Genomic DNA, 57,671 nt, shown 5'->3' with positions numbered 1-57,671 from the left:
GTGTTTCGCCATCAATCGAACCAACCTTTCACGAACTTCACTGCGTCGGCGCCGGCCTTGCTGCCGATGGCGGCGCCGATCCCAGCTCCGATAGCGGTGCCAACGGGACCGGCGAACGAGCCCACCACGGCTCCCGCTGCAGCTCCCCCGATCGCCCCACCGCCGACAGCCCCGACGACGGCGGCAGCAGCGTCGCCGCCATCCTGCTCGTCGCGATCGTACTTGCTCCACTCGTCGTAGACCGTGACACCCAAGCCGAGAAAAAAGGAACCTTTTGCCATCGTCTTGCCCAGAGAGCTCATACGCGCGACATCGTCCGCACTCATCCCTGCCTGACCCACAGACCGCCTCGACCTGCGATAAGCCTCAGCGATGTCTTCACCGCGTCGCTGTATCGCAGAGATCGCTGCTGTCGCAGCTGGGCCGGATAAGTCACCCGTAAGTCCGAGGGCGTTCTTAATGTATTCGACCCGCGACGGATCGAGCCCGTCTGTCTTACCAGCCTTGAGGTTCTCGAGCTGTTGAGGCGTAAGCGCCATCATGCGTTCAAAACGTCCGCGTTGCTCCGGGGTCGCTGTGCCTGCCATCACCGCTTTGGCGTCGCTCTCCGCGAGTCCCGGGTCGACGACTCCGCGGTTGCTTGCAATGGAAGCTGGTGTCATCCCGCCGATTTCGCCAAGTGCACCGTTGATTGCATCCCGCGTGGCGGTCACCGTATCGTCCGCAACTGTCGCGAGGCCCGAGAGCGCGGACTGGTGTTCGAAGGCTTCGCCGGCGTCGTACTCGGCGCCATCCGGCGCCCGGGCCGGATCGAAGTTCACTGCGTACCCGCGGCTTCCGCGGTCAAGGATGTAGCCCCTGCTGTCGGCCAGGGTGGTTCGACTCTCGAGCGCAGTGATTGCGTTGCGAATGTTGGTTGCCCCGTTCTGCAGGACCTCTGCGAGGTCACCGAATTCGTCGGCGGTGTTCCTGATCCATCGGGTGAGGCTCTCAGCCCTGGTGTCGGCGGCACCGCGGGCGTTGCCTTGCCAGTCCGACAGCATCAGGTTGAGAACCGGGTTACCGGCTTCGGCGCTTCGACCTCCAGATGGGCCTGCAAGCGAACGACGCCGAACGCGATCTGCGCCATGACCTCGGGCTTCCACGAGGTCACCTCGTTGTAACTCGGTGGCATAGGGCTTACTGCACCGACAACAGAACGCTGAGCGGAACGACGTGATGGGTCTGGTCGCCTTGACGAGTGGGGTAGGGGACTGCGTCCCTGATCCGGCCCGCGCTCTGATCATCGGTGGCGAAGGTGGTTTCCTTGGCGTCGAGCACCATCTCGGAGAATGCGGACACCGCGCCGGACAGGTGAGCCAGCGACGAGGCGATATCGTGATCGGCGCTGGCTGCGACCACGGACATGTCACTCGTTGCGCCCTTGAACTGGCCCGCGAGCTGACTGAACGTCGACGATGTGCCCTCGAGACCGGCGTACGAAGTCAGTTCGAGCGCCATCAGCCGTGATGCGCAGTTCGCGACGTCCGTTGCAGCCGTATCGAGTGCTGCTGGATCGACAACCAAGTCCGACACGAATCCCCCGTTGATGTCGCAAACAACCATAGATGTATCGATGCCAGGGTAGATCGGCAGGGGCAGAGTCGCAGATCGCTGTCCACAACCCAGGGCCGGACCTCATTCCCGAATGCCAGATCTCGATCGAAGTCTGCCGGTCGAACTGACGTCTGCTGGTCAGTCGCTCAGAGATCCGTCGCGATGTGCTTCGAGGACGCGGGCCTTGAGGTGCTTGTAACCCCGGACCCGCAGTGAGGGCATCGATTTGAGATAGAACCGGTCGTCGGCGCTGATCTCGTCGGCGATGGTGTCGTCGATGAGAGTTGTTCCCGGACGGGCGGACCCGGCCAGGCGGGACGCGATGTTGACGGGTTCACCGAAGACGTCGCCGAGTCGGGTCAGCACGGGTCCGCGTGCGAGTCCGACGCGGAGCGGTGGCAGGTGATCGTTCTCGGACAACTCGTGGATGCGGATGGCCGCAGCGGCGGCAGCATGCGCGTCCTCGAACGTGAACATCACCGCGTCGCCCAGCGTCTTGACGACGCGACCGCCGTGATCGACGACGACGTCGAACGTGTCGTCCTCGAACGAACCGAGGAGAGCCTCGAGGTCGGTCAGGTCGATCCGCCGCGAGAGGCTCGTGTAACCGACGATGTCGGCGAACCCGACGATCAGGTCGAACTGTTCATCCGCCGAATGCTCCACGTGACGTTCGAGGGCGAGCGCCATGTGGCGTCGCCAGATCAGCTGCTGGACCTGACCCAGTGCCGCGCTCATCTGGTCGAGATCCCACGGGGTGTCCGGGTCGTCGGCGATCTCCCGGAGCTGATCGGCCTGCCAATCGGCCAGCCGGGACATCGTCTGGCCGATCGCCCGCGCCATCGCGATCTGCGTGGCCTCGGGCATGGCGCCCGACGACGCGGCGAACACGCGCAACGCGGCGACGTCGCTCTCGGTGGCGACTTTGTCATCGGTGGATCGGCGCACGAAACCGAACGCATTCCAGGCTTTTTCGGCGAACTCGGGTTTGATGCCCAACTGTGCGATCAGCTCGTCGCGCGTGTAGCGGGGCTCGTTGACATCGGCGACGGACGGTCCGCGGTCGTCTCCGGCGAGGGAGTGTGAGTCTTCCGGCATGGAGACAGTGTCTCGCACTGTGCGGCCGGGGGAGGCTCATTGGGTGGAGGATGCGCCTGCGCAACCCGACGCCATGGGTCCGGCGGGTCAGATGGCGAGCACGCCCTTCATGAGATATGCCATCCGCGCGGCGAATTGGGGGCTCTGGGCTCCCCGGCGCATCCGCACGGCGTCGTTGACGATCGACAGTGCCGCGTGGACGGCCACCGCGCCCTGGTCGCGCTTGAGTGACGGGTCCACCTCGACGAGCAGATCGGTCCACCGCGCGACGTAACGCCGCTGAATGTCCAACAGGTCGGTCGCGCTGGGTTGCCCGGCGAGCACCGACGAGTTGTTGAAGCTGACCGAGAGGTCGGGCGTGCTGGTGATGACGTCGACGTAGGAATCAACGAGTGCGGCCAAGAGTTTCGCCGGGTCGTTGGTTGCACCGTACGCCGCCATCACCCCGGCCTCGAGGCGGGCGCCACTGCGGTGACCGATGGCCACCAGGATTGCCATCTTCGACGGAAAGTGTTTGTACACACTGGGTCCCGCGATGCCGACGGCGCCCCCGATCTCGTCGACGCCGACATCGGAATAACCGCGATCGGCGAACAGTGCGGCCGCGGCGTCGAGGATCTCGTCGCGGCGTGACCGCGTGACACCGGTGACGACCGGCGTCGTGTCGAGTGGCGGCGCGGTCGACGGACTCAGCGCCAGCAGGCGCCGGACCAGCTTCTCGATCTCTTCGCGGGCACGAACGCTGGACATCCGGGTGTGATGGACGGTCAGGCTGCCGCTGACGCTCAGGATCGCCCACGCGAGCTGGACCGCCTCGCGTTCGGTCAGGTCGTCGCGTCCGGTGAGGATCGCGGCCGCCCACTGCCCGATCACCTCGCGGGTGCGGAGCGCGACCTGCTTGTTCTGGTCGACGGTCAGGTAGTTGCTCGTCCAGCGCCAGAGCGATGCCGTCTGTGGACTCTTGACCGCGAGCGCGCACACCGTCGAGATCAGCGTCGCGGCGTCGTTCCCGTGCCTGAGGGCGCGATCGGTGCAGTCCTCGAGGTCGTCGACGCCGGCGAGGACCGCCTGTTCGAGAAGGGACTGCTTGTCGTCGAAATGCCTGTACACCGACGGTGCGGTGACCCCGGCTGCGCGGGCGATGTCGGCCACCGACACCTGTGCGTAGCCACGCTGGACGAAGAGCGCCGCCGCGGAATCGACGAGCTGTCGCTTGCGGTCGGCGCCCTTGGTGCGGGTCGTTTTACGGTCAGGCATGGTGAACAGACCATAGCGCACATTCACCGATGAGCGAGAGTCGTTGACCATGGGGTATAGCCAAATAAGTGATTCCGCGTTAGCCTCGGTGAGTAACCAACTGGTGGTTCGTGTGAAAGGAACACTTTCGTGCCTGATCAAGCATTCATCTACGAGGCGATCCGCACGCCTCGTGGCAAGCAGCGCGGCGGCGCGCTGCACAGCGTCAAGCCGGTCGACCTGGTCTCGGGTCTGATCGACGAGCTCCTGGCCCGCCACGGCGGTCTCGATCCCGCCGACGTCAACGACGTCATCCTCGGTGTCGTCTCGCCGGTCGGCGAGCAGGGTGCGGTCATCGCACGCACCGCGGCCCTCAACAGCGGCCTCCCCGAGAGCGTTCCCGGTACTCAGGTCAACCGCTTCTGCGCCTCCGGCCTGGAAGCCACCAACCTCGCCGCGGCCAAGGTCGCCTCCGGCTTCGACGACCTGGTCATCGCCGGTGGTGTCGAGTCGATGTCGCGCGTCCCGATGGGCAGCGACGGCGGAGCGCTCTTCACCGACCCCGCGACCGCCTACGACCACTACATCGTCCCCCAGGGCATCGGTGCCGACCTCATCGCCACCATGGAGGGATTCTCGCGCGAGGACGTCGACGCGTACGCCGCAGAGTCGCAGGCTCGTGCTGAGAAGGCTTGGGCCAGTGGCTACTTCGCCAAGTCCGTCGTTCCGGTCAAGGACATCAACGGCGTCACCATCCTCGACCACGACGAGCACCGTCGCCCGGGCTCGACCGTCGAGAGCCTCGGCAAGCTGAAGGTCGCCTTCGCCGCACTCGCCGACATGGCCGGCTTCGACGACGTCGCGCTGATGAAGTACCCGAGCGTCGAGAAGATCAACCACGTCCACACCGGTGGCAACAGCTCCGGCATCGTCGACGGTTCGGGCCTCGTGCTCGTCGGCAGCGAGGCGGCCGGCAAGCGCAACGGCCTCACCCCGCGTGCTCGCGTCGTCTCCTTCGCCGAGGTCGGCAGCGAGCCCACCATCATGCTCACCGGTCCCACCCCGGCCACCGAGCTGGCACTGAAGAAGGCCGGCCTGACCATCGACGACATCGACGTGTTCGAGCTGAACGAGGCCTTCGCCTCGGTCGTCATGAAGTGGATGAAGGATCTGAAGGTCCCCCACGAAAAGGTCAACATCAACGGTGGCGCGATCGCCATGGGTCACCCGCTCGGTGCGACCGGCGCGATGATCTACGGCACCTGCCTCGACGAGCTCGAGCGCACCGGCGGCCGCTACGGCCTGATCACTCTTTGTATCGGTGGCGGCATGGGCGTCGCGACCATCATCGAGCGTCTCTGACCCTTCGAGGCTCGCTTCGCTCGCTCCTCAGGGAGCCAGTGGAGCCGCTCGCTTCGCTCGCTCCTCAGGGAGCGACGACCCCTACTCCACGAGAAAGAACTCTGCGAAACACCATGAGTGACAACATGATCAATTGGGAGAAGGACGCCGATGGCGTCGTCATCCTGACCATGGACGACCCCAACCAGGGCGCCAACACCATGAACGCGCTGTACCAGGAGTCGATGGCTGCGACCGTCGATCGCCTGGAGGCGGAGAAGGACGACATCACCGGTGTCATCCTGACCTCGGCGAAGAAGACCTTCTTCGCCGGCGGCGACCTCAAGGACATGACGAGCGACCGCTCGGACGTCTCCAAGGCCGAGATCGCCACCCAGATCACCGAGACCACCAACGGCATGAAGAAGGTGCTGCGTCGTCTCGAGACCCTGGGCAAGCCCGTCGTCGCGGCCATCAACGGAGCCGCACTCGGCGGTGGCCTGGAGATCGCGCTGCACACCCACTACCGCGTCGCTGCGGACGTCAAGGGTGTCCAGATCGGTCTGCCCGAGGTCACCCTCGGCCTGCTCCCCGGTGGCGGCGGCATCGTCCGCACCGTCCGCCTGCTCGGTATCCAGAACGCCCTCATGGGTGTCCTGCTCCAGGGCCAGCGCTTCAACGCGACCAAGGCCAAGGAGACCGGTCTGGTCGACGAGGTCGTCGGCTCCATCGAGGAACTGATCCCCGCCGCCAAGGCATGGATCAAGGAGAACCCCGAGGCTCAGCAGCCGTTCGACGTCAAGGGCTACAAGATCCCGGGTGGTGCTCCCACCAACCCGGCTTTCGCCGCGAACCTCCCGGCGCTGCCGGCCCTGCTCCGCAAGCAGCTCAAGGGCGCGAACATGCCGGCGCCGCCGGCCATCCTGGCCGCAGCGGTCGAGGGTGCCTACGTCGACGTCGACACCGCCGACATCATCGAGACCCGATACTTCGTCTCGCTGGTCACCGGCCAGGTCGCACAGAACATGATCAAGGCGTTCTTCTTCGACCTGCAGCACATCAACGGTGGCGGCTCGCGTCCCGAGGGCTACGAGAAGTTCACCGCCAAGAAGGTCGGCGTCATCGGCGCCGGAATGATGGGTGCCGCAATCGCTTACGTGTCGGCCAAGGCCGGCATGGAGGTCGTCCTCAAGGACATCGACCTCGAAGCTGCCAAGCGCGGTAAGGGTTACTCGGAGAAGCTCGAGGCGAAGGCCGTCGCCAAGGGCAAGACCACGCAGGAGAAGAGCGACGCTCTGCTCGCCCGCATCCACCCGACCGTCGACGCCGCCGACTTCAAGGGCGTGGACCTCGTCATCGAGGCCGCCTTCGAGTCGGTCGAGGTGAAGCACAAGGTGTTCCAGGAGATCGAGGACATCGTCGAGCCCGACGCCGTCCTGGGTTCCAACACCTCGACCCTGCCGATCACCATCCTCGCCGAGGGTGTGAAGCGTTCCGAGGACTTCATCGGAATCCACTTCTTCTCGCCGGTCGACAAGATGCCGCTGGTCGAGATCATCAAGGGTGAGAAGACCTCGGATGCGGTGCTGGCCAAGGTCATCGACTACACGCTGCAGATCCGCAAGACCCCGATCGTGGTGAACGACAGCCGTGGCTTCTTCACCAGCCGCGTCATCGGCACCTTCGTCAACGAGGCCATCGCGGCCGTCGGCGAAGGCATCGAGCCGGCGTTCATCGAGCATGCGGGCACCCAGGCCGGTTACCCGGCCGCGCCGCTGCAGCTCATGGACGAGCTGACCCTGACCCTGCCGCAGAAGATCCGCAAGGAGACCGAGGCAGCGCTCAAGGCCGAGGGCAAGGAAGTTCCGCAGCACGGCTCGAACGCCGTCGTCGACTGGATGGTCGAGAACGGCCGCACCGCCAAGAAGGACGGCAAGGGCTTCTACGACTACGACGAGAACGGCAAGCGCACCCAGCTCTGGCCGGGTCTGCGTGACCACTTCAAGTCGGGCACCACGGAGATCCCGCTCGAGGACATGAAGGAGCGCATGCTCTTCGCCGAGGCGCTCGAGACCGTGAAGTGCTTCGACGAGGGTGTTCTCACCTCCGTGGCGGACGCCAACATCGGCTCGATCTTCGGTATCGGCTTCCCCGCGTGGACCGGTGGTGTCATCCAGTACATCAACGGTTACGAGGGTGGCCTGCAGGGCTTCGTCGATCGTGCACGTGACCTCGCGTCGAAGTACGGCAAGCATTTCGAGCCGCCGGCCTCGCTGGTCGAGAAGGCCGCGAAGGGCGAGAAGTACTGACCCTTCGAGGCTCGTCGCTACCGCTCCTCGCACCTCAGGGAGCGGGTAGCTGATCTCTCACGCAAGAGCCCCGGCCGGATCCAATCCGGTCGGGGCTTTTGTTTCGCTCACTCATTCCGTTCCCGCTCACCCTTCAACGGTGAGCGGGAACGGATCTGGTGAGCGAAACTAGGCGGCAAAGAGCCCAAGCTTCGCCAGCCACGGTTGGAGGAGCGGGGCGAGCTGACGCTTCTCGAGGGTCGACCACGTCCACCGGACAACGGTGATACCCTTGGCGCGCAAGCGATCTTCACGCAGCTTCTCGCGGACGACGACGTCCGTCGCCGATTCGTCGGCGCTGCGGAGCCGACCGTACTTGTGTAGACCGTCGAACTCGCCGACGAGCAGCTCCTCCCAGTCGAAGTCACTGCGGTAGGTGTGGCCGCCGATAACGAACTCGCGTTGCAGCGTCGGAATCGGAAGTCCCGCATCGATCATCTGCGCTCGGCTCCAGGATTCGCCGACGCTCTCGGCGGCCGCGTTCGCGAACGGTAAGGCCCGTCGTGCATTTCGTGCGCTTCGGCGTCGACGGCCCGCGAGGAGATTTGCCATCACCGTCTGATCGGCGCCCTCGCGGAGAGCGGCGTCGAAAATGACGAGAGCCTGGTCGAAGTTGCTCATCGTCGCGACGTCGACGGCGGTGCGTTCGATGGAGGTGACACGAATACCGTCGACCTCGACCACCTCGCCGGCCTCGAGTGGCGCGGCATGCAGGTGACGGTGTGCGCGGATCGACCCGCCTGAGGTTCTGCCGGTCGTCACGTGGACAAGGCTCAGGTCCGGATGAAGCATGGGCAGTTCGTGGAGGGCGGCGGCGGAGACATGGCTGAGCGGATGGCCGTCGGCGGGGCCCGAGGTCGCGACTGCGAGCGCACGCAGACGGTGCCGTTTCTCCAGAGAGTCCGCGCCGGTCGGTACGTCGAGGGCGGGGGTCCAGACTCCCGGGATCAGGCGCACGAGCTCGCGCCGGGCGGTGGCGCCGGACAGTTGCTCGTCGGAGAATCCTGCGTTCAGTGCCGCATCCCGATGGATGAGCCCGAACCGATCGGTGGGGAAGGGTGGCATGAGAAATACGACGCAGCGCGCAAGGGTTGGGTTCCCTGCCGAAGGAGCGCTCACATGATCCGTTCCCGCTCACCGGTCACGGGTGAGCGGGAACGGATCTCGTGAGCGAAAGTCAGTCTTCCCGCTAGTCGGGTCTGCCAAGCGGGAGGGGAACAGTCCCGCGGTCAGCGGGTCAGGAAGGAGGTGACCGTCGCCTCGAAGGCCTCCTTGGCCTCGATCATCACCCAGTGGCCGCACTTCGGGAAGATGTGCAGTTCCGCGTCGGGGATGAGCCGCATGGGGACCATCGCCATGTCGGGCGGGCTGACGCGGTCGTCGCGGCCCCAGGTCAGCAGGGTCGGGCAGGCGACCTTGTGCATCGACGCCCAGTACGGTGGCGTGTCGGAGGCGGCCATGAACTGCTGCTGCATCTCGAAAGCCGCAGAGCCATACATCATCTGGGCGGTCTTCTGCGCGTCTGGATTGATGGCGGCTTCCCAGCGTTCCTCGATGAGTTCCTCGGTGACCAGGGAACGGTCGAAGACCATCGAGTTCAGCCAGCGGACGAGCTTGTCCTTGTCGGGGGCATCGGTGAACTCCTGGAGGAGCCGCAGGCCCTCGCTGGGGCTCGGGCTGAACACATTCGGGCCGACGCCGCCGATGGTGACGAGCTTCTCCACGCGGTCGGGCTTCTTGATCGCCAGGTTGACGCCGACGACCCCTCCCATGGAGTTGCCGATCATGGGGGCCTTGTCGATGCCGAGCGCATCCATGAACCGGATGACCGATCCACCGGCGGTGAGGACCGGGTGGCCCTCGACCGCGTCACTGACCCCGAACCCGGGGAACTCGATGACGTAACAGTGGTGCGTCTGCGCGAAATGGCCGAGGTTTCCGCGGTAGTTGCGCCAACCGGTGACGCCGGGGCCGGAGCCGTGCAGCAGGATCAGCGGGGGTGCGTCGGCGTCACCCGCCTCGTGGTAGCGCAGGGTGCCCTGGTCGGTCGTCAGTTCCCGTTTGGTCGCATCGAACGAGACATCCACGCGACAAGATTAGAACGTGTTCTAATCCCTTGTCACGGGTGTGCGTGATCATGTCCGTGAGCTGGGGATATGTGACCGACTCCGATGATGTCGTGGAGGATGCGATGGACGATCGCGTCGCCGACGACCTCGTAGTGCACCATCCGGCCCATCTTCTCCGACCGCACCCAGCCCTGGTCGCGGAGGGCGCGGATCGACTGCGAGGCAGCATTCTCGGTGATCCCGATGGCGGCGGCGAGTTCGGCGACCGTCGAGCCCGGGTGGGCATGCATCTCGGCGACGAGGCGAAGCCGCGTCGGGTCGCTGAGCAGGGTGAAGCGCGCCGCCCACGAGTCCGCGTCGAAATCGCTCACCGGTACCTCCTCTGCTCGTCCCACCCCCTCGATATACACCACCGGCGGCAATCGTCGGGTCGAGTGGCGACCGATGTATGTCTGGGAGAACATATGTCTGTGACGACACGTGTAGGCCGCCCGCCCCTCGGACGCCGCGGACGGCCGGTGATCGTCTCGGTTGCAACGATGCTGCTCGCGGGGACAGTCCTCGGGGCATGTGCCGGCAGTGAGGACATGGCGACGTCGGATCAGATCGTGCTCGCTGAGAGCCAGGATCTCGACCGCTTCAATCCGATCCTCGGCTACGGACAGTTGGGTGTCTCGCCGATCTACGACGGATTGCTGGCTCCCGCTGCCGACGGTGACGACCGTGTGCCCGACCTCATTCCTGCGCTCGCCGCGTCGGCGCCCGAACGGATCGCACCACGCACGTGGCGGGTGCCGCTGAAGGGCGGTGTCACCTTTTCGGACGGCAGTGCCTTCGACTCCGCCGATGTGGTGGCGACCTATCGCGCCGTCGTCGACCCGAAGGTCGCCTCGGGCATCTCCACCGACTTCGCCCCGATCGTGACCGTCGATGCCGATGGGCCGCAGGCGATCAGGCTGACCACGAACACGGATGCGGACCCTTCGCCGTATCTGCTCCTCGGCATCGTTCCGTCGGAAAGGGTGGAGGCCGCCCCCGCTGCGCAGTGGGCGATCAACACCGAACCTGTCGGGACCGGCCCGTATCGTCTCGAATCCCTCGACCCCGACCAGGCGGTCCTCGTCGCCCGCGACGACCGCGCCGGTGATGTGCCGTCGGTGCGCAGGATCGTTTACACCCATGTGCCCGACGACAATTCCCGGGCGCAGCTCCTGCAGACCGGCGAGGTCGACGGGGCGAGCCTTCCGCCGCGTCTGGCCGACGGATTCGCCGAACGTTCCGGGGTCGACGTCGCAGTGGTGGCGTCGGCGGACTGGCGGGGAGTGTCGCTGCCGGCCGAGAACGCCTTCACCGCAGACCCTTCGGCGCGGCTGGCGATGAACATCGGCGTGGACCGGTCGGCGCTCGTCGAGGACGTGCTGATGGGCAAGGGCGAGCCGGCCAGCACTCCGATCGCGGAGGTCTACGGAAGCTCCTACGACGCCGCCGCCCAGTTCGCCCACGACCGTGCCCGGGCCTCGTCGATCCTCGACGACGCGGGCTGGCGCACCGGTCCCGACGGCGTGCGTGTGCGGGACGGGGTTCGTGCGAGCTTCCCGTTTCTGTACAACGCCGAGGACACCCTGCGTCGCGATCTGGCCGTGGCATTCGCGGCGTCGATGAAGAAGATCGGCGTCGAAGTGTTGACGCGAGGCACCAGCTGGGACGAGATCGACACCAAGATGGGCTCGGCTGCCGCTTTTCTCGGCGGCGGTGCCACCCCGTACAGCATCGATTCCCAGGTCTACGACGCGCTGCACACCCGCGTGCCGGATTCGTCACCCTACTCGAACCCGGGCAACTTCACGGCTCCCGGTCTCGACGAATTGCTCAACACCGCAAGAGAATCGGCGTCGGGGCCGGAGAACGACCAGCGGTACCGCCGCATCCAGCAGGTCTATGCGCGCCAACCGTCGCAGGTCTTCCTCGCCTTCGTCCATCACACCTACGTCGCGCGGAGCGCCGGGTGGTCGCACGATGCGCCCATCCTCGAACCCCACTCGCACGGCGTCACATGGGGACCGTGGTGGAATCTGCCGTCCTGGTCACCGGCCTCGTGACCACGCGGATCCGGCCGGACGCCGGGCGGTCCGCAGCCGTGGTGGACCTCGCCGCGGAAAACGCCACCGGGACAGGCGAACAAGCGCGACGCCGTTCGCGCACCGGGCCCGCGATGCGACTGCTCGGCCGTCGCTTCCTGGTCATGGTCCCGACTGTGCTCTTCGTGTCGCTGGCGGTGTTCGCGGTTGCCGCGGCCTCGCCGTTCGATCCGCTCACCGCTCACCTCGGTGACAACCACCAGTCGGCGACCCAGGCACAGCGGGACGCCGTCACACAGGCCTACGGACTCGACGACCACTGGTTCGAGGCCTGGTGGAAGTGGTGGGCGGCCGTGCTCCAGGGGAACCTCGGGTGGTCGTCGACCATGCGTCAACCGGTGGCGGACGTGATCTCCGATCGTGTGCCGTTCACCCTCGGGATGTCGTTGTCGGCGTTGATCTCTGCGGCCACCGTCGCGATCGTCCTCGGCGCGGTCATCGGCATGCGGCGCGGTGGGCTCCTCGATCGCGTGTGCACGGCGCTGGCCGCAATGCTCGCCGCGACTCCGCCGTTCGTGGTCTCGCTCGTGCTGGTCAGTGCATTCGCGGTGGGGCTCGGGTGGTTTCCGTCCTCGGGTGCCCGCCGTCCGGGCGATGACCACTCGCTCGACGGTCTGCTGACGCACGCGGCGCTGCCGTATCTGGCCCTGACGATCTCGATGATCCCGTGGTTGCTGCTGACGATGCGTTCGGCGGTCGTGGATGCGTCGGCCTCCGATGCGGTTCGGGGCGCGCGGGCCCGCGGGGTGGGCGGATGGACGCTGTTGCGCGGGCACATCGTGCCGGTGTCGGTGCTGCCGACCCTGGCACTGCTCGGGACCAGACTGCCCGAACTCATCGCCGGTGCCGCGATCGTCGAAACCGTCTTCGGCTGGCCGGGTCTCGCCGAGGCTCTCGTCGATTCGGCGGTGGCACTCGACTTCGCACTCCTCGCGCCGCTGGCCGTCGGATCGGCTGTGCTCGTGCTCGTCGGATCGGCGCTCTCGGATGCGGCCGCCATCTGGATCGATCCGCGGATCGGGCTGCGCGCATGACCGCGGTCGGTGCGTCGGCGTTCCGCGTCGAGGGGCGTTGGGCCGCAGCGCGTGATCGGCTCGGGTTCGGGACACCGTGGATCGTGCTCGGCGTCATCGGGATCCTCGCCGTGGGGTGGCCACTCGCCGCCGGGGATCAGACCGCCGACTTCGCCCATGCCCTGCGCGCCCCGAGCGAAGACAACCTCCTGGGCACCGACCATTCCGGATACGACCTCGGGGCCCGCGCCGCGGAGGGCCTGCGGATCTCGTTGGTCATCGCACTCGCCTGCGCGATACTCGCCACCGTCCTCGGCGTCGTCGTCGGGATCGCGTCGGTGGCCGCCGGCGGCTGGGTGGACGCGATCGTCATGCGCGTCGTCGACGCCGTCAACGCGCTTCCACACCTGGTCGTCGGAGTGGTGATCGCCGCGATGTGGCGGGGCGAACCGGTGGCGATCATCGCCTCGATCGCGCTGACCCACTGGCCGGCCGTGGCACGTGTGGTGCGTGCCGAGTTACTGGAGGCGACGTCGGCCGGGTGGGTGGAGACCGCGCGGCTCGCGGGCGCGTCGCGGACGTTCATCGCGACCCGTCACCTCATGCCCGCTGTCTCCGGTCAGGTACTGGTCGCGATGACGGTGCTGCTCCCGCATGCGGTGTGGCATGAGACGACCCTGTCGTTCCTCGGCGTCGGCCTCTCGCCGGACGCCGCCAGCCTGGGCACCCTCCTCGGGCAAGCCCGCGGCGACGTCCTCACCGGCGCCTGGTGGACGCTGGTGGTACCCGGCGTGGCGCTCATGGTCACCGCGGTCGCGTGTTCGGGAGCTGCCGCCTCGCTGCGTCGGGCCACGCTACCGCCGGCCGGGGAGGTGTGGCGGTGAGCGCTCGTCTCGACGGCCTGACGGTCGACGTCGCCACCCGGCGTCGCGAAGCGGTTCGGGTACTCGACGACGTCACGCTGGATCTGCCGGCCGGTTCGCTGACCGCGCTCGTCGGCGAATCGGGATGCGCGAAGTCGATGGTCGCCGCCGCGCTCTGCGGACTGCTCCCACCCGGGTCGAACGTGACCGGGCGGATGTCACTGGGTAACGACACCTTCATCGGGGACGAGATCGCAGGCCGTGACCCGCGCTGGCGGACGCTGCGTGGGCGCCGCGTCGGGCTGGTGCCGCAGTCGGCGGCCACCTCGTTCACACCGGTTCGTACGCTCGGCTCACAGCTCGACGAGGTGATCGTCGGGCTCGACGGCCCGCGCGACGCCGTCGAGCTGTGCCTGGCGGTCCACCTCGATCCAGACGCTCTGCGGCTCTACCCGCACGAACTGTCCGGCGGGATGGCCCAGCGCGCAGCGATCGCCGCAGCCCTCGCCGGCGACCCACAGATCCTCGTCGCCGACGAGCCGACCTCCGCACTGGACCCCGAACTCGCGGCCACGATCTGGGACCTCCTGGCGGCCACCGCTCGACGCGGCGCCGCTGTTCTGGTGATCACCCACGATGTGGAGACGATGGTCGGGGGCCGGCAGGGGGCGGGGGGCTTCGACGCGGTGCCTCGCTTCGCTCGGGACCGGCTCAGCCGGCAGGGGGGTGCGGCTGATGTGCGGGGCTCGGACGGGGTCAGCCGGCAGGGGGGTGCGGCTGATGTGTGGGGCTCGGACGGGGTCAGCCGGCAGGGGGGTGCCGACCGAATCGCGGTCATGCGCGCCGGCCGGATCGTGGAGCAGGGCACGCCGACCGAACTCGCGACGTCCGCCGACGAGTACGTCGCCGCATTCTTCGAGGCCGTCTCATGACGGCGGCACTGATCGGGCGAGGCTTGACCGCGCGTTTCGGTGGCCGGGAGGTGTTCACCGGCGTCGATGTCTCCGTCGACGCGGGATCCGTCCTCGGGATCGTCGGCCGGTCGGGCAGCGGCAAGACGACGCTCCTGCGCATCCTCGCCGGACTCGCCGAACCCACGGCGGGCTCCGTCGAGCAGCACGGCGTGGAACCGCGGCCGGGGACAATCGGACTGCTCGCTCAGCACCCGCGCATGGTCGTCAACCCGCGCTGGACTCTGCGGAAGATCGTTGCCGAACCCGCCACCATCGCACGACGGAACTGTGACGTCGAGGTGAGCTCGGCACGTGTGGGCCTCGACCCCGCCCTGCTCGACCGCTTCCCCGCAGAGGTCTCCGACGGTCAACTCCAGCGCGCATGCGTCGGGCGCCTTCTGGTTCAGGCTCCGCGATTCGTGCTGTGCGACGAACCGATCGCCATGCTCGACCCCGTCTCGGCGCGGGCCGTGATCGGGCTACTCCAGGAACTGGTCGACGACGGCGCGGGTCTGGTGCTGGTCAGCCACCAACGGGGGCTCGTCGACGCGCGGTGCCGTGACGTCGTCGATCTGGACGTGCGGTAGGGGGCTTCGACGCGGCGCCTCGCTGCGCTCGGTGCCGGCTCAGCCGTCGGGGGTTGGGGGTGCCGGCTCAGCCGGCGGGGCAGCGGGTCACATCTGCAACCGCACCGCGTCGTCCTCGCCCATGGCGTCCTCGAGGACTTCTGGGGAGTAGTCGACGTCGATGTCGGCGACCGAGCGTCCGCGGGCGGACTCGATCGCGGAGAGCCGGCGCTGGGCGCGGTCGGCGGCATAGGTCAGGAACTCGTTGTTGTCGAGCCCGAAGGGTTGCTCGTCGAACTGCTGGTTGACCCAGTCGATCATGTCGAGCGCCAAGGGGAGGAGTTCGTCCATGCGCTCGCCGACGGCGGCCCACAGCGAGTCGTCGGCGGCGACGTGACGGCGGCAGGTGAAGGTGCCCCATGCCATGTGGCGCCGCTCGTCGTCGCTGATGAACCGGATCAGCTTCTGCATGCCGGGGAAGATGTCGAACCGCGTACAGACCTTCTGCCAGGCGTGATAGCCGGTGAGTGCCAGGCTGCCCTCGATGACGTGGTTGTAGGTGACGCTCGCGCGGATCTGGTTACGCGGCGACGCGTCGTGTTCGAGGGCGTGTAAAGACGCCGGCAACTCCTCGTAAAACAAGCGGCGATAGAAGGGATTGTCGGCGACGAAGGGCTGGAGGTCGCCGGTCAGTCCGACGGAGTCCATCCACATCCGGAAGACCTGGGTGTGTTTGGCCTCCTCGAAACAGAACTGTGTCAGGTACATCTCGTCACCGAAGCGGCCCTCGGTCGCCATCGCCTTCATGAACGGCTGGATGTCCTCGGTCACCGCCTCCTCCCCGGCGATGAACTGACTCACCAGATAGGTTGCGCTGCGCCGTTGTTCGTCGTTCAGCTCCACCCAGTCCTGCGCGTCCCGGGAGAAGTCGATCGCCACCGGATCCCAGAACCGGGAGTTCCCTTTGACGAAGAGTCGCAATGGAAACGAGTCCCAGTTGAGACCGCCCTGCCGCAGTGACGAGAAGTCCTGGCGGCCCTCTTCCTTGTGTTCGATAAGGGTCATGAGATCACCAGCCAACCGACGTGGGAATGCGAATACCTGACGCTAACGCGTTACCGTGCCGACGGTGTTGGAATTAGTGAATTCGCTTGTCACAGCTGATGTTACGCCCTCTCGAGGACGGATTCCGGTGTCGTGTCCTCTTCTTCCCGTTTTGCGAGCGCGCTCGGCCACCAGATCTTGCGTCCGATGTCCAGGGTCAGTGCGGGAACCAGGAGCGTACGCACGATGAGGGTGTCGACGAGGACGCCGAACGCCACCAGGAAGGCCACCTGTACCAGGAACAGGAGTGGGATCACGGCGAGGGCCGCGAAGGTCGCCGCCAGCACGACTCCGGCCGAGGTGATGACGCCGCCGGTCGCGGTGAGCCCGCGGATCATGCCGATGCGGGTGCCATGCCGGAGCGCCTCCTCGCGCACCCGGGTCATCAGGAAGATGTTGTAGTCGATGCCGAGCGCCACGAGGAACACGAAGGCGAACAGCGGGACCACCGGGTCGGCGCCGGGGAAGCCGAACGGACCGTTGAACAGCAGCGCGGCCACACCCAACGTCGTCGCGAAGGAGAGCACGGTCGTCGCGAGCAGGATCGCGGGCGCGAGGACGCTGCGCAGCAGCGCCACCAGGACCAGGAACACGACGATCAGCACGATCGGGATGATCAGGTTGCGGTCGTGGATGGACGTCTCGCGGGTGTCGAGATCGATGGCGGTGGTGCCGCCGACCAGGGCGTTCGCGTTCGGGACCTGGCCGACCGCCGAACGGATGTCGGCGACGGTGTCCTGGGCGGCGAGTGACTCCGCATTGTCGGTCAGCGTGGCGGTGACGGCGACCTTGCCGTCACGGACCATCGGCGCGCTGCCTTCGGTGATCAGTTCGGCGCCGGCGACACCGTCGGTCGCGCGGACCGCGTCGAGTACGGCGGTGCCTGCGCCCTGATCGGCGATGACGTAGGTGGGCGTACCGCTACCGGCGTCGAAATGTCTCGCCTGGATCTCGGCGCCCTCCACGGACTCGACCGAGCCCATGAAGAAGTCGGTCGACGCGATGCCGTCGGCCTTGAAGGTCGGGGCGAATGCCGCGCCGATGAGCAGCAGGATCAGGGTGCCGGCCCAGATGGCGCGCGGCTTGGACGCGACCGTGTCGGCGATGCGCTTCCACAGGCGGTGGGTGGCACCGCTGTCGGCCGAGGTCTGCGGGGCGTACCGGGGGCGCAGCGGCCAGAACGCGGTCCGGCCGAGGAGCGCGAGGGCGGCGGGGAGGAACGTCATCGACGCCAGGAAGGACGCGAGGATGCCGATCGCGGCGACCGGGCCGAGGCTCTTGTTGGAGTTCAGGTCGGACAGCATCAGACAGAGGACACCGGCGATGACGGTGCCCGCCGACGCGGCGACCGGCTCGATCGTGGCGCGCCACGCCTGCCGGAGCGCCGCGTACTTGTCCTCGGTCGCGATCAACTCCTCCCGATATCGGGATACGAGCAGCAGCGCGTAGTCGGTGGCCGCGCCGAAGACCAGGATGAACAGGATGCCCTGGCTCTGACCGTTGAGGTCGAGAACGCCCTGCTTGGTCAGGAAGTAGACGAGGCCCGACGCGAGTCCGAGGGCGAAGACCGCGGAGATGAGGACCACGAACGGCAGGATCGGGCTGCGGTAGACGACGATCAGGATCAGGATCACCACGGTGCCCGCGACCAGCAGCAGCAGGCCGTCGATTCCGGCGAAGGCCTCCCCGAGGTCGGCGACCTGGCCGGCGGGGCCGGTGACCGCGACGGTCAGACCGTCCGGCGCGTCGGCCAGCTTGTCGCGCAAGATCTCCACGGTGTCGGCGGGTTCGCCCGCGCTGTCGATCGGGACGAAGACCTGCGCGGCCTGACCGTCCTGCGACGGGATCGGCGGCGAGACCGCCGGTCCGAATCCGGGCTGACCGGCCACCTCGGAGGTGGTGGTGCGCAGGAACTCGAGGTCGCCGGGCGTGATCCCGCCCGAGCGTTCGGCGATGACGATGCCGGGGATCTCGTCGGTGTCCTGGAAGTCGGCGAGGAGGTTCTGGACCTGCGTGGACTCCGCCGACGCCGGGAGGAAGGAACTGCTGTCGTTGCTCGCGACGCTCGCGAGCTTGCCGGCGAAGGGGCCCGTGATCCCGCCGACGATCAACCAGGCGAGGAGTAGAAGGGCCGGGATCAGCCAGCGGAGCTTGCGGGTGGGACGGGGACTCGAATCGGTCTTGTCCGGCATGGGGCCATCGTTCCAAGTGTTGCTCTCACGTGCCGACGAGGGGCTCGAGGACGGTCGCATGCAACCGATTCGGCGCCGGCCGCAGGCCGGAGCGAACGCGCGAGACGGATCACGTGAAATGGCTGCGGCGACCGCGGTCTTGGACCACCATGTGATGTACGTTGCATAAGCAGACGGCGATATCTAACGCCCTGTTCCGGGGCGGCACGAGTAAGGAGCACATGTGAAGACCAAAGGTGCAGTTCTCCGCAATCCGGGTGAGAAGTGGCAGATCGAGGAGTTCGAGCTCGGCGATCCGGTGGCGGGCGAGGTCCAGGTCAAACTTGTCAGCTCGGGTCTGTGCCACAGCGACCATCACCTCCGCACCGGCGACAGCCCCGCCCCGATGCCGGTTCTGGGTGGTCACGAGGGTGCCGGCGTGGTGACCAAGGTCGGCCCGGGCGTCACCAACCTCAAGGAAGGCGACCACGTCGTCACCGCGTTCATCCCGGCCTGCGGGACCTGCGAGCCGTGTTCGCGAGGACAGCAGAACATCTGCGACGAGGGTGCACGGCTGCTGACCGGCCTCTCGATCGCCGACGACACGAACCGTGCGCACACCCATGACGGACTTCCGCTCGTCCAGATGTGCATGCTCGGGACCTTCGCGCCCTACATCACCGTGAATCAGGCCTCGCTGGTGAAGATCGAGGACGACATCCCGCTCCAGGCGGCGGCACTCCTCGGGTGCGGTGTCGCGACCGGCTGGGGCTCCGCAGTTGAGATCGGCGGGACGCATGCCGGCGACACCGTCGTCGTGGTCGGCATCGGCGGTGTGGGCATCAACGCGGTCCAGGGCGCCGCGGCGGCCGGTGCGCGCCACGTCATCGCGGTCGACCCCGTGCCCTTCAAGCTGCAGATGGCCGAAAAACTCGGTGCGACGCACACCTTCCCGTCGATGGAGGCGGCGGCCGAGGCCATCGGCGACATCACCTGGGGCCGGATGGCCAACACGACGATCCTCACCGTCGGTGAGATCGACGGCTCGATGATCGCGCCCGCCCTGGCCCTCACCGGCAAGGGCGGACAGGTCGTCGTGGTGGGCATGGGCAACTACGCGTCGATGGACGCGCAGATGAACCTCTTCGAGCTCACCCTGCTGCAGAAGCGGGTGCAGGGCGCGATCTTCGGTGGTGCCAGCCCCCGGACCCAGGTGCCGGCGCTGCTCAACGAGTACCGTGCCGGCAAGCTGAATATCGATGATCTGGTGACCAAGACCTACCGGCTCGATCAGATCAACGAGGCCTACGACGACATGCTCGCGGGCAACAACATTCGCGGCCTGATCGTCTACGGCGACGACGACTACTGATCGCTCCGGCGAGGGCGATCACTGATCGCTCGCGCTGACACCCGGCGACGCCAGGTCACCCTCCGGTGGCCTGGCGTTTCTGGTTGATCAGCAGATTGAGGAATCGCAGACCGAGTCCGAGGAGCACGAGGGTGCTGGCCATCTGGATGGACACCGCGATGCGGGCGCCCTGCGAATACGCCGCGATGTCGCCGAAACCGGTTGTCGTGAACACCGTCAGGCAGAAGTACAGGGCGTCCACGCGGCTGAGGTACTCGTTGAAGCTGCCCGGGTCGTATTCGGAGAACAGGTAATACGTGGTGGCGAAGACGACGACGTAGAACGTCGACAGTGCGACGAGCATCTCCATTGCGGTCGCGAGCGGATGGACCGACCGGGCGAACTTCCGGACCTCCCAGACGCAGAAAGATGCCAGCAGGAAGGCGCCGACCGTCAGTCCGAGGATGTTGAGATCGCTCGTCCTGTTGATCGGCAACAAGAAGTATCCGATCAGCAACACGATGGCCGCGCCGACGGGCCGGAGTAGGGCGACTGTCAGATCGCGTCCCTTCGCGAGGACGAAGGATTCCGGTGCCCCGGGTCGCGGTACCGGGGCGCCATCGGGCGAGGCGCCGCCGGCCCCAGGTGCGTCGTTCACCAGATCCGGACCCGCTGGTCTTGCTCGAGATACAGTGCGTCGCCGGGCTTCACGTCGAACGCCTCGTAGAACGCGTCCACGTTGCGCACGACGCCGTTGCACCGGAACTCCGGCGGCGAATGCGGGTCGATGGACAGGCGGCGGATCGCCTCGGCGTCCCGGGTCTTGGTGCGCCAGATCTGGGCCCAGCTGAAGAACACGCGCTGCGTTCCGGTGAGGCCGTCGATGACCGGCGGATCCTGCCCCTCGTGGGCGATCTCGTAGGCGACGAGCGCGATCGACAGACCGCCGAGATCGCCGATGTTCTCCCCGATGGTGAAGTCGCCGTTGACCTTGTGCTCGGGGTCGAGGCCGGTCGGGGTGAACTCGCCGTACTGGTCGATGAGTTTACGTGTGCGTGAGGAGAACTCGGTGCGGTCGGTGTCGGTCCACCAGTCGATGAGGTTGCCGTCGCCGTCGTACTTCGCGCCCTGGTCGTCGAAGCCGTGGCCGATCTCGTGCCCGATGACCGCGCCGATGCCGCCGTAGTTGACCGCGTCGTCGGCCTCGGGATCGAAGAACGGCGGCTGCAGAATGGCCGCGGGGAAGACGATCTCGTTCATGCCCGGGTTGTAGTAGGCGTTGACCGTCTGCGGGGTCATGAACCATTCGTCGTGGTCGACCGGCCCACCGATCTTGGCGAATTCCCGGTCCTGCTCGAACGACGATGCGCGCGCGACGTTCCCGATGAGATCACCGCGGTCGACGCTCAGTGCGCTGTAGTCGCGCCACTTGACCGGGTAGCCGATCTTGGGGGTGAACTTCTCGAGCTTGGCGAGGGCCTTCTCCCGGGTGTCCGGGGTCATCCACGGGAGTTCGGAGATGTTGCGGCGGTAGGCCTTCACCAGGTTCGCGATGAGCTCGTCCATGCGCGCCTTCGCCTCGGGCGGGAAGTGCTTGGCCACATAGAGTTTGCCGACCGCGAACCCCATCGCGCCCTCGACGAAGCCGACGCCGCGCTTCCAGCGGTCGCGGATGGTCTCCGCGCCCGTCAGGGTGCGGCCGTAGAACTCGAAGTTCTCGTCGACGAAGTCCGACGACAGATACGACGCGGCGGAATGGAGCAGGCGCCACGTCAGCCACGTCTTCCACTCCTCGAGCGGGCGTGAGGCGATGAGTGCCGACGCTCCGGACACGAAGGACGGCTGCGCGACGACGACCTCGGCGAAGGTCGGATCGCCGGTGGTGCCCAGACCGCCCAGCCACTCACCGATCGGGAAACCGTCGGCGGCGGAGGCGAAGTCGTCCAGCGTCATCAGGTTGTAGGTGAGTTCGGCGTCGCGGCGCCGGACGACGTCCCAGTGTTCGGCCGCGATGGCGGTCTCGAGATCGAGGATGGTGGCGGCGCGGGCGGCGGCATCGTCGAAGCCGGCGAGGGCGAACATCCGCTCCACGTGTGCGACGTAGGCGGTCCGGGTCCCCGCGTGCTTGTCCTCCCGGTAGTACGACTCGTCCGGCAATCCGAGGCCGGACTGGGTGACGTGCACAAGGTAGCGGTCGGACTTCTTGGCGTCGGTGTCGACGTAATAGCCGAACAGTCCACCGGCGCCGTGACGCTGGAGCCGGCCGATGCGTCGGGCGAGCGCGTCCGCCGAGTCGACGGCCGCGATCTTCTCGAGTTCCCCGGTGATCGGGCCGATGCCGAGTGCCTCGATGTGATCGGTGTCCATGAACGACGCGTAGAGGTCACCGATCTTCTGTGCGTCGGAGCCGCTCGCGGGGCTCGACTCGGCGCATTCGGTGATGATGTCGCGGACGTTCTCCTCGGAGTTGTCGCGCAGCACGTGGAAGGCGCCGTCGACCGAACGGTCGTCGGGGATGACATGCGACTCCAGCCACTTCCCGTTGACGTGGGCGAACAGATCGTCCTGGATGCGGACGGAATCGTCGACCCAGTCGAGGTCGAGTCCGGACTTGAGGTCGGTATTCGAAGCAGTCACGCGCTCCATCCTGTCACCGGATGGGCGATCCGTCAGCAGCGTTCGGTACCGGCGAAATCGCACGAGGTCCCCGGTCGGTCCCTACGGTGGATCCATGGTGGGAGAAACCAGCTACGACGTCGTCGTGATCGGCGGTGGTCCGGTGGGCGAGAATGCTGCCGACTACGCGATACGGGGAAGCGATCGCACGGCCGCGATCGTCGAACACGAACTGATGGGTGGGGAGTGCTCGTACTGGGCCTGCATGCCGAGCAAGGCGCTGCTCGGACCCGGCAACGCCCTCGAGGAGGCGCGGTCACTGGCCGGGTCCCGCGAACGGGCATCGGCGCCGAATCCGGATGCCGACGCCGTGCTCGGCTGGCGGGACACCGTCACCGGGCGTCTCGACAACAGCGCCGCCACGCACGATGACTCCGGCCAGGTGCAGTGGGCCGACGGTGCCGGCATCGAGGTGATCCGCGGTCACGGCCGGATCGTCGGCGAGAAGCAGGTCCGCGTCGGCGACCGGTTGGTGACGGCCCGCGAGGCCGTGGTCATCGCGACCGGCAGCACCGCGTCGGTCCCGCCCGTCCCCGGACTGCGCGAAGCGCTGCCGTGGACCTCGCGCGACGCCACCAACATCCTCGAGATCCCGGAACGGGTGGTGGTTCTCGGCGGCGGGGTGGTGGCGTGTGAGGCCGCGACGTGGCTGCTCGACCTCGGGGTGCGCAGCCTGGTCATGGCCATCCGCGGGGACCGGCTGTTGCCGCGGATGGAACCCTTTGCAGGGGAACGGGTTGCCGACGCGCTGCGGGCTCGCGGCGCCGACATCCGCTTCGGGACGACGATCGAGGCGGTCGAACGAACCGACGCCACTGCCTCGGGATACGGACGACTGCACGGCGGCCCGGCGGTCGTCCGGCTCGCGGGCGACGGTGCGGGGGAGCTCACCGTCGACGAGATCCTGGTCGCGGCCGGAAGGTCGCCGGCGACAACCGATGTGGGCCTCGACTCGCTGGGTTTGGCGGCCAAGGGACCGTTGACGGTCGACGATCACCTCACCGTGCCGGGGCATCCGTGGTTGTACTCGGTCGGAGATGTCAACGGCCGTAACGCGTTGACGCATATGGGCAAGTATCAGGCGCGGGTGGCCGGTGACGTCATCGCGGCGCGGGCGGAGGGGCGAGACCTCGACGGATCGCGGTACGTCGCGGTTTCGGACCATGCCGCGGTGCCGCAGGTGGTGTTCACCAGACCGGAGATCTCCTCGGTGGGGCTGACCCACGCGCAGGCGGAGGACGCGGGCATCGACGTGCGCGTCGCCGAAGGGGGCATCTCGGTGGCCGGGTCGTACCTGCTGGGTCCGGACTACTCGGGGTACGCCTCTCTGGTCGTCGACGCGGCGCGGGACGTCCTCGTGGGTGCGACGTTCGTCGGGGCGCAGACGGGCGAACTCGTGCACTCGGCGACGGTCGCGATCGTCGGTGAGGTGCCGCTGTCGCGGTTGTGGCACGCGGTGCCGTCGTATCCGACCGTCAGCGAGGTGTGGCTGCGATTGCTCGACCAGCTGCGCTGACCTGCAGAATCACCGCTTCAGCGGAGTGCCGCTACGTAGGGCCGGCGCGTCTCCGCCGACGTCGCGAGCATGCGGCACAATTGGTCTGACCACTTGACCACCTGACCGAGGGTGGCTACCGTCACAGCATGCCCTTCGAGCCGGTGACCCAGCAGAGCGCACCCGAGATCGTCTTCGACCAGATCGTCGAGGGGGTGCTCTCCGGCGATCTGGCCGCCGGTGAAGCGCTCCCCAGCGAACGAGAGCTGGCACGGATGCTCGGGGTGTCCCGGCCGACGGTGCGCGAGGCGCTCAAACGAGTCGCCGCGGCCGGGCTCGTGACCATCCGGCAGGGCTACGGCGCGCGCGTCCAGGACATTGCACGCACAGGCGGGCTCGACCTGTTGCCACGGCTGCTCCTCCGTGGAGGGGCGCTCGTGCCGAGTGTCGCGCGGTCGATCGTCGAAGCGCGCGCCGCCGTCGGGCCGGAGGTCGCCCGCCTCGCGGCGCAACGTGCCACCGACGACGATCTCGTCGCGATCCGGTCGGTCCTGGATCGTCTCGCCGCCGAGCCGGACCCGATCGGCCAGCAGGTCGCCGCCCTCGAGTTCTGGAGCGTCGTCATCGACGCGGCCGACTCGATCGCCTTCCGGCTCATGTACAACTCGCTGCGCGCCGCCTACGAGCCCGCCGTACCCGCTCTGGCCGGGGTCCTGGAACCCGAGGTCGGGAACATCGAGGGCTACCGCGCGCTCGTCGACACCATCGCCGCGCACGCACCCGAACGCGCCGAAGCCGCGGCCCGAGCCCTTCTCGCACCCGCGACGACGGCACTACTCGCTCTCTGCGAGGCACTCGAGATCACCGACCCACAGGAGGAACACTGATGGCCGCCGACGAGATCGACATCAGGGCGCGCCGGCAGGTCGCGGCCGAGGAACGACGCATGCGGTCGCGGCACTCGATGTCGCTGCGCGACGCATTCGCCGAGTTCCTCCGGCATCCGTCGCCGTGGATCATGGCGGGTTTCCTCGTCACCGCGCTGGCGGCACGAGTGTGGTTGGGCGGCTGGGGTTTTGCCGACCTACTCGTCCCGGCGATCATGGTTGCGAGCTTCCCGCTGGTGGAGTGGCTGGTCCACGTCTTCGTCCTGCACTGGCGACCGAAGCGCCTGGGCCCGGTCACCGTCGACCCGCTCGTCGCCCGCAAACACCGCGAGCATCACCACAATCCCCGCGACATCCCGCTCATCTTCATCCCGTGGCAGGTGCTGATCGGGGTGATGATCGCGGCCCTCATCGTCGGGCTCGTCGTCTTCACCAGCGTCGAGCGCGGGCTGACCTTCCTGGTCGTGCTGCCGGCAATCGGCCTGGTCTACGAGTGGACGCACTACCTGATCCACTCCGACTACCGGCCGCGCCACGCGTTCTACCGCAGGATCTGGCGCAACCACCGGTTCCACCACTACCGCAACGAGCACTACTGGTTCACGGTCACCACCGCCGGGACCGTCGACCGGTTGCTGCGGACCTACCCCGACCCGGACACCGTCGAGAAGTCACCGACCGCGAAGGACCTGCACGCGCTGTCGCGGACGGCGGAATAGGTCTGATGCGCTGGCCGAAGGACGACCGAGGTCGGTGAGGTCGTTTCGATACGGCTCGTCGCAAGCTCCTCGCCTACTCAACGAGCGGGGGCGGCTCGTCGCAAGCTCCTCGCCTACTCAACGCTCCTATGTCACGCGGCGGTCGCGGTTGCTGGTTGAGCCGGTAGCGAGCGGAGCGAGCCACCGCGTCGAAACCTCCCGCCGTGCTGGTGAGCGGGTCGGTGGCGGGCGGGTTTCGACGCGACGCCTCGCTTCGCTCGGTGTCGGCTCAACCGGCATGGGGTTGCCCGGTGTCGGCTCAACCGGCATGGGGTTACCCGGTGTGGAGGTTTCGTGCAGCGGGTGGGGCCTCAGGAACCGCCGAGCCCCGACGCCATCGACCACACGAGGATCTCGGCGCCGGCGGAGGACGTGACCGACATCAGTTCGGCGTCGAGGGCGCGGACGGCGTCGCCGGCGTCCAGAGGCGCAGGTTCCCCGTCGACGGTGACCGCGGCCTGCCCGTCGACGACGAACAGGTGGGTGAACCGGGCGCCCGGGAGTTCGACGGTCCCGCCTGCGCGCAGCCGCGCGGCGTAGAGCGTGGCGCCGGCGTTGGCGAGGGAGATCGCCGCCCCCCGGTCGGGGGCACCGGAGGCGACCGCGACCAGCTCACCGGTCGACAGCTGGTCGGCGACGTCGGCCTGGTCGTAGGACGGGGTGAGCCCGTGCCGGTCGGGCATCAGCCACATCTGCACGTAGTGCACCGGCTCGGTCCCGGAACCCGCCAGCTCGGGCCAGGAGTCGTTGCGCTCGGAGTGCTCGACCCCGGTACCGGCGCTCATCCGCTGGACGAGACCGGGATAGAGCACTCCGGAGTGTCCGGCCGAGTCGCGATGCACGAGCGTTCCGGAGACCACCCACGTGACGATCTCGCTCTCCTGATGATGGTGGAGGTCGAAGCCCGCGCCGGCCGCCACCTCCTCGTCGTTGAACGCGAGGAGGGCACCGAAGTGGGTGTTCGTGGGATCGTAGTGATCGCCGAAGGAGAACCCGTGTCGTGAGGTGAGCCAGTCGGTCGTCGTGACCATGCGATCGTCGCCGGGGATCACCGTGAAAGCCATGGCTCCATCATCGCAGTCGGCGCGGGCCGGACTCGGTGCGGTTTGTCCCCCGTTTGGTGGATCGAACCATACGTCCCGGACCGATGCGACCCGCAGATTGCGGGACGAGATGAGTTCGTGACCGGCTTGATTCCCGAATGGAAGCTGGGAGCGTCGAATTCGAGTGTGACAAGAGTGAAGATTGTCGTCATGAAGATCTGGGTCAAGGGCGCAACATCCGCCGCTTGTGCCGCGGTCACCTGTGCCGTCGTGGTGAGTTCCTGTTCGCTCACCGGATCGTCGAACACCGGTGCTGCTGCCGCCATCGACGCATTCGCCAGCGCGCTGAGCCGACAGGACGCCGGCGGTGCCGCGCAGCTCACCACCGCGCCCGGTCAGGCCGGCGACAGTCTGATCACGACGCTGAAATCGATGTCTGCGCAACGGATCGACGTCGACATCGAGAAACCCGTCGAATACAGCGACGGTACCGCGACCTTCGCCCTGACCACGAAGTGGAACTGGGACAAGGGACGCGCCTACGAGGCGAGCAGTGAAGGAACTGCCCGGAAGTTGTCGTCGGGGTGGAAGGTCACGTGGGATCCGGCGATCCTGCATCCGGGTCTCGGCGCCGGAGGTCACCTCCGCGAGATCCGGACCGACGCGACGCCCTCACCGTCGGTGCGCAGTCGCTCGAACAAGGTCTTCATGTACCTCCAACCGGTGAACGAAATCGTCATCGACCCTGCACAGACGCGCGATCTGGCGGCCACGACCCGAGCGCTGGCCGGCGTGATCGCGCCGATCGCGCCGCTGATCACCCCAGCGGTCATCGGCGAGAAGCTGGCCGAGACGCCGGGTAAGTCGGTCATCGCCGTCACGCTGCGCGATCCGGACATGCAGGTTCTCGCGGGCGACCCCGCGCGTGTTCCCGGCGTGAGCGTCAACCGCACCGATCAGCTCGTCATGGCCGACCGTCGGCTGTCGTCGCCGCTCGAGGACGGCCTGACCAACTACTGGCAGGCGATCCGCGACGCCACAGCCGGCTGGCAGGTCGAGATGGTCAACCCCGGCGTCCGGCCGCGCCGCCTCGCAGGTGAGCAGGGACCGCCCGGACCCGATGTGCTGTCGACCGTCGATCAGGGTGTGCAGCTGACCCTCGGCGACGCCGCGGTCGAGGTCGGGCAGCCCGCCACGATCCTCACCCTCGACGCCCAGACCGGCGCGATCCTGGGCATGGCGCAGAACACGTATGCGGCCGAGCGCAACATCGATATCGATCGGGCCTACCCGGTCGGTTCGACGCTGAACCCGGTCTTCGACGAGGTCGGACGCATTGCCGGGCCGCAGCCCGAGCAGGCGGACACGTTGCTCGACCGCCTGGGTCTCGGTGTCCAGTTCACCGTGCCGGGGGCCAGCGTTCCGACGCCGGGCCAGCCCGGTATCGCGACCATCGGTTACCGCCCCGGCCAGACGAACATGTCGATGACCAACATGGGTGCGCTCGGCGTCGCAATGGCACGCGCCGCGGCGGGTCAGCCCTCGTCGGTGCCGCCGTTCGTCCTGAGGAATGTGCCCACCAAGGTCGCCGGCGGTGAGCTCGGCGGCCTCGACCCCGCTCTCGTCGGACCGATCTTGAAGGCGATGACCGCCACCGCGGCCACCGGTGATGCCAGCGACCTCACCCGGGCACCCGGGCTGAAGGCGCTGGTCGGCACCAACGGCCCGGAGGGACCGGGCTGGTTCGTCGGCATCCAGGGCGGACAGGTGGTCGTGATCTACACCGAAGGTCCGAAGTCGGGTACCGCGGCGCTTCAGGTGGCGCAGAAGTACTTCACGATCAAGTAGTCGAGACCATCATCGAGTAGACGAGGCCACCGCCGGCCCGGTGGGCGCTTTCGACGCGACGCCTCGCTGCGCTCGGTGTCGGCTCAACCGGCGTGGCTTGCGGACATCGGCGCGGTGTGTCAGCGGTCGGCGGCGCGCCGGCCGAGGTAGGCGAAGACCGCGCGCCATCCGAGCAGGAAGACGGCGAGCGTCACGGTCGCGACGATGACGAAGCTGACGGCCACGCCCTGGCTGAGGATGAAGCGCAGGATCATCGCGACGGTCACGGTGCAGAACCAGATGACGATCCCGACCGGCACCACACGGTCGGGACGGAAGTCGTGGCCGAAGAAGTCGCTGGACCGCACGTGGGCGTACACGTAGGTGATCGACCAGCCGGCCGCGCAGCCCACGAGGAACGGCCACAGCGTGTGCAGAAAGGCGACCGGTGCATAGCCCTCTTCGTGGCTGGCCCGGCCGATCACCACGAAGATCGTGATGGCCACCGCGTCGAACAGGGCGGCAACCGGCCCGGTCGCGGTCCCGCGCGCCGGTGAGGTCCCCGCCTCGGTGGGGTTCGGGATCGGCATGGTGGTCTACCGTACCGGGTCTGACGGGGGATCAGTGTCGGACCCTTGACCGGACTCCGAACGGGACGGGTCCTCTGATGCGGCCGCGTCGACGTCCCGCTCGACCGCGTCGATGAACGTGTCGTCGCGCCTGATCCGGCTGCGGAACATGATCGCGATGACCACCCAGCCCACCGCCGCGATGAAGACGTAGCTGATGATCCGGTAGATCAGGACGGCGGTGATGGCGTCGGCGGCGGGCATCCCGGCGCTGGTGAGGGCCGGGACCAGCACGGCGTCGACCACGCCGATACCGCCCGGGAGCAACGGGATCGCCGTGCCGACGGCCTTGCCGGCCGCGTACGCGACCATGAGTCCAGAGATGCTCGGGTGCGCGTCGACGGCCCAGCAGGCGAACATCAGACACGCGACGTCGGCGACCCAGTTGAACAGGCTCCAGCCGAAGGCGATGGAGGTGTCGCGTTTGGTCAGCTGGACCGCGCGGAGCTGCTCCAGTGTCTCGAAGAGCTTCTCGGTGCCGTGGTCGTCGGGTTTGTTGCGGAGCTGGTTGATCCAGCCCAGCACCCGGATGCTGGTGTTCTTCAGAGATTCCGGATGGCTGGCGAGGTACTGCAGGACCACCGCGACCGCGAGCAGACCGGCGACCGAGAACACGACGGAGAACGGGCTGGTCTTGGCACCGGCGAGCATTGCGCCGCCGAAACCGAGGACGGCGAGGCCGACGCCTGCCAGCAGCCCCGACATGACGACCTGCCACGACGCGACGACCGGGGTCGCACCCCACTTGCGCGTCTCGCGGTAGGTGAAGGCGGGCGCCAGCACCTGACCGCCCGGCATCGTCTGGCTGAGCGAGTTGGCGGCGAGGATGACCGACAGCGACTTCCACTGGGTGACGCGGACGCCTGCCGAACGCAGCAGCGCGCGCTGGACCTTCGCGAAACTGTCCATCGACAGCATCGCGGCCACGACACAGGCGAACACCCAGTGCCATTTGATGTCGCCGATGCGTAGCCAGGCCTTCTTCAGCTCGGGCCAGATCAGCACGACCTCGACACCGAGGATCACCAGGACGACGGCCAGGAGGACCCACCGCACCCACCAGAAGCGGGGACGGGTGGCCGAGCGAGGGGTCACGTCCCCCGGCGAGCCAATATCCTCCGACATACGTGACACCTTAGGCCAGGCTGTATCGCCGTATGTCCACCACCATTGGGTAGATCGACTGTCTACTGTTGCTCTCGTGAGCGAAGCCGAACCGGCCGGTCGGCCGCATGTTGCCCCCGACCTCGCGTCCCTCGACCGTGCCAGGGTCCACCCGCAGGTGCGAGCCGCCGCGGAATGGGCGTGGCGGTTGCTCCTGCTCCTCTTCGCGGCCTACGTCGCCGCCAAGCTCTTCGTGGAGTTCGAGGAGGTGCTGGTCCCGGTCGCGCTCGCGATCCTGATCGCGGCGATGCTCGTGCCCGCGGTCGACGCCCTCGACCGTCGCGGGGTGCCGAGATCCCTGGCGGTGCTCCTCAACATCCTGCTCGCGCTGGGATTCATCGCGGGTGTCATGACCTTTGTGGTGCGCGAGTTCATGCGGGGCGTGCCGCAGCTCGTCGAAGAGGTCAGCGCAACAGTGGAGCGCACCAAGGAGTGGTTGATCGAGGGACCGCTCGACCTCGACCCCGAGCAGGTGCGCAATGCGGGTACCGACATCCTGGACTTCCTGCAGCACAACCAGGATCGGGTCACCAGCGGCGCGCTCGCCACCGCCACCACGGCGAGCGAGATCATCACCGGCGCACTGCTCACACTCTTCCTCCTCATCTTCTTCCTCTACGGAGGTGATCAGATCTGGCGGTTCTCGGTCGGCGTCGTACCCGTCGCGACCCGTGACCGGGTGTGGCGAGCGGGAATCGCCGGATTCGGGACGCTCGTCGGCTACGTGCGGGCCACGGTCGCCGTGGCCTTCGTCGACGCCTGCGGCATCGGCGTCGGCCTCGCCATCCTGCAGGTTCCGCTCGCACTCCCGCTGGCGTCGCTGGTGTTCCTGGGCGCGTTCATCCCGATCGTCGGTGCCCTGCTGAGCGGTTCGCTGGCGGTGCTGGTCGCACTGATCACCCAGGGCTGGCTCGCGGCCGTCGTGGCCCTCGCCATCGTCGTCGGCGTCATGCAGCTCGAAAGCCATGTGCTGCAACCATTTCTGCTGGGACGTTCGGTGCGACTGCATCCGGTCGCGGTCGTCCTGGGCATCGCCGCGGGGCTGGTCTCGGCGGGGATCATCGGCGGCCTGCTCGCGGTACCGCTCATCGCCTTCCTCAACACCGCGATACGGCACCTGAAGGACAGCGAGGGCGCGGCCGACGACCAGGAGGCCGCCGGTGGTCACGTGGTCGAACCCAGTGAACCCGTGTGGGACACCGCCGATCCCGATGCGACCGCGGATGCGGTGGCCGAGCGCGGCACGAGGCACGGTGGTGAGACACCGAAATCCGATGAGTCCGAGCCGGACCCCCGGGACCCGGGACCATCGTGAGCGCAGAGCCGTCCGCGCGGTGGGTCGCGCAGATGCGGCACACCGAGGCCGGACTGCCGGCCCGTGCCGTCGACGCCGATCCGGTCGGCCCGCTGTGGCGTGGTGCGCAGATCTTCCGGCTGCTGTCGTATCTGTATGCGCTCGGCTTCCAGATCGCGATCAACGACGACCTCGAGCATCGTGCCGTCGCGTGGGCGCTCTTCGGTCTGCTGACCGCCTGGACACTGGTCAGCGGCATCGGTTACTTCATCGGATTCGCCCGCAACCGCTACTGGGTGACCGCCGAGGTCGTCGCGGTCTGCGGCCTGATGCTGTCCACCTCATATGTCGCCGACGCCGGGTGGGCATGGCACAACCAGACCTGGCCGACGACGCTGTGGGCCACCAACGCGGTGATCTCGGTGGCCATCCTGGCCGGGCCGACGTACGGGATCATCGCGGGCCTCGTCGTCGGCGGGACGAGCACTTTCGTCAAGGGCGAGCTGAACCTGAACTTCGGACGCAACGCCACGATCATCGTGATCGTCGCGACCGGTATGGCCGTCGGACTCGCCGCGGCGAACGCCCGCCGGACGCATGAGAAGCTCTCGGCCGCAGCGCGTATCGCGGCGGCCGCCGAGGAACGTGAGCGCTTGTCGCGCGAGGTGCACGACGGAGTGCTTCAGGTGCTCGCGCTCATCGCCCGGCGAGGTCGTGAGATCGGTGGCCCCACAGCAGAACTGGCGTCGTTGGCCGCCGAACAGGAACGCGCATTGCGTCGATTGATCTCCGACGCCGGGGATGCCGGTGCCGAAGACGACCTGGACGGCGTCGGCGTGCCGGGCACCGGGGAGCTGGATCTCGTGGCCGCACTGAGGGTGTTCGCCGACGATCGGGTCTCGGTGAGTGCACCCGCCGACCCCGTCCCCGTACCCGCCCGCATCGGGCACGAGATCCGCGCCGCCGTGGTCAACGCTCTCGACAACACACACCACCACGCGGGACCCGATGCGCGCGCCTTCATCCTGGTAGAGGATCTGGGGGACGACGTGGTGGTGAGCGTACGTGACGACGGTGTCGGAATCGTCGAGGGCCGACTGGCACAGGCGGTCTCTCAGGGACGTCTCGGTGTCGCGAAATCCATTGTCGGCAGAATCGAGTCAGTGGGCGGCACGGCCGTCCTCGACACCGAACCCGGCGGCGGCACCGAATGGGAGTTCACCGTTCCACGTCGGCAGACCGAGGGTCGGCGGGACTGAGGGAGGGACCGATGGGCACAGTCGGGTCGGAGGACGAACACGTGGCAGACGGTGCGGCAGGACGGTTGCGGATCATGGTCGTCGACGACCACCCGATCTGGCGCGACGCGGTCGCCCGTGACCTCGCCGACGAGGGATTCGACGTGGTGGCCACCGCCGACGGGGTGGGCAGCGCGGGTCGTCGTGCGGCCGCGGTCACCCCGGACGTCGTGCTGATGGACATGCAACTCCCCGACGGCTCAGGTGCCGACGCAACCGCGGCGGTGCTCGAGGTGTCGCCACGGACCCGCATCCTCGTGCTCTCGGCCTCGAGCGAGCGAGACGACGTGCTCGAGGCCGTGAAGGCCGGCGCCAGCGGATATCTCGTGAAGTCGTCGTCCCGCGAGGAACTCGTGTCCGCGGTCCGCGCGACCGCGGACGGGCAGGCCGTGTTCACACCCGGGCTCGCCGGTCTCGTCCTGGGCGAGTACCGCAGGATGTCGCAGCAACCCGACGTCTCGGCGGCGACACCGTCCCTCACGGACCGGGAGACCGAGGTGTTGCGACTCGTGGCGAAAGGGCTCAGCGCCAAGCAGATCGCCCGGCGGCTGTCCCTCAGTCACCGGACCGTCGAGAACCATGTGCAGGCCACGCTCCGGAAGCTGCAGCTGGGCAATCGTGTGGAACTGACCCGTTACGTCATCGAACACGGCCTGGAGGAGGACTGAGTCCTCCGCCCGGCCGATTGATGAAAGTGGTTGTGCCGGTTACAGGTCGGTGGCCGCGAGGGTGGCCGACGTGATCGGGGTGGCCGGTGCGACCTTCGGAGTCACGACCATCAGCGTGGCCGCCGCACCGGCGAGCGCGATACCGCCGAACAGGTAGAAAGCGGTCCCCGACGAGACGCCGGCGCCGATCAGCAGGCCACCGATGATCGGGCCGACGATCCCGCCGAGGCGGCCGAAGCCGGCACACCAGGCGACGCCCGCGCCGCGGGCCTCCGTCGGGTAGAAGTTCGACACGAAACCGTAGATCAGGACCTGGGTCCCGATGGTGCCCGTGCCGGCAACCGCGACCGCGACGAGCAGGATCGGCAGCGGGAGACCGAATGTCAGGCACACGAGCGCGAAGGTGGCCAGACAGAACGATGTCGCGACGACCTGCTGCGGGCCTCGCTGATCGGCGAGACGGGCCGCGATCAGGCCGCCCACGATCGCGCCGCCGTTGAGGACCAGCAGGAACGAGAGCGACCCCTTGGCGTCGAATCCATTGGCCTCCATGATCTGCGGAAGCCAGGTGTTGAGACCGTAGGTCAGCAACAGGCCGACGAAACTCATCGTTCCCAGCAACAGCGTCGGCACGGCGAACCGGCGCGTCACCAGCGCGGCGAAGCCGAGCTTCACCGGAGCCGGTGCCGGCTCCTGGCGAAGGTGGCGTGTCCGTAGATCCACCGGAATTCCGGTGTGCGTGCTGATCTCGCGGGCTTCCTCATACCGTCCGCGTGCGGCGAGCCACTGCGGGGACTCGGGCATCTTCAGCACCGCGAGCGGGAGCAGCGTCACGAGCGGCAGTGCCCCGATCCAGAACAGGCCGCGCCACCCGATCTGATCGACGAACAGCATTGCCAGCACGGACGCGAGGACACCGCCCGCCGGGACCCCGCTGTAGACGATCGCGTTGAACAGGTTCCGCTTGGAGGCCGGCGCGAACTCGGCGACCATCGCTCCCGCGGTCGCGACCAGGCCGCCGATCCCGATCCCGGTGAGAAAGCGCAGGATTCCGAACGAGACGAGGTCGGTGGCCAGGGCGGTCGCCGCCATGCCGACCGAGAACCAGACGATGTTGACCAGCATCATCCGACGCCGGCCGACCCGGTCACCGAACGCGCCGGCGGCCAGAGCGCCGATCATCACGCCGATGAGCGCGTAGGACCCGAGCGCGCCGGCGGTCGCCGGGGTCAGCTCGCCCAGCTGTCCGGGGTCGTCGAGCAGAGTCGGCAGGACCGTCCCGTAGACGACGAGGTCGTAGCCGTCGAAGACGATGGCGACGGCGGCGAGGGTGACGATCCAGAGCACGCTGCGGCGATGCTCCGGAGACGTCCAGGTCGAAGAGTTCATGCAGGCTGTCCCTCCAGCGTTGGTGTGCTGGCAGACATCCTGCCCAGGATGTGGGCGCAGTCACATCGGGGCAATGCCCAGTTCCGGCCCATCCCGAATTGATCCGCGAATCCGTGGGATTCATAGCCGGATACACCACGGTCGGTGGAGGCGAACTCCACCGACCGTCGGCGATCACTTCTCGATGTTCACTTCTCGGAACGGCTCCGCTTCAGCAGTTCCTGCACGCTGATCTGGGACTCGTCGCCGGACTCGTCCGAGCGGGCGTGCCGGTCGGTGCGCGGCCGGCGACGGCCGGAGCCGCCGTCCCCGGACGGCGGGCCGGCAGGGGCGCCGGTTCCCGGCCGGGGGGTGGCCGCCGGAGTGACGTCCGGGCTCAGCCCACGCTCCATCGGCGACGGCCCCGAGGTCCGGCGACCACGGGTCGTCGGTGTCGAGTTCTCCGGCGACACCGAGGCCGCCAGCGGACGGCGACCCGCGTCGTCGAGGCTGGGGCGTCGACCCAGTGGCGACCGCGAACCCGTGTCGCGCGCCGGAGCGGCTGCCGGTGGCGGCGTCGGGACCGGCGGAGTCGGTGCCGACGGGGGAGTGGGGCTCGTCGGGCGTTCACCGTTCGCGCGCGGTGCGGCGTCGCCGAGGCGGATGCCGCCCTCGCCGAGGGTCCACCCACCGGTGTCCGGACGGTCACCCTTGGGCAGACCCGGTCGCCGGTACGACGCCGGCGGGCGCCGTTCGGGCCGCGGTGCCTCGGGTGCAGGCGAGGCCTGGGCGCCGGACGGCTGTGCGGTCGGCGGTGTCGACGGGCCCACGCGACCGGTGACCGCACGCCCGGGGACCTCCGCGGACATGGGTGCGGGGGTCACGGGACCCGGTCCGCCGCTGTGCTGCGCGGGCGCGCCGGGCCGGCGCGTCGGTGTCATCGGTGCGTTGGTCATCGGTGCGCTCGACGCGGGCGCGTTGGTGATGGGCGCGCTGGACGCGGGCGCATTCGGACGCGGGGGAACGGGCTGTCGTCCATCGCGGCCGGGCGCTCCGCGTCGGGCCGGTGCGGCGCCCGCGGGAACGGTACGCGGCCGGGCCGCGGTCATGACCGAGGTCGGGGCCTCCGCCACCAGCGTGCCCGCACTCATCTTGCGTGCCACGCCGGAGTCGCGTTGCTCGTCGGGCTCGTCCTCGAGTACGGCCTCGCCGAGACCGATCTTGCGCTGCACCGTCTGCATCCAGCGGGGCGCCCACCAGCAGTCGTCGCCGAGGAGTTTCATGACCGACGGCACGAGGAGCATGCGGATCACCGTGGCATCGAGGATCAGCGCCGCGATCATGCCGTACGCGATGTACTTCATCATCACGATGTCGGACAGGCTGAACGCACCTGTCACGACGACCAGGATGGCGGCCGCCGCGGTGATGATCCCGCCGGTGTGGGCGATGCCGCTACGGATGGATTCGGTGGTACTCGCGCCCCGCTGTCTGGCCTCGACCATGCGGGAGAGCAGGAACACCTCGTAGTCGGTGGAGAGACCGAAGATGATCGCGATGATCAGCACGAGGATCGCCGCGAACAGCGGACCCGGGGTGAAGTTCGCGAGGCCGGAGCCGTGGCCGTCGACGAAGATCCAGGTCAGGATGCCCAGCGTCGCACCGAGGCCGAGCGCGGTCATCAGTGCCGCCTTGATCGGCAGGACGAGCGAACCGAACTGCAGGAACATCAACAGGCCGGTGATCAGGACCAGCATGATCGCCATCAGGGGCAACCGGTCCATCAGCGCGTCGATCGAGTCCTGGGTGAGGGCCGGGGTACCCGTCACGTACATCGTGAGACCCTGCGTGTCGATCGCCCGGAGCTGATCGATCGCCTGGGCGGCCTTGGTGCGGTCGACCAGACCGGCCGAGACCTGATAGACGCCCACGTTCGGGTATTTCTCGGCGTCGTACGAGCCGAAGCCGGCCTTATCGGGGTCACTGAACTTGTTGGTGAAACCCGGAACCTGGTCGGCCTGCCGGGCGATGGCCTCCAGCTTGTTCTGGTCTTCCTGGTTCGTCTGGTCGTAGACGATGACGAGCTTGACCGCCTCGGTGCGCTCACTGGGGAAGTACTCGTCGAACTTCTCCTGGGCCACACGAGCCGAGTTGTCCGGCGGCAGGAACTTCTCGCTGATGCCGCCGAACTGGATGCTCCCGAACGGGATCGTCAGAGCCAGCAGGAGGAGGACGGTCGGGATCGCCGTCTTCACCGGGTGCTTCATCACCCACGTGGCGAGACGCCCCCAGAAGCCGTTCTCGACTTCCTGGCTGGTCTTCATCCGGCCGGAGAACCGGTTCTCGAGTGCGACGGCGCGTTCCTCGGTCGAGAAGCGCCGGACCAGCGGGATCGCGGTGAACTTGAGGATGGTGCTGATCGACAGCATGTTGACCCGCGGCCCGAGGATGGCCAGGATCGCCGGCAACACCGTGATCGACAGGATCGCGGCGAGGGAGACCGACGCGATGGCGCCGTAGGCCACCGACTTGAGGAATCCCTGGGGCATGATCAGCAGGCAGGCGAGGGCGGCGACGATGATCGTCGCCGAGAACACCACGGTCTGGCCCGCGGTCATCACGGTTCTTCGGACCGCCGCCTTGGTGGAATAGCCCTCGCCGAGTTCCTCGCGGAAGCGGGACACGATGAACAGGCCGTAGTCGATGGCGATGCCGAGACCGATCAGCGTCACCACGGACTGCGCGAAGATGTTGAGTTCGGTGGTCAGCGCGAGGATCTTCATGATGCCCAGCGATCCCGCGATCGTCAGGCCGCCGATCAGGACCGGCAGACACGCCGCGATCACGCCGCCGAACACGAAGAACAGCATGAGCGCGACCACCGGCAGCGCGATGACCTCGGCGCGCTTGATGTCCTTGTCCATGCCGTCGGCCATCGACCCGGCGACGGGTTGCAGGCCGGCGAGCTCGAAGGTGGCCCCGGGTATGTCGAAGCGTTCGGCGATGTCGTCAAAGAACGGTTCGATGGTGTTGTAATTCGCCAGCACCGTGGTGTCGTCGTCACCGGCGACGCCGATGCTGATGAAGGCCTGACGTTTGTCCGGGGTGAACAGTCGCGCCTGGACCGCGCTCTGCGCCGGCTGCACGAGGAACGGGTCGTAGAGGCCGGGGTCGGCGCGCCCGACGATGTCGGGGTGGGTGGCGATCAGGTCTTCGACGAAGGTCTCCACCTTCTTCCCGAAGGCCGGGTCGTCGACCCGTGTGCCTTCCGGTGGCGTGACCAGGAGAATGACATCAGACGTGTGATCGCGGCCGAGTGCCTTGTCGGCGTAGCGGGCGCCGAGATCGGATTCCGACGTGGGGTCGAACCAACCGCTCTGACTCAGATGCTTGCTGAGGTCGAGGCCGTATAGTCCGAGTCCCGCCATCAGTGCGATCATCACCGCGATGACGAGGAAGCGCATTCGATACACGAATGTGCCGATTACTCGGAACACGCTGATGTCCTTTCGTGTGCGACGTGTCGGGCGCCGGCCGCGGTCCAGGTGTGTCGGGCCGTCGGTGCGCCGCGACGCGCGCCGTGCCGGAGGTGAACGGTGCCGGTCGCGATTCTGTCAGTTCTCCGTGAGATCTTGACAGTGTTGCCTGAGTGATCCCTGAGGTGTCGGGGTCGGTGACACCCTCAGCGAGCCCCTCGGCGACATCCGACGAGGCACCGCGCGCGTTCAGCGCAGTAGCGCGCTGAGCGGCCGGAACGGTGTGAGCCAGGCGCCTTCGTCCGGAAGCGAGTCCAGCCCGATGCGGGGCAGCGGCTCCCGGAACACGCCCGGGATGTCCTCGAGGTCGACGAACTCCAGTTCCTCGGTGGTGAGGGCCCAACTGGCGTGTTCGCGGAAACCGATGACGGTGACGGGCACCCCGTCGGCGGCCACTTCGAGGAGCGGCTCGCGGAATGCCTGGCCGTCGGCGGACGCCACGATCACGCCGGCTAGTCCAACAGTGTGCCTGCGAAGTTCGATGTGGTCGAGCATGTCGGAGTCCACATCGCTGTCATCGGACAGCTTCGGCTTGGCGAACACCGCAAAACCGACGTTGCGGAGGGCGTCCACCCAGGGACGCACAACGTCTGCGCTACCTGGGGCGATGTTGGTGAAGACGGTCGCCTCGGGCTCGACGCCGTTCTCACCCTCCGTGAGAGCTGACACATCTGCGGTCCGGTGCAGCAACCACCGGCCCAGCGCGTCGAACCGGGGGCGGTGTGCAGCCGTCGGACGACCGCCCAGCAGGGCGCCGAGGCCCATGTCCATGTTGGGCGCATCCCAGACCAGCAGCATCCGGCGCGTGCCGGTCTGGCCCGAGATGGTGTCCGCAAATCCGCCAGGGGATCCGCCAGGGCTCTGGTCGGTCATGCCGGGCTCCCGTCGGTGGTGTCGCCGGATGCGGAGGCCGGCGGGATGGGCCGCGTGTACACGAACTCGCTGACGTACCGGCCCTCTCGCTCCGCACGACCCTCGAACTTCGTCGTCGGCCGTTCCAGCAGGATCGGGGACTCGCGGGTCAGCTGCACGACATGCGGGGCGTCGGCGTCCTGGGTGGCGAGCTTCTCGGCGATCCACTCGGCGTAACCGGCGTGGTCGGTGGCGATGTGCAACACGCCGCCGGGGACGAGGCGGTCGGCAATCAGCTCCAGTGTGCCCGTCTGGACGAACCGGCGCTTGTGGTGACGCGACTTGGGCCAGGGATCGGGAAAGAACAGTCGGACGCCGGTGAGGCTCGACGACGGGATCAGCTCCCTCAGGACGATCGACGCATCGCCGCGGATCAGCCGCACGTTGGTCAGCTCGTTGCGGTCGATGAGGCCGAGCAGCTGGGCCAGGCCGGGCTTGTAGACCTCGACCGCGACCACGTCGACGTCGGGTTCGGCTTCGGCCATCGCCGCGGTCGAGATTCCCGTGCCGCTGCCGATCTCCAGCACCTTGGGGGCGTCCCGGCCGAACATGGCGTTCAGGTCGAGCTGGGGTTCGGGAATGCGTTCCGGGCCGATCTCGAGGTCGCGGCCGAGGACGGGCCAGAGGGTCTCCCAGTTGCGTTGCTGCCCGGTCGTCAAGGTCCCCCGGCGGAATCGGAAGCTCGTCACGCGGGGATACAACCGTGACCTGTCAGCGCTGTTGTTCACCCGTCCATCGTTGCGCATCGTGGCATTTCCACGAAGTCGCGGGTGAGGCGTGTCCGTCAAGGGGCAGTGAGTTCGTGGGGACGGAACGGCCAGTTGGCGGGGGATGTGGAGGTCAGGACGCCCATCAGCGTGAATCGGGATTAGTCTCGGGCCAGCCGCGGAACACGCGGGATGTCGGGTGGGGAAGGGCATGGAGACGTGGGGGCGGACGTGGGCACATCGACGAATGCGTCACCAGCGCCACGCCGAGACCGGAACTCCCTGTCCATGGCCGCTGAGCAGGGCGGACTCGCCGGGCTCGTCGAGCCGTCGTCGCCTCTGGTCCCGATCCTCTCCGCGGCGGGACAACGGTTTCTACGGCCGCTGCATGTGCAGGTGGTCGGCAGGCCGGGCGTCGGACGCGACACGATGGCCCGCGCCCTGCGCGAGCGGCTGGCGCTGACGGTGATCGGCCCGGGCGAGGACGCCCGCGCGGCCGCAGACGCCGACCTCTGGGTTCTCGTGCTGGCCGGACCGCCGCGCCGGGCCGATCACGAACTGCTGCGATCGTTGCCGGCCGATCGCGTCGTGGTCGTCCTGGGCAAGGCGGACACCCATCCCGACTGGGACGCCGCGGTCGACGCCGCGAATCGGTCCTCGACGCAACTCGGCCTGCCCGTCCACGCGGTCTCCCAGCTGCTGGCCTGTGCCGACCTCGACGCGACGGAGTTCACCGCCCTCGCGAGGCTGGCCGCCGAGGGGGCCGAGATGCCGTCGATGGCCGGCCGATTCCTCGTCGGCGCGCCGGGATCGGAGGAGCGAATACTGCGGCAGGGGCTGTTGCGCCGCATCGACGCCTTCGGGATCGACACCGCGCTGCGGCTCATCGCCGAGGGATCGGACATGGCGGCCGACGCGTCGGCGCTCAATCGTGCGTTGCACGCGATCAGCGGGGTTCCACAGCTCACCACGGAGATCTCCGACCGCGTCGGTCGCGTCCGGTTCTGGCGCGAGGTCGAGATCCGCGCCGAACTCGAACGCGCGGCGGCCGGCGGGTGTGACCGGGAGAACGCCGAACGGCTGCTGGCGGCGGGAGGTCTCGGGTGAGTACCCGCATCCTCGAGGCGACGCGCGAACTGACCGGGTTCGACGCCGCACGCGTCGGTTCCGGTTCCGGGGTCCTGGTGGTCGGGACCGAGGGGGTCGGGGTGCGCACGCTCGTCGACGCCATCCGCGAACTGGCCCCCGACCTCGAGATCCATGCCCGGGACGTCCAGGCCGGGGAGCCCGGACCCGACGGCGGAGCCCGGCCGGGGGTCGCGCTGGTCGTCGTCGACCCCTCGTCGTCGGTGGATGACGAGGAACGACACCTCGTCGAGCAGGCGCGTGCCCAGGTCGGGACCGTCGCGCTCGTGTGCACCAAGATCGACGCCTTCTGGGAATGGCCCCGGATCGTGCGGGCCCACCGCACGACCCTCGATCCGTTCGGGACGATGCCGGTGTTCGGGGTGTCGGCGGCAGCGGCACTCGGCGGAGACGTCGTCGACTCAGGCGTCGACGCGCTGGTCGACTGGATACGCGAGGCACACGCGGCCCCCGATGCACTGCGCCTCGAACGGGCCCGGGTCGCGGCCGGCGTCGGGGCCGTCGAGCATCTGCTGGCCGATGCCGGAACCGACACCGACTCCTCCAAAACGCTCGACGACCTGATGATTACGCGTCGTCGGCTGCTGTCGTCGCGGGATCGCGGCCGGGTCGACCGTCTCGCCGCCGTACGAGCCGGCCTCGCCCGAGCCCGGGCGCAGTGCTCGGCCGAGCTCCAGTCGCGTGTCCGCGAACTCGCGGCCGCCGCCGACCATGCTCCGGCGGTCGACGACGCCGAGCACCGGTCGTGGTTGGACACCCGGTGGGCCGGCCTCGCCGAGGACATCCGCCGCGACGCCGACGAGCGCATCGACGAGGTCGCGGCCACGGCACTGGTGGGTCTCGACCGCGAACCGTCCCCGCGGGAGCCCTGGTCCGACACCCCGCTGCCTGCAGACGGGCCGGGCAACCGGCGGCGCCGAGGTGGTGCGGAGGACGCGTTGCTGGTCGTCATCGGTGCCTCCACCGGCCTGGGTGTCGGACGCCTCGTCGTCGCACCGATGGCCTCGGTGCAGACCCTGCAATGGATCAGCATGCCGCTGACCCTGTTGTTGGGGATCGGCGTGGCGGTCTGGGTCATCCGCGTCCGACGCGGCGCGATGGATCGTGCCGACCGCCTGACCCGTGTCTCCGAACGGCTCGCGGTCGCCCGCTCCACACTCGACCATCAGCTCGGGTTGCGGTTCTCCGCAGCCGAGACCCGGACAGCGGGACAGATCGCTCGCGCCCACGAACGTCGGGCGCGGCGGACGACCGAGCAGGTCGCGGAGATCGACGACGACATCCGGCGGCTGCGCAGCGGTGCCGCGCAGCAGGAGGCGCGTATCCGCCGTGACCGCGCCGAGGGCATCCGCCGCGAACTGGTCGCCCGCTCCGAGGGGTTGTGGGCCGACGAGCCGGACGGACCGCGCCCGACCGGCTCCATCGAAAAACCCGACCCCGGCACGAACGATCCGGCCGGCCCAGACGACCGCAGCAACGGCGACGACAGGACCAGGTGAGCGAGAGATGGATTCGATCTTCGACGACGACGCGGGGTCCGACCCGTTCGACGCCGGTCACCCCGACGCCGGGGCGTCCGCGCCGGGTGGACCGTTCGCGACCGGAGACCTACCCGGTACCGGCCTCGATCCGCACGTGGACTCGGTCGCCGCGATCCACGCGGAATCGTCCGCCGACGACCTCGACGACCATCTGTGGATGCACGAGGACGGCCGGATCTGGGACCTCGGGCCGGCAGAGGTCGACACCGACAACGACGGGGTCAACGACTCGCTGACCCGCAACGGTCCGGACGGGTTCACCGTGTACACCGACAGTGACCGGGACGGCCAGGTCGACAAGATCACCGAGATCGGTGCGAACGGCGGATTCCGCTCGGCCGTGCTCGACCCGGAGACCGGTGAGTGGATTCCCGGCGGTTCGGGACGCATCGGTTGAGCTGCTCGGGAGCCGGCCGATGGTCGTCTTCCAGGGACTTTGGTCCCATATCGGGGGAGTGTGGGATAACCCGCAGTCGCGGGCCCCCACACCTAACGTCCGCTCGGTACACGTATCCTGAACACCTAGACGACTGACCGGTGACCATTCCAGCAGGTCACATGCTCGCAGGAGGCCCCAACGATGACCGCAGCCACCATTCCCGGACTGGACCCGAGCAGCGCGCCGACCAAACATCAGGGTCTGTTGGCCTGGATCACGGAGATCGCCGAACTGACCCAGCCCGATCGGGTCGTCTGGTCCGATGGCAGCGACGAGGAGTGGGAGCGCCTCACCGCCGCCCTGGTGAAGGCCGGAACCCTCGTCAAGCTGAACGAGGAGAAGAAGCCGAACTCCTTCCTCGCCAGCTCCGACCCTGCCGACGTGGCACGCGTCGAGTCGCGGACCTACATCTGCTCGGAGTCCGAAGAGGACGCCGGCCCGACCAACAACTGGGTCGAGCCCGCCGAGATGCGCGCCACCATGACCGAGCTGTACCGCGGCTCGATGCGCGGCCGCACGATGTTCGTCATCCCCTTCTGCATGGGCCCGCTGGACTCCGACGACCCCAAGCTGGGCGTCGAGATCACCGATTCCGAGTACGTCGTCCTCTCGATGAAGATCATGACCCGCGTCGGTCCGCGTGTCCTCGAGCTCCTCGGCGACGACGGCTTCTTCGTGAAGGCTCTGCACTCGGTGGGCGCTCCCCTCGAGCCCGGTCAGGCCGACGTGCCGTGGCCGTGCAACACTGAGAAGTACATCACCCACTTCCCGGAGACCCGCGAGATCTGGTCGTACGGTTCGGGTTACGGCGGCAACGCGCTGCTCGGCAAGAAGTGCTACGCCCTGCGCATCGCGTCGGTCATCGCTCGCGACGAGGGCTGGATGGCCGAGCACATGCTCATCCTCAAGCTGACCAGCCCGGCGAACAAGGTCTACTACATCGCCGCGGCCTTCCCGAGTGCCTGTGGCAAGACGAATCTCGCGATGCTGCAGCCCACCATTCCGGGCTGGAAGGCCGAGACCGTCGGCGACGACATCGCCTGGATGCGCTTCGGCGAGGACGGCCGTCTCTACGCGATCAACCCGGAGTTCGGTTTCTTCGGTGTCGCCCCGGGTACCAGCTACGACTCGAATCCGAACGCGATGAAGACCATCGAGGCCGGAAACACCTTGTACACCAACGTCGCCCGCACGGACGATGGTGACATCTGGTGGGAGGGCATCGACGGTCCGGCGCCCGCGCACCTCACCGACTGGCTCGGCAACGACTGGACCCCGGAGTCCGATCACAATGCTGCCCACCCGAACTCGCGTTACTGCACCCCGATCGCACAGTGCCCGTCGCTGGCCGACGAGTGGGACGACCCGAAGGGCGTGCCGATCTCGGCGATCCTGTTCGGCGGCCGTCGCAAGACGACCGTCCCGCTGGTGACCGAGGCCCGCGACTGGCAGACCGGCGTCTTCATGGGTGCCACCGTCGGCTCGGAGCAGACCGCGGCGGCCGAGGGCAAGGTCGGCACCGTGCGTCGCGACCCGATGGCGATGCTGCCGTTCATGGGCTACCACGTCGGTGACTACCTGCAGCACTGGGTGAACATCGGCAAGAACGCCGACGAATCCAAGCTGCCGAAGGTGTTCTACGTCAACTGGTTCCGTCGCGGCGACGACAAGCGCTTCCTGTGGCCCGGATTCGGTGAGAACAGCCGCGTGCTGAAGTGGATCATCGGTCGCATCGAGGGTGAGGCGGAGGGCGTCGAGACCCCGATCGGCATCGTCGCCAAGCCGGAGGACATCGACGTCTCCGGGCTCGACGTGCCGGCCGACGACGTCGCCGAGGCCCTGGCGTTCAACGCCGACGAGTGGCGCGAGGAGATCCCGTCGATCGAAGAGCTCTTCGAGTTCATCGGTCCCAAGCTCCCCACCTCGCTGCGTGACGAGTTGGATGCCCTGAAGCATCGACTCGCCTGATCGGCGACCGGTCGGTTGGTTCGGTCCGGGGCTGATGTGACGGTTGAGGTATCGTACCCCTCATGAAACTAGGTTTGTGGGGGGCCACGATCGTCGGAGCCTGTGTACTCGGGCTGACCTCTCCGCTCGCAGTTCAACCTGCCTCGGCCGCACCGGCTTCCGGCGCCGGCGTGGGCGCGTACTACACCGACACGACGACGCTCGGCGACTTCGTTCCGACGTTCAACCGGATCACCGGACTGGACCGGACCGCCAACGGGCAGTACGCGCTGATCGCGGAGGACGTTCTCCCTGCACGGTTCTTCACCGCCCGCATCGGATACTCCTCGGAGACCGCGTCATTCGTCGGCCGACCTGGTCTCAACGGTGGTGGCACGGTCCTCGGCCCGTGGTTCGTGCCGCTGCTGCCCGGGGGTGCGCAGTTCGAAGGCATCCGCAAGACCAACGGCGGTTACACCGTCGTCAGCGGTGGCAACAACCAGTTCGTCCGGCAGATCGGCCCGCTCGGCCAGTTCGTCCGCGACCTGCGGTTGCCCGCCGCGTGGCGCCCGGCGTCCAAGTCGGGTGTGGCCGGGCAGCGTGGGCTGACCGGCGTCGCGGTCGGGCCGCAGGGTCAGGTCTCGGTGCTCACCGCGGGCGGGCTCAAGCAGGACGGGCGCACGTCGGCGCGTCTGCTCACCTTCGGCAAGACCGATCGCGAGTTCGTCTATCGCACCGACGCCAACAAGGTGGCCGCCGACGTGCTGGCCATCAACTCCACCGACTTCCTCGTCCTCGAACGCGGAGCGGGCACGCTGACGAACATCTTCTGGACCACCACCCGCGACGCTACGTCGGTGACCGGCAAGAAGAAGCTCTCCGGCAAGGAGCGGGCGATGCCCAAGCGTCGGATCTTCTCCACGACCGGCACGCCGCGTCTGGTCACCGGCGACATGTCGGGCCTCGCGTGGGGCAACTGGCACCCCGACACCCCGTACGCGAAGAAGCGCAGCCGAACGCTGCTCGTCGTCTCCCAGAACGCCGGATCGCCCACCCGCATCCACTCGTTCGAGGTCCAGCTACCGAAGTAGCCCTTCGATACGCCCTCCGCAAGCGGGGGTGGGGGTTGCTGGTTGAGCCGGTAGTGAGCGGAGCGAGCCGCCGCGTCGAAACCTCGCGCCATGCTGGTTGAGCCGGGCGGTGGGGTGTGGTGGCGGGCGGGTTTCGACGCGACGCCTCGCTGCGCTCGGTGTCGGCTCAACCGGCATGGGGTTGCTTGGCGGGGCTGCTCAGGGAGCGGTGAAGGTGTGACAATCACCCCCTCAGGGTGGTGTCGGGGGATTACCTGATAGCGCATCGTCGTCGGATTTGGCACCGTTGAGGGCATGACGACGACTGATGCGGCCGCCCGCGATGCCGGAGAGCCGAAACACGGAATGGCTGCGGGCGCGGAGAACCTGTCCAAGAGGTACGGCACGGGCGACACTGCCGTGGAGGCGCTGAAAAGCGTCTCCATCTCGTTCCGCGCGGGCGAGTTCACCGCCATCATGGGGCCGTCGGGGTCGGGCAAGTCGACGCTGATGCACTGTCTGGCGGGTCTGGACGTCGCGAGTGACGGCCGTGTCTTCATCGGCGACACCGATCTGACCGCACTGTCCGACAAGGCGATGACGATGCTGCGCCGCGACCGCATCGGGTTCGTCTTCCAGGCGTTCAACCTGGTGCCGACGCTCACCGCGAAAGAGAACATCACCCTTCCGGTCGACATCGCCGGCCGGGAGGTCGACACCGAATGGTTCGACGCGGTCGTCTCCCGACTCGGTATCACCGACCGGCTCTCGCACCTGCCCAGCGAGCTGTCCGGCGGTCAGCAGCAGCGCGTGGCGTGTGCCCGGGCACTGATCGGCAAGCCGGCCATCATCTTCGGCGACGAGCCCACCGGCAACCTCGACTCCCGGTCGTCGGGTGAGGTTCTGTCGATCCTGCGTGCCGCCACCGACGAGTTCGGGCAGACCGTCGTCATCGTGACCCACGACCCGCGCGCGGCGTCGTACGCCGACCGCGTCGTGTTCCTCGCCGACGGTCAGATCGTGCAGGAGCTCGCGCGCCCGAGTGCCGACGACGTCTTCGAGGTCATGAAGAACCTCGACAGTGTCCACCACACCGATGCCCCGTCCGCCTCGGCTCCCGCCGAGACCTCCAGAGCGCTCTGAGCCGTGGCGTCGTCATCGGTGATGCGCCGGGTTTCGCTGCGAAACCTGCGGGCGCACAAGCTCCGTCTGTTCCTGACCCTCTTCTCGATCGTCCTCGGCACATCGTTCGTCGTCGGATCGATCGTGTTCACCAGTTCCATCTCGAAGGCCTTCACGGACATCTTCGACAGCGCTGCGCAGGGCGTGGCGGTCGAGGTGACGCCTACCGATCGGCAGTCGCCCGGCGTTCCGCTGTCGGTCGTCGACCAGCTGCGCGCCCAGCGTGCCGAACTCGGCATCGACAAGCTCGTCGTCAACAACAACGGGTTGATCACCGTCGCCGATTCGGGCGGCAATGCCATCCAGACCGGCGGTGCCCCGAGCGTCGGCACCACCTACATCCCGGAGAACGAGGCGCTCGATCCCGATGAGTCCCGGATCATGCCGGGCGGCCGCGGCCCCGCCAACGCCGGCGAGATCGCGCTGAACTCCTCGGCCGCCGAGGAAGCCGGGCTGAAGGTCGGGTCGAAGACCAAGGTCGTGATCGGCCAGGGCAACGCCGCCCCACTCGATGTCACCGTCGTCGGGCTGATCGATCTCCCCACCTCGACCGGCGGGTACGTCAACGCGCAGTTCGACGCCGCGACCGCGTCGCGACTGTTCAGCGACGGCAAGCACGTCGGGCTCGTCGACATGTCGGCCGTCGCCGGGGTGTCCCCGGAGCAACTGCAGGAGCGGGTGCGGACCCTCCTCGGCGCCGACCTGTACGACGCGCGGACCGGCGATCAGGTGCGGGAGGACCAGAAGGCGCAGGTCAACGAGTTCCTGCAGATCTTCCAGTACATCCTGCTGGCGTTCGCGGCGATCGGTCTGGTCGTGGGCACATTCATCATCTACAACACCTTCTCGATGATCGTCGCGCAGCGTAACCGCGAGTTCGCGCTGCTACGGGCGGTCGGCGCGAGCCAGCGTCAGGTGTCGCGGTCGGTCCTCTTCGAGGCGCTCGTCGTCGGCGTGATCGGCGGAGTGCTGGGCCTGGCCATCGGCGTCGGCCTGGCCGCCGTGCTCAAGGCATTCACCAGTGCGACGTCGGGTCTGCCGGAGGGTGAGCTGACGATCGGGGCCGGCGCGGTGCTCGCCGGCATCCTGGTCGGCGTCGTCGTCACGATGGTCAGCGCCTGGGTGCCCGCGGCTCGCGCCGCACGGGTGCCGCCGGTGGAGGCGATGCGCGCATCGGCGGCCGAGGGATCGGCGTCGTTGCGCAACCGCACCGTCATCGGTGCGGTCATCGGTCTGGCCTCGATCGTGGCCATCGTCGTCGGCGCGATGGACGAGGGCTCCGGACCGGCTCTGACGGTCGGTGCGGGCGCGGCCGGCCTGGTGCTGGCCGCGGTGCTGGTCGGGCCCGCGGTCGCACGTCCGTTCGTGGGGGTGCTCGGTCGCGCGGTCGGCGCCCCGTTCGGCACGATCGGACGACTCGCGCGCACCAATGCCGTTCGCAATCCCCGACGTTCGGCTGCGACCGCGTTCGCGCTGACCCTGGGGCTGATGCTGGTGGCGATCATCGGCACGCTCGGCCAGTCGTTCAAGGGCACGGTCGACGAGGCGGTCGACTCCGGGATCACCGCCGACTACATCCTCGCGGGGACCAACCAGGGACCGTTGCCGCCCACGGTGGCACCCGCGGTGAAGAACGTGCCGGGCGTCGGCGAGGTGGTCTCGTTCGGCGTCGTGCAGGCGAAGGTCGACGATCAGCCGGTGCAGGGTTTCTCGGCGCTCGGTGGTCCGCTCAGCGACGTGACGGTCATGGACATGGAGGACGGCGCGTCGACGGCGCTGCCGGACGACGGGATGCTGATCAGTCACCGCACGGCCATGACGAAGGGCTGGGAGCGCGGTCAGGTCCTGAACTTCACCTCGCCCGTCGGCGAGCAGGTCCAGGTCCCGATCGCCGGTGTGTACGCCGACAACGAGGCCCTTCAGCCGTGGGTCGTCGGGCCCGCGGTCTACGACCGACTGGTCCCGCCGGCGGCGCGTTTCGACGTCACGGTCTTCGTGAAGGCCGAGGCGGGTGCCGATCTGGACACCTTGCGCACCGGTCTCGAGGACGCGACCGCCGGGTACCTGACCGTCCAGGTCAAGGACCGCGACCAGTTCAAGGGGCAGATCTCAGCCCAGATCGACCAGATGCTCGGCACGCTCTACGCGATGCTCGGACTGGCGTTGCTGATCGCGGTGCTCGGCATCATCAACACCCTTGCGTTGTCGGTGGTGGAACGTAAGCGCGAGATCGGCATGCTGCGCGCGATCGGCATGGTGCGCGGCCAGGTGCGTCGTTCGATCTATCTGGAGTCCGTGCTGATCTCGATCTTCGGTGCCGTGGTCGGTGTGGTTCTGGGAACGCTCATCGGCGTGGCGTTGGTGCGGACGCTCGCCGCCTGGGGTCTGGGCGCGCCGGTGGTCCCGTGGTCGCTGATCGTGATCACGCTGGTCGCGTCGGCGGTGGTCGGTGTGCTGGCGGCTCTGTGGCCCGCGGTCCGAGCGGCCCGGACGGGGCCGCTCGAGGCCATCGCCGATCTTTGACGCTCTGCTCCTGATCCGGATGTCACGCGGCCCGGGTTCTGCCCGGGCCGCGTGGTCACAGGCCGATATCAGGATCCGGATGACAGAATCGTCGGCATGACCCGACCACCCCAGGGCGATCCGAACGATCCGCGGAACAATCCGCCGGAGACCCGACAGTTCGATCCCGACTACGACCCCTCGGCGCCGCCGTCGCAGGCCTACACCCAGCATCCGGAAGGTCAGCCGTATCCCGGGCCGTACACCGAGCCCCAGCCGGGACCCCAGTACACGGAACCCCAGTACACGGAACCCCAGTACGCGAATCCTCAGTACACGGCGGCGTCGCCCTATGGAGCGTCGCCGTACGACGCGCCGCAGGGCGGCGAACCCCCGCACGGGTCGTCGAAGGGCCGCACCATCGGTCTCGCGCTGGTCGCCCTGGCCGCGTTGGTGATCCTCGGGCTGGTCATCGTGCTGGTCACGAAGTCCGGCGGAGACGACTCCTCGACCGCGGCGGCGTCCTCGTCGTCGACGACCACCACCAGCGAGCGGACGACGACCAGTTCGTCCCCGACCACCACGACCACGACCGAGGAGACGACGTCGAGTCCGAGCAAGAAGCCGGGGCCGGCGACGGTGACCTACCAGCTCACCGGTAACGGCGACGTCGTGGCGCTGAGCTTCAGCAAGGGCGGCGGCGCGCCGACGGTCATCGCGGCCACCGGGTCGCCCTGGTCGCAGCGAGTGACCGTGAAGGGTACGAAGGCAACCCTCTCGGCCATCGTCGTCCGCGGCCCGGTGACCTGCAGCATCCTCGTCGACGGGGAACAACTCGCGACTGCGACCAGCCAGGGCGGCACGCTGAACTGCACCGCGGACCTGTCGGGGGAGTAGGCGGGCCCCTGCAAACCCACCCTTTTTCGGCAAATCCGGCACCCGCGCGGGTGGTGGATCTGCCGAAAAAGGGTGGGTTTGCGTTAGGTGCTACCGCTTACGCAGCACCAGCACGAGGTTCGTGCCGAGCACCTCGCGCAGGCCGGGGACGCGCATGACCCACCACATCCAGCGCGGGATGTAGCGGGGGAAGGCGGCGAGGAGATCGGCCCGGTCGGTCACCGATCGCGCCCAGCGCAGGCCGTCGGTGGCGTGGACGGCGAACAGTGACGTGCCGAAGAGGTTCTTCGGGGGGTGGCCGTGACGTCTCGTGTAGAGACGCGCGGCACGATGACCGCCGAGGTAGTGGGTGAGCCCCATCTCGTGGCCGCCGAACGGTCCCCACCACAGCGTGTAGCTGACGATGACGACGCCACCGGGCCGGGTCACGCGCAGCATGTCGTCGGCCATCTCCCACGGCGTCGACGTGTGTTCGACGACGTTCGACGACAAGGACACGTCGACGCAGCCGTCGGCGAAGGGCAGGTTCTGGCCCGATCCGCGGACCGACCCACGATGTTCGAGCCCGCCGGCGTGCATCTCGGTGGGGTCCGGTTCGACCGACATGTAGTGCGCGCCCCGTGCCCGGAAGGCGTCGGCGAAGTAGCCGGGACCCCCGCCGACGTCGAGGATGACCTTTCCGTCAGGGTCGGGGACGAAGGCCGCCACCATGTCCGCGGTGTCGGTCGCCAGTGCGCCGTAGAAGCGGGCGGGGTCGGACTGCTCGAAGCGGAAGTCGTTCAGCAGTCCGGCGGCACGCCGCAGCGTGGCCAGCCGGGCCATTCGGTTCCGGCCGGAAGTCGTGGTCGTCATCGTCGGAGAACTCTAGTCGCGAGCGGTGGGCGACGGTCAGTCGCGCTCGTCAACGCAGGTCCGGTTCCACTCACAGACTTCGTTTCGACGTTGCGACTTCGATCGAAGTCGCAGGAGCGAAATGAAGTCTGTCAGTGACGGGGGGAACCCTGATCGGAACTCGCCTCTTCCCGGTGTGACGACGGCCTGGCAATACCAGTCGGTAGGCTGTCGTGCGATGCGCGTACCTTCCGACGTCCTGCTGCTGTGCTGGCGGGACACCCGCCACCCTCAGGGCGGCGGCAGTGAGACATATCTGGAACGTGTCGGTGCCGAACTGGCCCGACGCGGCGCGCGCGTGACCTTTCTGACGTCGTCCTACCCGGGGGCAGCCGGTGAGGAGCACCGCGACGGCATGCGGTTCGTGCGTGCCGGAGGGCGGATCAGCGTGTACCCGCGCATGCTGGCGACGATTCTGGCCGGCCGATTCGGCCTCGGGCCGCTCCGGGGCTGTCACCCCGAAGTCGTCGTCGACACCCAGAACGGGGTGCCGTTCTTCGCGACCCTCGTCGCCTCCGCGCCGACGGTGGTACTGGTCCACCACTGCCACCGCGAGCAGTGGCCGGTCGCCGGCCAGTTGCTCGGGCAGGTGGGCTGGTTCATCGAGTCGCGACTGTCGCCGAGGATTCATCGCCGGAACCGCTATGTCACGGTGTCCACGCCGTCGAAGACCGAACTCGTCGCCCTCGGCGTCGACGCGGAGCGGATCTCGGTCGTGCGCAACGGTATCGACCCGGTCCCGGCCGACGCGCTGCTCACCGGAGGTGCCGCCGACGGTGGTTCGGGCCCGGTGCGTCTGTGCGTCTTGTCCCGGCTGGTGCCGCACAAGCAGGTCGAGGACGCTCTCACCGTGCTGGCACAGCTGCGTCGGTCCGGGGTCGACGTGTACCTCGACGTCATCGGCGGTGGCTGGTGGTCCGATGAATTGCGTTCCGCTGCAGCCGAGCTCGGGGTCGTTGACGCGGTGACCTTCCATGGCCACGTCAGCGAGCAGCGCAAGCACGAGCTGCTCTCGCAGGCGCGGGTCCACCTGATGCCCTCGCGCAAAGAGGGGTGGGGGCTGGCGGTCGTCGAGGCGGCCCAGCACGGTGTCCCGACCATCGGCTACCGCAGCTCGGTCGGTCTCACCGACTCCGTCGACGACGGCAACACCGGCCTCCTCGTCGACGGCGTCGACGAACTGGTGAGTGCCGCGAGAAAACTCATCGACAACCCCGACGAGACCCAGCGACTGGGGCGCAACGCCAGGATCAGGTTGGGCCGTTACTCCTGGGCCGCGACCTGCGACGGGTTCATCGAGACGTTCGACGCCGTTCTCGCACGCTAGCGACGACCGCGCCCACGACTCCCGCCAGGAGCATCATGGCCCACCACAGGTGTGCGGCGAGTGCCAGAGCCCGATCGGCCGCTCCGGCACCCCGCTCGACGGGACCATCGACCCGGTACAGCCGGAGATCGTCCCCGTCGTGGACGAGGCGCGCTTCTGCGGCGAGCCGCTCGGGCGTCGAATCATCTTCGACGAGAACCCATCCCACGCCGAGCGCGGCGAGTTCGGCGGGTGAGCCACCGGCTTCGAGCACCGACGCCACGGCGGCCGCATGCGCACTCGGCGCGTCGACGACCTCGCCGTCGACGGTGAGCGCTCCGGACTCGATCACCGGAGCCCGCAACATCCGCGCGGCGGGATCGAGCGAGACGCCACCGGCGAAACGGTAGTGCCGCACGGTGTCCGTGGGCCACAGGGCGACCGAACCCCGATCGTCGGGCACGACGGCAGCCACCGCCGCCCAGTCGTCCGGGTAGGCCACCGGCCGCACGGAACCACCGACACCCCAGGCGAGATCGGGAAGCGGAGCCACGACGAGCAGCACGATGGCGGCGAGTGCGAAACCCGACGGGACCCGTCGACGGGCGGCCGCCACGGCCCCGGCCACGGCAAGCGCGACTCCGGGAACGAGAAGAGCGGAGAATTTCTGGGTATCCCGCAACAGACCGGCGCCGGGGACGTGCTCGATCGTGAACTCCAGCAACCACTGTCCCGGACCGAAGGTGCCGAGGACCAGCAGGATCGCGACGACGACGGCCGATGCTCCGATCGCCCGCACCAGCGGATCGAGCGTCCGCCGACGTTGCCAGAGGTGGACGACGCCGGTCGCGACCACGAGCAACGAACAGAACGTCGCGATCGCCGCCCACCAGATCGTCCGGCTGGCGGGTACCGCGTCGACGTTCCAGATGCCCCCCAGGGAGAGAACGGTCCCGACCGGACCCAGCCCCGGCTCGGACCGGAGACCGAACGCCTCGACGCCCGCCGCGGCGGATGTGGTGGTGGCGTCGCTGATCACCGCCGTCACGACCCACGGCAGGGTGCTCAGCACCCACAGGCCGACGGCGACGAGGCCGGGCCGCAGGCCGACCGGACGACCGATGAGTACCACGGCCAGCTCGATCCCGGCGAGCACCGAACCCGTCGGCGTCAGCCCGGCTGCCGCCAGCAATCCGCCGAGCCGGAGAAACCGTGCCGCATCTGGCCGTTCCCGCAGATCGGATGCGGCGACGAGAATCCAGCCCAGCGCGGCGTAGCCGACGAGCAGGCTCCAGTGCCCTTGCAGGAGTCGTTCGGCCACATAGGGATTCCAGATCGCCACGAGCGCGGCGGCGACGGCCCCGGGACGCCCGGCGCCGGGAACGAGACGAAAAGCCAACCGGCCGAACCCGACGCCGGCGAAGACCAACGCGGCCGACAAGATCGCGACGACCACCACACCGCCGTCGACGACCGACGACACCATCGCGACGAACCAGTCCTGCGGCACCGCGCGCGGCGGCAGGTCACCGATGCCGAGCGTGGTGTCGGTGACATGGGTGCGCGGCGTCGACACCGCATCCCGGAAGAGCAGGTATCCCGGTCCGATACCGAGCAGTGCCGGTAGCAGGGGTCCCAGGATTGCCACGGCCGCAACGACACTCACCACGTAGAGCGCCGGGAGCAACCGTCCGGAGAACACCGCGACCCGTGCGGCTCAGAAGTGGTGGGTGTCCGACGGTGCCGGTGCGTGCACCGGGTCGTCGTCGAATTCCGACTCGGTGATGCCGTAGGCCCGTGCGAGGTCGAGGATCTTGGTGGCACGCGCGATGCGTGGCAGGTCCGAACCGTTGCGGATCTCGCCGCCGTCGCGCTCGAACTCCGCGAAGAACTCCCTCGCCCAGGTGATCTCGTCCTGTGACGGGGACAGGCCCTCGTTGACCGGGGCGCACTGTGACCGGGTGAGGCAGATCTTGCCGGTCATGCCGAACTCCGCGCTCACCGCCGTGGCCTCGCTCAGCTTCAGAGCGCTGGAACCGACCGTCGGGCCGTCGATCGCGCTGGGCAGGTGAGCAGCCTTGGCGGCGATGGTGAATCGGGACCGGGCGTAGGCCAGCGTCTGTGGACTGTCGCCGAAACCGGTGTCCCGACGGAAGTCGCCGATGCCGAAGGCGAGTCGGAACGTGCCCTTGGCCGATGCGATCTCGCTGATCCGCTCGAGTCCGCGTGCCGTCTCGACGAGGGCGACGATCGGCAGGCCGGGCAGGCGTTTGGCGGTCTCGGTCACGTGGTCGACGGACTCGACCATCGCCAGCATCACACCGCCGACCGCGGTCTCCGCGAGGGCGGCGAGGTCGTCGGCCCACCACGGGGTGCCGAATCCGTTGATCCGGACCCACTCACCGGCACCGGGGCCGGAACCGTCCTTCGGACCGATCCACCGCACGACGTTGTTGCGCGCCTCGACCTTGTCCTTGGGAGCGACCGCGTCTTCGATGTCGAGGACGACGATGTCGGCGCGCGAACGAGCGGCGCGCTCGAACTTCGCGTAGTGCGCGCCGTTGACCAGGAGCCAGCTTCGGGCCAGCACCGGATCGATACGCGAACCGACATCGGTCGATTCGGCGTCGTCGGTGGTGTTGTCGTCGTACATCGGCATCTCTCGTCGGTGAACTCTGCAGCCTACCCATCGTTGCCTATGCCCGACGACCGGTGCAAAGCACCCTGTGCACGGGACCCGGTGCCAACTCGGCACACTTGTGCCATGCAGCAGATCCGACCGAGCCGACGGCGCCGGCCCGCCGCCGGCACAGTCGGCGCCGTCGGATCGGTGGCCGTCGGATCGATGGTCGCCAACGTCTGCATGTACGTGGTCCATCTGGCCGCGAGCGCCCGTTACCTGGACGTCAGCGAGTACGGCGAGTTCGCGGTCCTGCTGTCGGCGATGCTCGTGCTGGGTGTGCCCGCCCTGGCGCTGCAGAACGTGGTCGCGCGCGAGGTGGTCCTGGGCTGCGACGAGCGCCGCCTGCGCCGGGTGGGTGTCCAGACGACGCTGTACGTGGTGGTGCTGGTCGCCGTTGCGACACCGCTCGTCGCGTTGCTGATGCGCACCGGGGTCGTCACGACTCTCGCCGCCCTCGGCGCGGCCCCGCTGCTGGCGCTGATCGCCACCGGTCAGGGCATCCTGCAGGGACGCGGCGAGTTCCGGACGCTGTCGTGGGTGCTGGCCGCCGTCGGGATCCTGCGCTCGATGCCGATCATCGGGGCCTTCGTCGTCGGTGCCGGTCCGGCGGGTGGACTGCTCGCCGGGACTCTCGGTGCCGCGGTGTCGGCCGTCGTCGTCTGGGTGGTCGTAGGAAGGGTCGGGGAGCGGGCGCGTGCCGCGGCGACGTCGGGGACGGTCGGAGTCCTCAGCGTGGTTCGCGCGTCGCAGGTCCAGCTGGTGCTGATCGTGGCGTCGTCGGTGGACCTGCTGCTCTCACCGCGCGTGCTCGATGCCGAGTCGGTCGGGGTGTACGCGCTCGGCGCCATCGCGACGAAGGTCGCGTTCTGGCTGCCGCAGGCCATCGGCGTCGTCTTCTATCCGCGCCTCGCCGATCCCGCCCGGTCCCGGGTCTCTCTTCGGCAGGCGGTGACGGTGGTCGCGGGTGTGGGCGTGGTGCTCACGCTGGTGGCGGGTGGCGCGGGGCCGATGGTCCCGATCGTCTTCGGCGACGGTTACGACGAACTCGTCCCCCTGCTGTGGCTCTTCGCCTACATCGGTGCCGCCCTCGCCGTCCTCCAGGTGGTGCTGTTGTCGGCGATCGCCCGTGATCGCACCCGTGTCGCGTTCGGGACGTGGATCGTCGTGGCGATCGAGGTGACGGTCATCCTCACCGTCGCCGGCTCGGTGGTCGGGGTCGCAGCCACTGCGGCGGTCGCGGTGACGGTCGCGGCCGCCGGGCCATGGGTTCTCGCCCGCTGACCGCCGGCCTCAGCAGGAACGTTGCCGAGATACACATGTTTCGGCAGGGTTGTGTAATGAGCGACAACGGAAGTACTCAGGTCACGGTCGAACGAGTCATCGAGGCACCGGTCGACGCGGTGTTCGACGTCCTCTCCAACCCCGAGAGGCACCAGGCGCTCGACGGTTCGGGGTTCATCCGGGGCGTCGACCACGCCGATCGGATCCAGAAGGTCGGCGACGTGTTCACCATGAACATGGCGGGCGACCACATGGGCGGGGAGTACAAGACCGACAACCACGTCACCGGATACGCCAAGGACAAGCTGCTGGCCTGGAAGACGACCCCCGCCGGTACGGAGCCGCCCGGATGGGAGTGGTTGTGGGAGTTGGAGTCCCAGGGTCCCAACGAGACGCTGGTCCGCCACACCTACGACTGGTCGAAGGTCACCGACAAGAAACTCCTCGAACAGGTGGGGTTCCCGCTCGTCACCGAGGCCCAGCTCGAGGACACGCTCGGCCGACTCGCCGCCGAGGCCGCGTCCTGATCTAGGTGTTCTTCCCAGGGAGGTTGTGGACGGCGAGTCGCTCGATGGGTGATTTGCCGTCGATGCCTGTGTGGGGTCTGTGGTGATTGTAGTGATGAACCCAGTCCTGGTAGGTCTGGGCGCGGGCCTCGTCTGACAGGTAGGTCTGGG

Annotated in this window: 48 protein-coding genes; 26 read left to right on the top strand and 22 right to left on the bottom strand. The window is 68.1% G+C overall.

The window, feature by feature from the left end; translation table 11 throughout:
- Positions 1-11: 11 nt before the first annotated feature.
- From BPODLACK_RS16500 to BPODLACK_RS16485, 4 genes are all read right to left on the bottom strand, one after another.
- Complete coding sequence (locus BPODLACK_RS16500; protein WP_236577696.1) at positions 12-1,043, bottom strand: hypothetical protein; 1,032 nt, start codon at positions 1,041-1,043, stop codon at positions 12-14.
- A 136-nt stretch (positions 1,044-1,179) separates the two neighbouring features.
- On the bottom strand, positions 1,180-1,575 hold the full coding sequence (locus tag BPODLACK_RS16495; RefSeq protein WP_159405722.1) for a hypothetical protein: 396 nt from the start codon (positions 1,573-1,575) through the stop codon (positions 1,180-1,182).
- Between the two features lie 159 nt (positions 1,576-1,734).
- The gene (locus tag BPODLACK_RS16490) at positions 1,735-2,694 is read right to left on the bottom strand and encodes an adenylate/guanylate cyclase domain-containing protein (protein ID WP_159405721.1); all 960 of its coding nucleotides are present in this window, start codon (positions 2,692-2,694) and stop codon (positions 1,735-1,737) included.
- Between the two features lie 87 nt (positions 2,695-2,781).
- On the bottom strand, positions 2,782-3,951 hold the full coding sequence (locus BPODLACK_RS16485; RefSeq protein ID WP_035760660.1) for a TetR/AcrR family transcriptional regulator: 1,170 nt from the start codon (positions 3,949-3,951) through the stop codon (positions 2,782-2,784).
- 129 nt (positions 3,952-4,080) lie between these two features.
- On the opposite strand from BPODLACK_RS16485, the gene BPODLACK_RS16480 reads away from it, so the two are divergent.
- Both BPODLACK_RS16480 and BPODLACK_RS16475 read left to right on the top strand, forming a co-directional pair.
- Positions 4,081-5,292, top strand: coding sequence for an acetyl-CoA C-acetyltransferase (locus BPODLACK_RS16480; protein WP_159405720.1), 1,212 nt, complete (start codon positions 4,081-4,083; stop codon positions 5,290-5,292).
- A gap of 113 nt (positions 5,293-5,405) precedes the next feature.
- A complete protein-coding gene (locus BPODLACK_RS16475) occupies positions 5,406-7,580 on the top strand; it encodes a 3-hydroxyacyl-CoA dehydrogenase NAD-binding domain-containing protein (RefSeq protein WP_159405719.1) in 2,175 nt (724 codons plus the stop codon).
- Between the two features lie 168 nt (positions 7,581-7,748).
- Here the strand turns inward: BPODLACK_RS16475 and BPODLACK_RS16470 are convergent, their stop codons facing one another.
- The 3 genes from BPODLACK_RS16470 to BPODLACK_RS16460 form a co-directional block, all read right to left on the bottom strand.
- Positions 7,749-8,684 (bottom strand): type IV toxin-antitoxin system AbiEi family antitoxin domain-containing protein, encoded by a 936-nt coding sequence (locus tag BPODLACK_RS16470; protein ID WP_159405718.1) that lies wholly within the window; start codon positions 8,682-8,684, stop codon positions 7,749-7,751.
- 164 nt (positions 8,685-8,848) lie between these two features.
- On the bottom strand, positions 8,849-9,706 hold the full coding sequence (locus BPODLACK_RS16465) for an alpha/beta fold hydrolase (protein ID WP_159405717.1): 858 nt from the start codon (positions 9,704-9,706) through the stop codon (positions 8,849-8,851).
- A gap of 32 nt (positions 9,707-9,738) precedes the next feature.
- The gene (locus BPODLACK_RS16460; RefSeq protein ID WP_006436652.1) at positions 9,739-10,059 is read right to left on the bottom strand and encodes an ArsR/SmtB family transcription factor; all 321 of its coding nucleotides are present in this window, start codon (positions 10,057-10,059) and stop codon (positions 9,739-9,741) included.
- A 93-nt stretch (positions 10,060-10,152) separates the two neighbouring features.
- Here BPODLACK_RS16460 and BPODLACK_RS16455 point away from each other — a divergent pair, with 93 nt between their 5' ends.
- From BPODLACK_RS16455 to BPODLACK_RS16435, 5 genes are read left to right on the top strand one after another with little or no spacing between them, the layout of a single operon-like run.
- Complete coding sequence (locus BPODLACK_RS16455; protein ID WP_236577695.1) at positions 10,153-11,787, top strand: ABC transporter substrate-binding protein; 1,635 nt, start codon at positions 10,153-10,155, stop codon at positions 11,785-11,787.
- Entirely contained in the window at positions 11,742-12,860 is a 1,119-nt protein-coding gene (locus BPODLACK_RS16450; RefSeq protein ID WP_201450626.1) for an ABC transporter permease, read from the top strand. The genes BPODLACK_RS16455 and BPODLACK_RS16450 overlap by 46 nt, the downstream gene beginning before the upstream one ends.
- Entirely contained in the window at positions 12,857-13,723 is an 867-nt protein-coding gene (locus BPODLACK_RS16445; RefSeq protein ID WP_159405716.1) for an ABC transporter permease, read from the top strand. Before BPODLACK_RS16450 ends, BPODLACK_RS16445 begins: the two co-directional genes overlap by 4 nt.
- Positions 13,720-14,634, top strand: coding sequence for an ATP-binding cassette domain-containing protein (locus BPODLACK_RS16440; RefSeq protein WP_159405715.1), 915 nt, complete (start codon positions 13,720-13,722; stop codon positions 14,632-14,634). The genes BPODLACK_RS16445 and BPODLACK_RS16440 overlap by 4 nt, the downstream gene beginning before the upstream one ends.
- Positions 14,631-15,242 carry an ABC transporter ATP-binding protein gene (locus tag BPODLACK_RS16435; protein WP_159405714.1) on the top strand — a complete coding sequence of 204 codons (612 nt, stop codon included), beginning with the start codon at positions 14,631-14,633 and terminating at the stop codon, positions 15,240-15,242. The genes BPODLACK_RS16440 and BPODLACK_RS16435 overlap by 4 nt, the downstream gene beginning before the upstream one ends.
- An 87-nt stretch (positions 15,243-15,329) precedes the next feature.
- On the opposite strand, the gene BPODLACK_RS16430 is transcribed toward BPODLACK_RS16435, so the two are convergent.
- Entirely contained in the window at positions 15,330-16,286 is a 957-nt protein-coding gene (locus BPODLACK_RS16430; protein ID WP_159405713.1) for a R2-like ligand-binding oxidase, read from the bottom strand.
- A gap of 101 nt (positions 16,287-16,387) precedes the next feature.
- Positions 16,388-18,517, bottom strand: a complete 2,130-nt coding sequence (locus tag BPODLACK_RS16425; RefSeq protein ID WP_024499453.1) for an MMPL family transporter — start codon at positions 18,515-18,517, stop codon at positions 16,388-16,390.
- Positions 18,518-18,740: 223 nt separating this feature from the next.
- Here BPODLACK_RS16425 and BPODLACK_RS16420 point away from each other — a divergent pair, with 223 nt between their 5' ends.
- Positions 18,741-19,868, top strand: a complete 1,128-nt coding sequence (locus tag BPODLACK_RS16420) for an NDMA-dependent alcohol dehydrogenase (RefSeq protein ID WP_159405712.1) — start codon at positions 18,741-18,743, stop codon at positions 19,866-19,868.
- A 55-nt stretch (positions 19,869-19,923) separates the two neighbouring features.
- Here BPODLACK_RS16420 and BPODLACK_RS16415 read toward each other — a convergent pair whose 3' ends face one another.
- Together BPODLACK_RS16415 and BPODLACK_RS16410 are read right to left on the bottom strand one after the other, a co-directional pair.
- A complete protein-coding gene (locus BPODLACK_RS16415) occupies positions 19,924-20,505 on the bottom strand; it encodes a potassium channel family protein (protein ID WP_006436661.1) in 582 nt (193 codons plus the stop codon).
- Entirely contained in the window at positions 20,502-22,493 is a 1,992-nt protein-coding gene (locus tag BPODLACK_RS16410; RefSeq protein WP_159405711.1) for a M13 family metallopeptidase, read from the bottom strand. The genes BPODLACK_RS16415 and BPODLACK_RS16410 overlap by 4 nt, the downstream gene beginning before the upstream one ends.
- A gap of 85 nt (positions 22,494-22,578) precedes the next feature.
- Here BPODLACK_RS16410 and BPODLACK_RS16405 point away from each other — a divergent pair, with 85 nt between their 5' ends.
- The 3 genes from BPODLACK_RS16405 to BPODLACK_RS16395 all read left to right on the top strand — a co-directional run bounded on the left by BPODLACK_RS16405 (position 22,579) and on the right by BPODLACK_RS16395 (position 25,624).
- The gene (locus BPODLACK_RS16405; protein ID WP_024499457.1) at positions 22,579-24,039 is read left to right on the top strand and encodes a dihydrolipoyl dehydrogenase family protein; all 1,461 of its coding nucleotides are present in this window, start codon (positions 22,579-22,581) and stop codon (positions 24,037-24,039) included.
- 128 nt (positions 24,040-24,167) lie between these two features.
- Positions 24,168-24,905, top strand: a complete 738-nt coding sequence (locus BPODLACK_RS16400) for a FadR/GntR family transcriptional regulator (RefSeq protein ID WP_006436664.1) — start codon at positions 24,168-24,170, stop codon at positions 24,903-24,905.
- Positions 24,905-25,624 (top strand): sterol desaturase family protein, encoded by a 720-nt coding sequence (locus tag BPODLACK_RS16395; protein ID WP_006436665.1) that lies wholly within the window; start codon positions 24,905-24,907, stop codon positions 25,622-25,624. Before BPODLACK_RS16400 ends, BPODLACK_RS16395 begins: the two co-directional genes overlap by 1 nt.
- Before the next feature lie 350 nt (positions 25,625-25,974).
- Here the strand turns inward: BPODLACK_RS16395 and BPODLACK_RS16390 are convergent, their stop codons facing one another.
- Positions 25,975-26,727 carry a pirin family protein gene (locus BPODLACK_RS16390; RefSeq protein ID WP_159405710.1) on the bottom strand — a complete coding sequence of 251 codons (753 nt, stop codon included), beginning with the start codon at positions 26,725-26,727 and terminating at the stop codon, positions 25,975-25,977.
- Positions 26,728-26,916: 189 nt separating this feature from the next.
- On the opposite strand from BPODLACK_RS16390, the gene BPODLACK_RS16385 reads away from it, so the two are divergent.
- Positions 26,917-28,554: an NTF2-like N-terminal transpeptidase domain-containing protein gene (locus tag BPODLACK_RS16385; protein ID WP_024499459.1), complete on the top strand. Its 1,638-nt coding sequence runs from the start codon at positions 26,917-26,919 to the stop codon at positions 28,552-28,554.
- Positions 28,555-28,673: 119 nt separating this feature from the next.
- Here the strand turns inward: BPODLACK_RS16385 and BPODLACK_RS16380 are convergent, their stop codons facing one another.
- On the bottom strand, positions 28,674-29,123 hold the full coding sequence (locus BPODLACK_RS16380; protein WP_006436668.1) for a DUF3054 domain-containing protein: 450 nt from the start codon (positions 29,121-29,123) through the stop codon (positions 28,674-28,676).
- A gap of 6 nt (positions 29,124-29,129) precedes the next feature.
- Positions 29,130-30,287 carry a lysylphosphatidylglycerol synthase transmembrane domain-containing protein gene (locus tag BPODLACK_RS16375; protein WP_006436669.1) on the bottom strand — a complete coding sequence of 386 codons (1,158 nt, stop codon included), beginning with the start codon at positions 30,285-30,287 and terminating at the stop codon, positions 29,130-29,132.
- 76 nt (positions 30,288-30,363) lie between these two features.
- Here BPODLACK_RS16375 and BPODLACK_RS16370 point away from each other — a divergent pair, with 76 nt between their 5' ends.
- Genes BPODLACK_RS16370 through BPODLACK_RS16360 form a run of 3 tightly spaced genes read left to right on the top strand, consistent with a single transcriptional unit; the run spans position 30,364 to position 33,586 of the window.
- Positions 30,364-31,641: an AI-2E family transporter gene (locus BPODLACK_RS16370; protein WP_024499460.1), complete on the top strand. Its 1,278-nt coding sequence runs from the start codon at positions 30,364-30,366 to the stop codon at positions 31,639-31,641.
- Positions 31,638-32,879, top strand: a complete 1,242-nt coding sequence (gene macS / locus BPODLACK_RS16365) for a MacS family sensor histidine kinase (protein WP_024499461.1) — start codon at positions 31,638-31,640, stop codon at positions 32,877-32,879. The genes BPODLACK_RS16370 and macS overlap by 4 nt, the downstream gene beginning before the upstream one ends.
- Positions 32,880-32,890: 11 nt before the next feature.
- Positions 32,891-33,586 carry a response regulator gene (locus BPODLACK_RS16360; RefSeq protein WP_024499462.1) on the top strand — a complete coding sequence of 232 codons (696 nt, stop codon included), beginning with the start codon at positions 32,891-32,893 and terminating at the stop codon, positions 33,584-33,586.
- Positions 33,587-33,625: 39 nt separating this feature from the next.
- On the opposite strand, the gene BPODLACK_RS16355 is transcribed toward BPODLACK_RS16360, so the two are convergent.
- From BPODLACK_RS16355 to trmB, 4 genes are all read right to left on the bottom strand, one after another.
- On the bottom strand, positions 33,626-34,975 hold the full coding sequence (locus BPODLACK_RS16355; RefSeq protein ID WP_024499463.1) for an MFS transporter: 1,350 nt from the start codon (positions 34,973-34,975) through the stop codon (positions 33,626-33,628).
- A 188-nt stretch (positions 34,976-35,163) separates the two neighbouring features.
- Positions 35,164-38,451, bottom strand: a complete 3,288-nt coding sequence (locus BPODLACK_RS16350) for an MMPL family transporter (RefSeq protein WP_159405709.1) — start codon at positions 38,449-38,451, stop codon at positions 35,164-35,166.
- Positions 38,452-38,679: 228 nt separating this feature from the next.
- Positions 38,680-39,363: an NYN domain-containing protein gene (locus BPODLACK_RS16345; RefSeq protein ID WP_096274794.1), complete on the bottom strand. Its 684-nt coding sequence runs from the start codon at positions 39,361-39,363 to the stop codon at positions 38,680-38,682.
- Positions 39,360-40,148 carry a tRNA (guanosine(46)-N7)-methyltransferase TrmB gene (trmB, locus tag BPODLACK_RS16340; protein ID WP_006436795.1) on the bottom strand — a complete coding sequence of 263 codons (789 nt, stop codon included), beginning with the start codon at positions 40,146-40,148 and terminating at the stop codon, positions 39,360-39,362. The genes BPODLACK_RS16345 and trmB overlap by 4 nt, the downstream gene beginning before the upstream one ends.
- A gap of 249 nt (positions 40,149-40,397) precedes the next feature.
- On the opposite strand from trmB, the gene BPODLACK_RS16335 reads away from it, so the two are divergent.
- From BPODLACK_RS16335 to BPODLACK_RS16300, 8 genes are all read left to right on the top strand, one after another.
- Positions 40,398-41,216, top strand: a complete 819-nt coding sequence (locus tag BPODLACK_RS16335) for a hypothetical protein (protein WP_159405708.1) — start codon at positions 40,398-40,400, stop codon at positions 41,214-41,216.
- Complete coding sequence (locus tag BPODLACK_RS16330; RefSeq protein WP_159405707.1) at positions 41,213-42,754, top strand: hypothetical protein; 1,542 nt, start codon at positions 41,213-41,215, stop codon at positions 42,752-42,754. Before BPODLACK_RS16335 ends, BPODLACK_RS16330 begins: the two co-directional genes overlap by 4 nt.
- A gap of 7 nt (positions 42,755-42,761) precedes the next feature.
- The gene (locus BPODLACK_RS16325; protein ID WP_159405706.1) at positions 42,762-43,193 is read left to right on the top strand and encodes a DUF6802 family protein; all 432 of its coding nucleotides are present in this window, start codon (positions 42,762-42,764) and stop codon (positions 43,191-43,193) included.
- A 183-nt stretch (positions 43,194-43,376) separates the two neighbouring features.
- The gene (locus BPODLACK_RS16320) at positions 43,377-45,203 is read left to right on the top strand and encodes a phosphoenolpyruvate carboxykinase (GTP) (RefSeq protein ID WP_159405705.1); all 1,827 of its coding nucleotides are present in this window, start codon (positions 43,377-43,379) and stop codon (positions 45,201-45,203) included.
- Between the two features lie 62 nt (positions 45,204-45,265).
- Positions 45,266-46,273 carry an esterase-like activity of phytase family protein gene (locus BPODLACK_RS16315; protein ID WP_159405704.1) on the top strand — a complete coding sequence of 336 codons (1,008 nt, stop codon included), beginning with the start codon at positions 45,266-45,268 and terminating at the stop codon, positions 46,271-46,273.
- Positions 46,274-46,567: 294 nt separating this feature from the next.
- Positions 46,568-47,395, top strand: coding sequence for an ABC transporter ATP-binding protein (locus BPODLACK_RS16310; protein WP_006436789.1), 828 nt, complete (start codon positions 46,568-46,570; stop codon positions 47,393-47,395).
- Between the two features lie 21 nt (positions 47,396-47,416).
- Positions 47,417-49,957, top strand: coding sequence for an ABC transporter permease (locus tag BPODLACK_RS16305; RefSeq protein ID WP_159405759.1), 2,541 nt, complete (start codon positions 47,417-47,419; stop codon positions 49,955-49,957).
- Between the two features lie 96 nt (positions 49,958-50,053).
- Positions 50,054-50,833, top strand: a complete 780-nt coding sequence (locus BPODLACK_RS16300; RefSeq protein WP_159405703.1) for a hypothetical protein — start codon at positions 50,054-50,056, stop codon at positions 50,831-50,833.
- Positions 50,834-50,923: 90 nt separating this feature from the next.
- Here BPODLACK_RS16300 and BPODLACK_RS16295 read toward each other — a convergent pair whose 3' ends face one another.
- Entirely contained in the window at positions 50,924-51,685 is a 762-nt protein-coding gene (locus BPODLACK_RS16295; protein WP_159405702.1) for a class I SAM-dependent methyltransferase, read from the bottom strand.
- A 217-nt stretch (positions 51,686-51,902) separates the two neighbouring features.
- Between BPODLACK_RS16295 and BPODLACK_RS16290 the strand changes: the two genes are divergently transcribed.
- The gene (locus BPODLACK_RS16290; RefSeq protein WP_159405701.1) at positions 51,903-53,051 is read left to right on the top strand and encodes a glycosyltransferase family 4 protein; all 1,149 of its coding nucleotides are present in this window, start codon (positions 51,903-51,905) and stop codon (positions 53,049-53,051) included.
- Here the strand turns inward: BPODLACK_RS16290 and BPODLACK_RS16285 are convergent.
- Together BPODLACK_RS16285 and BPODLACK_RS16280 are read right to left on the bottom strand one after the other, a co-directional pair.
- Complete coding sequence (locus tag BPODLACK_RS16285) at positions 53,017-54,732, bottom strand: hypothetical protein (protein ID WP_159405700.1); 1,716 nt, start codon at positions 54,730-54,732, stop codon at positions 53,017-53,019. The two genes, BPODLACK_RS16290 and BPODLACK_RS16285, sit on opposite strands and share 35 nt — an antisense overlap.
- A gap of 15 nt (positions 54,733-54,747) precedes the next feature.
- Complete coding sequence (locus BPODLACK_RS16280; RefSeq protein ID WP_006436783.1) at positions 54,748-55,683, bottom strand: HpcH/HpaI aldolase/citrate lyase family protein; 936 nt, start codon at positions 55,681-55,683, stop codon at positions 54,748-54,750.
- Positions 55,684-55,875: 192 nt separating this feature from the next.
- On the opposite strand from BPODLACK_RS16280, the gene BPODLACK_RS16275 reads away from it, so the two are divergent.
- Positions 55,876-56,994, top strand: coding sequence for a polysaccharide biosynthesis protein (locus BPODLACK_RS16275; protein ID WP_159405758.1), 1,119 nt, complete (start codon positions 55,876-55,878; stop codon positions 56,992-56,994).
- A 56-nt stretch (positions 56,995-57,050) separates the two neighbouring features.
- Entirely contained in the window at positions 57,051-57,521 is a 471-nt protein-coding gene (locus tag BPODLACK_RS16270; protein WP_006436781.1) for an SRPBCC family protein, read from the top strand.
- Position 57,522: 1 nt separating this feature from the next.
- Here the strand turns inward: BPODLACK_RS16270 and BPODLACK_RS16265 are convergent.
- Positions 57,523-57,671: integrase core domain-containing protein (locus BPODLACK_RS16265; RefSeq protein WP_159405699.1), on the bottom strand; the 149-nt coding region annotated here is incomplete at its 5' end.

Origin of the sequence: Gordonia sp. YY1, assembly GCF_009872315.1 — a bacterium.
Taxonomy (GTDB): domain Bacteria; phylum Actinomycetota; class Actinomycetes; order Mycobacteriales; family Mycobacteriaceae; genus Gordonia; species Gordonia amicalis.
The sequence above is the reverse complement of the archived record's forward strand: the minus strand, read 5'-3'. Positions and strand labels throughout refer to the sequence as shown.

Bases quoted from the DNA above. Each gene is read 5' to 3' on its own strand.
- BPODLACK_RS16500 (WP_236577696.1), bottom strand. From the start codon at position 1,043: ATGCTGTCGGACTGGCAAGGCAACGCCCGCGGTGCCGCCGACACCAGG.
- BPODLACK_RS16490 (WP_159405721.1), bottom strand. From the start codon at position 2,694: ATGCCGGAAGACTCACACTCCCTCGCCGGAGACGACCGCGGACCGTCC.
- BPODLACK_RS16485 (WP_035760660.1), bottom strand. From the start codon at position 3,951: ATGCCTGACCGTAAAACGACCCGCACCAAGGGCGCCGACCGCAAGCGA.
- BPODLACK_RS16475 (WP_159405719.1), top strand. From the start codon at position 5,406: ATGAGTGACAACATGATCAATTGGGAGAAGGACGCCGATGGCGTCGTC.
- BPODLACK_RS16470 (WP_159405718.1), bottom strand. From the start codon at position 8,684: ATGCCACCCTTCCCCACCGATCGGTTCGGGCTCATCCATCGGGATGCG.
- BPODLACK_RS16455 (WP_236577695.1), top strand. From the start codon at position 10,153: ATGTCTGTGACGACACGTGTAGGCCGCCCGCCCCTCGGACGCCGCGGA.
- BPODLACK_RS16450 (WP_201450626.1), top strand. From the start codon at position 11,742: ATGGGGACCGTGGTGGAATCTGCCGTCCTGGTCACCGGCCTCGTGACC.
- BPODLACK_RS16445 (WP_159405716.1), top strand. From the start codon at position 12,857: ATGACCGCGGTCGGTGCGTCGGCGTTCCGCGTCGAGGGGCGTTGGGCC.
- BPODLACK_RS16435 (WP_159405714.1), top strand. From the start codon at position 14,631: ATGACGGCGGCACTGATCGGGCGAGGCTTGACCGCGCGTTTCGGTGGC.
- BPODLACK_RS16430 (WP_159405713.1), bottom strand. From the start codon at position 16,286: ATGACCCTTATCGAACACAAGGAAGAGGGCCGCCAGGACTTCTCGTCA.
- BPODLACK_RS16425 (WP_024499453.1), bottom strand. From the start codon at position 18,517: ATGCCGGACAAGACCGATTCGAGTCCCCGTCCCACCCGCAAGCTCCGC.
- BPODLACK_RS16410 (WP_159405711.1), bottom strand. From the start codon at position 22,493: ATGGAGCGCGTGACTGCTTCGAATACCGACCTCAAGTCCGGACTCGAC.
- BPODLACK_RS16405 (WP_024499457.1), top strand. From the start codon at position 22,579: ATGGTGGGAGAAACCAGCTACGACGTCGTCGTGATCGGCGGTGGTCCG.
- BPODLACK_RS16400 (WP_006436664.1), top strand. From the start codon at position 24,168: ATGCCCTTCGAGCCGGTGACCCAGCAGAGCGCACCCGAGATCGTCTTC.
- BPODLACK_RS16395 (WP_006436665.1), top strand. From the start codon at position 24,905: ATGGCCGCCGACGAGATCGACATCAGGGCGCGCCGGCAGGTCGCGGCC.
- BPODLACK_RS16390 (WP_159405710.1), bottom strand. From the start codon at position 26,727: ATGGCTTTCACGGTGATCCCCGGCGACGATCGCATGGTCACGACGACC.
- BPODLACK_RS16385 (WP_024499459.1), top strand. From the start codon at position 26,917: ATGAAGATCTGGGTCAAGGGCGCAACATCCGCCGCTTGTGCCGCGGTC.
- BPODLACK_RS16380 (WP_006436668.1), bottom strand. From the start codon at position 29,123: ATGCCGATCCCGAACCCCACCGAGGCGGGGACCTCACCGGCGCGCGGG.
- BPODLACK_RS16375 (WP_006436669.1), bottom strand. From the start codon at position 30,287: ATGTCGGAGGATATTGGCTCGCCGGGGGACGTGACCCCTCGCTCGGCC.
- BPODLACK_RS16360 (WP_024499462.1), top strand. From the start codon at position 32,891: ATGGGCACAGTCGGGTCGGAGGACGAACACGTGGCAGACGGTGCGGCA.
- BPODLACK_RS16355 (WP_024499463.1), bottom strand. From the start codon at position 34,975: ATGAACTCTTCGACCTGGACGTCTCCGGAGCATCGCCGCAGCGTGCTC.
- BPODLACK_RS16345 (WP_096274794.1), bottom strand. From the start codon at position 39,363: ATGACCGACCAGAGCCCTGGCGGATCCCCTGGCGGATTTGCGGACACC.
- trmB (WP_006436795.1), bottom strand. From the start codon at position 40,148: ATGCGCAACGATGGACGGGTGAACAACAGCGCTGACAGGTCACGGTTG.
- BPODLACK_RS16335 (WP_159405708.1), top strand. From the start codon at position 40,398: ATGGCCGCTGAGCAGGGCGGACTCGCCGGGCTCGTCGAGCCGTCGTCG.
- BPODLACK_RS16325 (WP_159405706.1), top strand. From the start codon at position 42,762: ATGGATTCGATCTTCGACGACGACGCGGGGTCCGACCCGTTCGACGCC.
- BPODLACK_RS16320 (WP_159405705.1), top strand. From the start codon at position 43,377: ATGACCGCAGCCACCATTCCCGGACTGGACCCGAGCAGCGCGCCGACC.
- BPODLACK_RS16315 (WP_159405704.1), top strand. From the start codon at position 45,266: ATGAAACTAGGTTTGTGGGGGGCCACGATCGTCGGAGCCTGTGTACTC.
- BPODLACK_RS16310 (WP_006436789.1), top strand. From the start codon at position 46,568: ATGACGACGACTGATGCGGCCGCCCGCGATGCCGGAGAGCCGAAACAC.
- BPODLACK_RS16305 (WP_159405759.1), top strand. From the start codon at position 47,417: ATGCGCCGGGTTTCGCTGCGAAACCTGCGGGCGCACAAGCTCCGTCTG.
- BPODLACK_RS16300 (WP_159405703.1), top strand. From the start codon at position 50,054: ATGACCCGACCACCCCAGGGCGATCCGAACGATCCGCGGAACAATCCG.
- BPODLACK_RS16295 (WP_159405702.1), bottom strand. From the start codon at position 51,685: ATGACGACCACGACTTCCGGCCGGAACCGAATGGCCCGGCTGGCCACG.
- BPODLACK_RS16290 (WP_159405701.1), top strand. From the start codon at position 51,903: ATGCGCGTACCTTCCGACGTCCTGCTGCTGTGCTGGCGGGACACCCGC.
- BPODLACK_RS16280 (WP_006436783.1), bottom strand. From the start codon at position 55,683: ATGTACGACGACAACACCACCGACGACGCCGAATCGACCGATGTCGGT.
- BPODLACK_RS16275 (WP_159405758.1), top strand. From the start codon at position 55,876: ATGGTCGCCAACGTCTGCATGTACGTGGTCCATCTGGCCGCGAGCGCC.
- BPODLACK_RS16270 (WP_006436781.1), top strand. From the start codon at position 57,051: ATGAGCGACAACGGAAGTACTCAGGTCACGGTCGAACGAGTCATCGAG.